Source organism: Geobacillus sp. LEMMY01 (assembly GCF_002042905.1).
GTDB classification, from domain to species: Bacteria; Bacillota; Bacilli; order Bacillales; family Anoxybacillaceae; genus Geobacillus; species Geobacillus proteiniphilus.
The window spans coordinates 1-44297 of the sequence record NZ_MVKA01000031.1; the positions used below are offsets into that span (position 1 = coordinate 1).

Below are 44297 nucleotides of genomic sequence, written 5' to 3' on the forward strand. Positions count from 1 at the left end.
TTCAATTGCTGGTTTTCTTGTCTTAACTGTTTATTTTCGTTGATGAGTTTTTCGATGGTCTGTGCTTGACGTTCGATGTTTGCCACCATGCTTTCGAGTGTGAAGACCGCTTCTTGGAAGCCAAAAGCAACATTTGCCATTGTGTTCACCTCCCATGTCTATGATGGTAATTAGTATAGACAAGGAAGGTACGAACAAACCGGCTCTCGTAAATTTTTTCTATGTACGGGCTGAATAGTTACGCTATATTTGTAACGGCGCTGTAACATTATTTAATCCAACTGTAAAAAACAAGTCTAGTTTCCTCTGCTATACTCTAGTTAAAAGACGTCGAATCGGAAAAGATTTTGTCGGGGGTTAGGGAAAATGAAAAAATGGTGTTCTCTCCTGTTCGTATCCATGATCGTTCTATTTTCCTCCTTCTTTGTAAGCACTTCCAATTCAGATGCAGCCGCCAACAAAGCACGGCTCATTACCGAAGCGAAAAAGCTGATCGGCACTCCTTACCGATATGGCGGCACGACGCCAAAAGGATTTGACTGCTCCGGATTTGTCTACTATGCCCATAAAAAAGTTGGCGTCACCTTGCCTCGCACCTCTCGAGAAATGTACAAAAAAGGTACATACGTACATAAGTCCCAATTACAGCCGGGGGATTTAGTGTTTTTCGACACTTCTAAACAGACGAAAGGCGTCTCCCACGTAGCTATTTACATCGGCAACAATCAAGTCATCCATGCCGTTTCCCGCGGTGTGAAAATCGACAGCTTAAACAGCAGCTACTGGAAAACGAAATATGTCGGAGCCAAACGGCTGTAACAGCTCCGTCGGAAAAGCTCTCTGTCATATTAAGTCCGCTTAATAGACAGGGGGTTTTTATTATGCAAAAAAAAGCGGCCCTCCCAAACCGGAGAGCCCAATGCTATATTTCATAGGGGATCGGGGGAATACTTGGAAAACGTTACGCTATTATTCATTTCCTCCCTTTTCGTTTTTTATACATGAGATCAAAAAATTTTTATGCACAGCGAATGATTCTAGCAGACTTGACACTCCACACGCCTAAAAGTGGACGATTTGACGGCTGATTTTATGGTTCATATCCTTCATCCAGCGGGACTCTTTATGGCCGATTTTGCGAATCATATGGAGCTTCTTGGCTTTGCCCAATGTTCGCCGCAGAGCCGCATATCGCCTGCGAATGAAGGCGCATTGATTTCCTTTGAAAAACAGCGATTTCGTCCCGACACTAGCCACCGCGATATATCGCAGCCCTAGGTCAACCCCCATCACGTTTGTTTCTTCCCGTTGTTTGGTTTCAAACGTGATGGCGACAGCGAAGTACCATTTCTTTTTCTTTTTGTAGAGCTTGGCTGCCCCTTGTTTGGCGGTTCCATCCAGCAGTCGATTCAGCCATGCTTCTTGATAGGGGCGCGTGACCACAGGCACGCCGATTCGCTTCTCTAATGTTGGGAATGAAACAGTGTAGAACTCTCCCTTTCGTTTGACTTTCCAATTTTGATTGTTGAAGCAACACCACTGTTTGCGAAATTTCTTTGACTTCTGATGTTTCTTTTGAGACTTTACGTCTCGAATGGTCTGGCAGGCAATGGCGGAAGGAAACCGTTGTGACGAAAACTCTTTAAAAATTTTACTCGTCGCTTTATTCAGCTCGGGATGATCCAACAGCCAATTCGCAAATTGGGTGTTGATATCGGACATCCGCTCATACATCTCTTGCTTGGCTTTGGTTGGCTTGTGGAGTTCCAATTTCAAGGTGATGGTGGGCATCATTTCACCTCCTCCCTTTTATAATACTCCAATGCTCGCTTTCATCCCAACTTGAAAGAGCTGGGTTTTCCCGCTCGCATTTTATAATGGAAAAGGTGTCCCACTGCTTTCGGGACACCTTCTTTTTTGCTTCAAACAACCGACATTCGGCGAAAACGCCAGACTGCCGCGTTATGACGTTTTCCGAATTCGCTCTTCCTCCTTCGCCGCCTGTGCTCCTTCGACCGCTTCGAGCAACAAATCGACAATATGGACCGCACGGACTTTTCCTGTCCATCCCACCCTCTCGATGCCAAGCTTCATTTGCAGCAAACATCCCGGATTGGCAGTGACGATCGTCGTTGCATTCGTTTGTTTCGCCATTTCCATCTTATAGTCCAAAATTTGCATCGACATCTCCGGCTCGACGAGATTGTAAATGCCGGCTGAGCCGCAACAGCGGTCGGCGTCTTTCATTTCGCGGAACTCGATCCCTTCAATCGCCCGCAACAGCCGGCGCGGAGCGGACACCGTTTTCATCACGTTGCGCAAATGACACGAATCTTGATACGTAACCGTTTGCGGAGCGACGCGAAGCGGCCGTTGATCGAAGCCAAGTTCCACGAGCACTTCCGAGATGTCTTTGATTTTCGCCGCAAACGCCGCGGCCCGTTCACACCATTGCGGATCATTCTTGAGCAGGTGGCCGTATTCAAGCAAAAATGCCCCGCAACCGCCGGCGTTCGTCACAATGTAATCGACGTCCAACTGTTCAAACGCGGCGATATTCCGTTTCGCCAGCTCTTTCGCCATCGCTTTTTCCCCGCCATGCCCGTGCAGCGCCCCGCAGCACCCTTGCGACGGCGGGATGATGACTTCACAGCCCGCCAGCTGCAACAGGCGAAGCGTCGCATCGTTTGTCGCCATAAACATCGTATCCATCAAGCAACCGGCAAAAAAGGCAACCCGTTTTTTCACCGTGCCGTCCGGGCCGAGACGGTGCGGGCGCTCTTTCATTTCTTTCGCCGTCGGCACGTCCGGCAAAACGCGCTCCATTTGTCGGAACGATGCCGGCAACAGACGGAGTAAACCAATTTTGCGGACAAACGTCCGCAGCCCGGAGCGCTGGTACCATCCAAGCAGCGCCGTAGCTTTGCGCATCCGCTCTTGATGCGGAAACAATCCGGCAAAGACAAGCTTGCGGATCAGGCGGACCGGAAGCGGCATTTTTTTATGCTGGGCAATAATATCGCGCGCCTCTTCCAAAAGATGGCCGTAGCGGACGCCGGACGGACAGACTGGTTCGCACGCCCGGCAGCCTAAACATAAGTTGAGCGCCCGTTCCACTTCCTCGTCCGGTTCAATCAAGCCGTCCACGACCGCTTTCATCAACGCAATCCGCCCGCGCGGCGATTGGGCTTCCTGCCGCCCAGATTCGATATACGTCGGGCAGGATGGCAAGCAAAAGCCACAGCGCATGCAGTTCATCAGCTCATCTTCATCCATCCGCTCTTGAAACGCTTTTTGAATGAGCGCTTGTTCGGTCTTCGATGTCATCGTGTCACCACCACCCGTTTTCTCGTGCTTTTGGCGAACACTTTGCCCGGATTCATAATGTTGTTTGGGTCGAGCGCCTGTTTGATCGCTTTCATAGCGGCAATGCCGGCCGGGCCGAGCTTCCATTCCAAATACGGCGCTTTCATCGCCCCGACGCCGTGCTCGCCGGTAATCGTGCCGCCGAGTTCAATCGCTTTGGAAAAAATTTCTTCAAACGCTTTTTCCACGCGCTCCATCTCATCACGATCGCGAGCATCTGTCGGACACGTCGGATGCAAGTTGCCGTCGCCGGCATGGCCGAACGTGCAAATTTTCACTTGATACTTCGCGGCAATCTCATTGATGGCTTTTACCATCTTGGCAATTTCCGAACGCGGCACGGTTGCATCTTCCAAAATCGTTGTCGGCTTCAAGCGCGCCAACGCCGACAGCGCGGATCGTCTGGCCGTCCGCAGCGCTTCCGCCTCTTCTTCTGAGCGAGCGAGCTGGACAGACACAGCCTGTTCTGAACGGCAAATATCGGCCATCTTTTTCATGTCGCGCTCGACAACTTCCTTCGGTCCGTCCTGCTCAATCAGCAAAACCGCTTTCACATCGGTCGGCAAGCCGATGCGGGCGTAGTCTTCAACCACCTCCAACGTTGGTTGATCCAAAAACTCCAGCGTCGCCGGAATGATTTTGTTCGCGATGATTTTCGACACCGAACGGGCGGCAGCCTCCAAATCTTGATAAAGAGCAAGCATCGTCTGCTTTGTCTCCGGCATTGGGATGAGCTTTAGCGTCGCTTCGGTGATGATGCCGAGCGTCCCTTCCGATCCGACAAACAGGCGGGTCAAATCGTAGCCGGCGACGTCTTTCGCCAGCTTGCCGCCAGTGCGGATCACATCACCGTTCGCTAGGACGACCTCAAGCCCAAGCACATAATCGCGCGTCACGCCATATTTCAATCCGCGCAAGCCACCAGAATTTTCATTAATGTTGCCGCCAATCGTCGAAATTTTCATCGAGCTCGGATCCGGCGGATAAAACAGCCCTTTTTCCTCAACAGCTTTCATCAAGTCAAGCGTCACAACCCCCGGCTGAACGGTCGCAGTCAAGTTTTCCTCATCAATTTCTAAAATGCGGTTCATATGTTTAAACAGAAGGACAACGCCGCCCTCAACCGGACAGGTGCCGGCGCAAAGATTCGTCCCTGAGCCGCGCGGCACGATCGGGATCCGGTATTCATTGCAAATTTTCGCGATCTCCGCCACCTCTTGCGTATTTCGCGGCGCGATGACCGCGTCAGGCAGCGATTGAAACTGCGGCGTCGCGTCATACGAATAAACGAGACGCCCGGCCTTCGTGTCATCGTAGTTCTCCGCTCCGACCACTTCGATCAGCCGTTTCTTTGCCTCATTTGGAATCAATCGTCTCACCCTTTCTGAAATTGTTTGCCTCCGCGCAGAGCGGAAAAGGGGCCGGGCTTGGCGCCTTGTTTCCACCCGCACCAAGCCTCGTCCCCCTTTGTGGCCGTTATGGAATCATCCACGACAATACCGTCGATTGCAAGTAAACGAGAATGCCAATCAAGATGATTAAGAACACGCTATGTTTGACCGTGAAGCGGAACAAGTCGGATTCTTTGCCGGTCAAACCGACGGCCGCACAGGCGACGGCGATCGATTGCGGCGAAATCATTTTCCCGACAACGCCGCCTGATGAGTTGGCTGCCAACGCCAGCACCGGATCCATGCCAATCGATGTCGCCGTCACTTTTTGCAAGTTGCCAAACAACAAGTTCGACGACGTGTCGGAACCGGTGATAAACACGCCAAGCCAGCCTAAAATCGGCGAGAAGAACGGGAACAACGGGCCTGTTTTGGCCAACGCCATCCCAAGCGTCGTGCTCATGCCCGACGAGTTGGCGATATAGGCAAAGCCGACAACCGAAGCGATCGTGATGATCGGGAATTTCAATTCGTTAAGCGTTTCTACAAACGTACGCGCCCAATCTTTCCACGAGATGCCGATGATGAACTTTGTGACGACCGCCGCCAGCAAAATCGCCGTCCCAGCCGCGCCGAGCAGCTCAAGCTTATACACCGCAGCGATTGGCTGGCCGCTTGGGTTCAAAATTTGGTTGTTGAGCCCCGGCACAGGCGGCATAAACGTCAAGTGGACGCCGATAGCGTTGACCAACTTCAACAAGCCGTTTGTCCCTTCATAATGGCCGGTGAGCGCCGCCTTCACTTGCGGGATGCCCCACAGCGAGATCAACGCCGTCAGCACGAGAAACGGCGACCAAGCGCGGAATACTTCCCCGCCGCGTTGTGTCGCGCGAGCAACTTGCACAGCGGCCGCCACTTCCGACTCTGTTGCAAAGCGGAATGTGCTTTTCGGCTTCCAATATTTCAAAAAGACAGCCAACGCGACGATCGAAACGAGCGAGGACAAAATGTCCGGCAGCTCCGGCCCTAAAAAGTTCGAGGTCAAATATTGCGTCAGCGCGAACGAAACACCGGAAACGATAATGGCCGGCAACACTTCCACCGTCTTTTTCCACCCGGCCATAATGAGCACGAGATAGAACGGGATGAACACTGATAAAAACGGCAGTTGCCGCCCGACCATTTTTGAGATTTCCATCGCCGGCACGCCAGTCGGCCCTTCCATCGAGATGATCGGAATCCCGACCGCCCCGAACGCCACCGGCGCTGTGTTGGCGATCAAGCAAATGCCCGCGGCATACAGCGGGTTAAACCCCAACCCGGCAAGAAGCGCCGCTGAAATCGCCACCGGCGCGCCAAACCCAGCTGCCCCTTCCAAAAAGGCGCCAAACGAAAAGGCAATCAGCAACGCTTGCAGCCGGCGGTCTTCGGTGAGCGAGACGACCGAATTGCGGATAATGTCAAAGTGGCCTGTTTTCACCGTCAGCTTGTATAAAAAGACAGAGGTGATGATGATCCAGCCGATCGGCAACAATCCGTACACCGCGCCTTGCGTCACCGACATAACCGCTTTTCCAGCAGGCATTCTGTAAGCGATTACAGCCAACACAACAGCAAGCAATAACGTCGTCAACCCAGCGATGTGCCCTTTCATCCGCTTGACAGCCAGCGCCCAAAAGAAATACAAAATCGGAATGAGTGCAACAATGGCCGATAACCAAAGCTGGTCGGCTACTGGCGTAAAGTCCTGCTTCCACATGCAGTTTTCTCCTCCCCTTTGTGCCTGACTTAGCGGCGTTTGCAAACTATCGCCCGTTCATCTTTGTGCTTCACTCTTCCAGTCATCAGATGACCGGATAAGAAACGCCGTCTGTATCACATTATAAAAGCGTTTTCTGCAAAATACAATAGGTGTTTTTAATTTTTCAAACCTTCTGTTTTATTGACCCCCTTTTCAAATAAACAAAAAAGCGCTTGTCTCCCCTGGTTGGCTGTATCATAATTAACAGTGCGGGCATATCCATTCCCTGAAACCGGGAATCTATTTTTATTCGAGTGTCGAGGTGGAACCATTGGCGTTTAAACGAATCAAAACGAAAAAAATCTATGAAGAAGTGGCCGAAGCGATTTTTGATATGATCAAAAACGGCGAGCTGAAACCCGGCGATAAACTTGATTCCGTCCAACAGCTCGCTGAGCAATTTCAAGTTGGGCGCGCCGCCATTCGCGAGGCGCTCACTGCCTTGAAAGCAATGGGGTTGATCGAACTGCGGCAAGGCGAAGGGACGTACGTGCGTGAGTTCGATCCAACGATGATGACGTTTCCGTTGTCAATGGCTGTCTTAATGAACAAAGAAGATATTTGGCATTTGCTTGAAGTGCGCAAGCTGCTTGAGGCGGGCGCCGCCTCGCTTGCAGCTGCCAAGCGGACAGAGCGCGACCTTGAGGCGATGGCGAAGGCGCTCAAACAAATGAAAGAAGGCATCGGCAGCGGTGAGCTCGGTGAAAAAGCTGATTTGGCCTTTCATATGGCCATCGCCGCGGCGTCGCAAAATCCGATGCTTACAAGCATCATGAACAGCGTTTCCGGCATGATCGTTGAAACAATGCGGGAAACGCGCCGCATTTGGCTGTTTTCCAAACAGACAACGACTGAAAAGCTGCTCGCCGAGCACCAAGCGATCTTCGAAGCCATTCGCGAACAAAATCCAGATGCCGCCCGGGCGCGCATGCTTGAACATTTGACCAATGTCGAAAACGTGTTGCGTCGCTACGTTCGCACTCAGCAGCCAAACTGAGTGCGTTTTTTGCAAAAAAGAGCTACGAATCTGAAAAAATCGTTTATAATAGACATATAGTCATCAGATGACCCGCTCATCTAATGGGAAAAACAGGAGGGAAACGAATGAAAGTGTCATTGTTCGTCACTTGCCTCATCGATCTTTTTTATACGAACGCCGGCAAAGCGACCGTTGAACTGCTCGAACGGCTCGGCTGCGAGGTTGATTTCCCGGAGGCGCAAACGTGCTGTGGACAGCCGGCGTATAACAGCGGTTATGTCAAAGAGGCGAAAGAGGCAATGAAACAGATGATGCGCGCGTTCGCCGATGCCGACTACATCGTTGCCCCGTCCGGTTCGTGCGCGGCGATGCTGAAAGAGTATCCGCACATTTTCCAGGGCGACCCGGAATGGGAAGACAAAGCGAACCGGCTGGCGGCAAAAACGTACGAGCTGACGCAATTTCTCGTTGACGTGCTCAAAGTCGAGGATGTCGGCGCCTCTCTCCACGGGCGGGCAACATACCATACATCCTGTCATATGACAAGGCTTCTTGGCGTCAAAGACGCGCCGTTCCGGCTGTTGGAACATGTCAAAGGGCTTGAGCTCGTTCCGCTGCCTAACGCCCATCAATGCTGCGGATTTGGCGGCACATTTTCCGTCAAAATGGGGCCGATTTCCGAACAAATGGTTGATGAAAAAATCGAGCATATCGAAGAAGTGGAAGCCGACTATTTAATCGGCGCTGACTGCGGCTGTTTAATGAACATCGGTGGACGCATCGGGCGGCTCGGCAAGCCGATCCGCGTCATGCATATTGCCGAAGTGTTGAATGCGCGCAACTAAAGGAGGGAAGCGAACATGCCGATGAAAATCGAAAACGGGCCGTTTTGGAAACGGGTCGGAGAAAACTTGGACAACGACTTTATGCGCGGGGCGGTCGCCGGCATGCAAGACCGCGGCTATGTGCGGCGGCTTGGCGTCATCGAAGAGCTCGGCCATTGGGAGGAGTGGCGCTCGCTTGCCGAACAAATTCGAAAACATACGCTTGAAAACTTGGACTATTATTTAATGCAACTCAGTGAAAACGTTGCCAAACGGGGCGGCCACGTCTTTTTCGCCCGGACGGCCGAAGAGGCGAACGACTATATCCGCCGCATCGCTTTGGAAAAACAAGCGAAAAAAATCGTTAAATCGAAATCAATGGTCACGGAAGAAATCAACTTAAACCCGGTGCTGGAATCCATCGGCTGCCAAGTGATCGAAACGGACCTTGGCGAATACATTTTGCAAATCGATGACCATGACCCACCGTCGCATATCGTCGGTCCGGCGTTGCATAAAAACAAAGAGCAAATTCGCGACGTCTTCCGCCGCAAGCTCGGCTATACGAAGTCGTCCGATCCGGTTGAACTCGCCCGCCATGCCCGCGAGATGCTGCGGCGCGACTATTTGACAGCCGACATCGGCATTACCGGCTGCAACTTCGCCATCGCCGAATCGGGCTCGATTACGCTCGTTACGAACGAAGGCAACGCCGACTTGGTGACAGCGCTGCCGAAAACGCAAATTACGGTCATGGGGATGGAGCGGATCGTTCCGACGTTTGAGGAGATGGAAGTGCTCGTCAGCATGTTGACGCGCAGCGCCGTCGGACAAAAATTGACGAGCTACATCACCGTTCTCACCGGTCCGCGTGACGAAGGCGACGCTGACGGGCCGGAAGAGTTCCATCTCGTCATTGTCGACAACGGGCGCTCATCGATTTTAGGCACGGAGTTCCAGCCGGTGTTGCAATGCATCCGCTGCGCGGCCTGCGTCAACGTCTGCCCGGTGTACCGCCACATCGGCGGCCATTCGTATGGCTCGATTTACTCCGGCCCGATCGGAGCCGTGTTGTCGCCGCTGTTGGGCGGCTATGACGATTACAAAGAGCTCCCGTACGCATCCTCACTTTGCGCCGCCTGTACGGAAGCGTGCCCGGTGAAAATCCCGCTTCACGAGCTGCTCATCAAACATCGCCAAATCATCGTTGAGCGCGAAGGAAAGGCGCCGGCCGCAGAAAAATTGGCGATGAAGGCGTTCCGTCTCGGAACGGCCTCGCCATCGTTATACAGGTTTGGCACGAAGCTCGCTCCAGGCGCCTTCGCTTCGTTCGTTAAGGACGGGCGCATCACGAAAGGCCCCGGCCCACTCAAAGCGTGGACGGAAAGCCGCGAATTTCCGGCGCCAAGCAAAGAGCGGTTCCGCGATTGGTTCCGCGACCGCCAAAAAGGAGGAAACCCGTCATGACGCGTGGTGCTATTCACAACCGTGACGCGTTTTTAGAAAACATCGCCCATCGCCTCGGGAGAGCTCCCCGCCTGTCCGGCGTCTCCCGGCCGCAATGGAGCGCTCAGCCGCAATGGAAGGTCTTGGCTGGCTATAGCCAAGACGACTTGTTGGCAGTGCTTCGCGAACAATGTAAACTGATTCATACTGATTACATCGAGACGACAAACGCCGGACTTGCTGGAGTGCTCAAGCAACAAGTCACGGCTTATGGCGGCGGCCCGGTCATCGTGCCGGATGATCCACGCTTTGCCGAATATGGGCTGTCAGCCTTGCTGCGAGACGAATGGCCCGCGGAGCGAACAGCCATCCATATATGGAATCCGGCGCTTGGACGCCAAAACATTGACGCCGCCGAACAGGCCAACGTCGGCATCGCGTTCAGCGACATCACACTCGCCGAGTCAGGGACGGTCGTTTTGTTTTCGCGCAATGAACAAGGGCGGGTCATTCACTTTTTGCCGAAAACGTATATCGCCATCGTTCCGAAAAGCACCGTTGTGCCGCGCATGACGCAAGCGGCGGTGATCATTCGCAAGCAAATTGAAAAAGGCGTTCTCGTTCCGTCATGCATCAACTTCATCACCGGCCCGAGCAACTCCGCCGACATTGAAATGAACTTGGTCGTCGGCGTCCACGGCCCGATGAAAGCGGCGTATATCGTCGTCACCGACCGCTGATCAAAACGAAACGGTGCCCCTTCTCCGATCATAGGGCACCGTTTTTTCTTCAATATTGCCGGCTCACATCGACCGCATTGGCGAGCGGTTCGCCCGTTTCGATGCGGCGAAAGGGGTTCAACGGTTTGACGTCTTGATCAATTCGGGCGGAACGGACTGACGGATACTTTCGTATAATTTTTCACATCCGCAACGACTAGCAAAATTTGTCTCCCATTCTTCTCATAAACGAAAGCTGACCCCCACCTGTCAACTTGAGTCCATTGACGTTTCTCCAATTCGTCAAGATAATAGTCAGCCACTTCCTCCGCCGAAGAAGACGCAACAACAAACTCCACCCGTTCATCCACCGAACGAATGTCACTCGCTTGTGGATGCAGCGGGATGTCTTGATACCCTGGCACAGTCTGTTGCTGCTGACATCCTGAAAAAAAAGCAATTACAAGGATTAAAACCAACGGGATGCCTATGCGCACTTCATCCTCCTCCGCTCCCACAGCTTAAGCAGAATCTTAGCTTTGAAATGCGTCCATAGCAGACTGGATTGTTGCTGGATTATCTATCATCGCACTCCTTAGTTAGTTCACCCAATATTGACACTCCACACGCCTAAAGGGCGTGGGATTCTTGGGTCGTTCGCGTCCTCATCCATTTCTGGTTCGGACAACGCCCAAGTTCAGGGGTGTGCCATCACCCCGTCCCATCGGGTTAAGATGTACCCCGATGGGCGGCGCACCTGTGACCAGTGCACTAGGTTAGGCGGCGAAGCCCRAAATCGCTTTGGCGATGTTGATGGCGCCATTTAAGTCGGCGTGGAGGGTGTATCCGCATTTTTTACACTGAAAGTGGATGCCATTRCGATTTCCCTTTTCCCGATGTCCACATTTACACGTTTGGCTCGTGTAGGTCGGCTTCACCCACTCGACCCGAATGCCCGCCATTTCGGCTTTATAGGCAATCATCATTTGCAGTTGATGAAACGCCCAAGAGTGAAGGCTTCGTCCCGCTTCTTTGGCCGATGTTGCCCGCTTGCGAATCCCCGTCAACTCTTCCATTCGAATCACGCCAACACCGTTGGCGAGGGCAAAACGAACGATTTGACGGCTGATTTTGTGGTTTCGATCCTTCATCCAGCGGGACTCTTTACGGCCGATTTTGCGAATCATATGGAGCTTCTTGGCTTTGCCCAACGTTCGCCGCAAAGCCGCATATCGTCGGCGCACAAAAGCGCATTGGCTGCCCTTGAAAAACAACGATTTCGTTCCCACGCTGGCAACGGCGATATAGCGAAGCCCAAGGTCAACCCCCATCACCTTTGTTTCGTGTCGCGGCTCCACTTCAAAGGTGATCGCGATAGCCAAGTACCATTTCTTTCTCTTTTTGTAGAGCTTGGCTGCCCCTTGTTTGGCGGTTCCATGAAGCAGCCGATTCAGCCATGCTTCTTGACAGGGGCGCGTGACGACAGGCACGCCAATTCGCTTCTCCAGCGTGGGGAATGAAACCGTGTAGAACTCTCCTTTCTTTTCCACCTTTACGTTTTGATTGTTAAAGCAACACCATAATGTTCGAAACTTCCTTGTTTTCTGATTTTTCTTTCGGGACTTCACTTCTCGAATCGTCTGATTCACGACGGCGGAAGGAAACCGCTGCGACGAAAACTCTTTAAAAATTTTGCTCGTCGCTTGATTCAGCTCGGGATGATTCAACAGCCAATTCGCAAACGCTGTATTCACTTCTGTCATCCGTTCGTACATGTCYTGTTTGACTTTCGTTGGGTTGTGCAGTTCCAGCTTTAGTGTGATGGTTGGCATGGATTCACCTCCTTATGGCGATGACAGGATGCCATTTTTTTTAGAATCATTCAAGTATGAAGAAAACGGCTCGCTTTCATCCCATCCCTCAACGAGTGAGCTTTCTCGCTTGCGGGTCTGTAAACGGGCGGCCGCGCCGGTTTTGCGCCCGCACTTTCACAAATTTCGCGCGCGGCACTTCGCCAAACAAGCCGGGAAAGCTCAAACAGCCTTCAACATCCACTTGTTCGCCGCGCGCCTCGATCACGACCGGGTTGATGAGCTCGATCCGACCGTGTTCATCACCGACATCGATGACGGCGATCTGTTCGGCGACGCCGATTTGCGGGGCGGCTAGGCCCACCCCGTCAGCGGCAAGCATCGTTTCATACATATCGTCAAGCAGCCGCCCGAGCCGACGGTCAAACGCCGTCACCGGCGCGCACGGCCGCTCCAAAATCGGGTCAGGATAAGTGACAATCGGCAAAACAGACAACGTCATTCCCCCAAGTTCACATCATCATATATGGGTTCGTATCAATGGTGACCATCACTCCGCCATGGGCGGCATCGGCTTGGTAGCGGTCGATGACCGCCTTGAGCGCCGCGGTCAAATTCGGCTCCCGTTTGTATTTTATCATGCATTGGTAGCGATATCTATCGTGAAGACGGGCGATCGGCGAGGCGACCGGACCGAGAATGACCGCTTCGTGCGACAGATGCTTGCGCAAATAGGCGGCGATCTTTTCCGCCGCTTTGGCTGCGGTTGGCGCCTCTTCGTGGGCGGCGGTAATGAGCGTCAAATAATAGTACGGCGGATAGCCGTGCGCTTTGCGCAGCGCCATCTCCCGCTGGTAAAAGGCGCGGTAGTCGTGGCGGGCGGCCAGTTCAATGCTGTAGTGGTCAGGCGTATACGTCTGAATGATGACTTCGCCGGGTAGCTCGTGCCGTCCGGCGCGCCCGCTCACTTGCGTCAACAGCTGAAACGTTTTTTCCGCGGCGCGGAAATCGGGCAAATGAAGCATCGTATCGGCCGCCAGCACACCAACAAGCGTGACGTTCGGAAAATCAAGCCCTTTGGCGATCATTTGCGTGCCGAGCAAAATATCGGCTTCCTGGGCGGCAAAACGGGAAAGCAGCTCTTCATGCGCCCCTTTGCGGCCGGTCGTGTCGACATCCATGCGGATGACGCGCGCTTTCGGCAGCAACCTCGTCAGTTCTTCTTCCACTTTTTGCGTGCCGGTCCCGAAAAAGCGGAAATGTTCGCTTCCGCATGACGGACAGCGAGGGACAAGCGGCTCTTCATGCCCGCAATAATGGCATTTCATCCGCTCGCCGGCGCGATGGTACGTGAGCGAAATGTCGCAGTGCGGACAGCGGATGACATAGCCGCAGCTGCGGCACATGACAAACGTCGAATAACCGCGTCGATTCAACAGCAACACTGCCTGCTCGCCGCGCTCAAGCCGGCGGCGCAATTCGTCAAGCAATCGGCGTGAAAACATCGAACGGTTGCCGCTTCGCAGCTCCTCGCGCATATCGACGACATGAACGTCCGGCAGGCCGCGGTCGCTGATGCGCTCCGGCAGCTCGAGCAGCTCGTACACCCCTTTGGCGGCGCGGGCGAACGTCTCAAGCGAGGGGGTGGCGCTGCCAAGCACGACCGGGCAGCTGTGGCGGCGAGCGCGGTAAATGGCGACATCGCGCGCATGATAGCGCGGCATTTCTTCTTGCTTGTAGCTCGTCTCATGCTCCTCATCGATGATGATCATCCCTAAGTTTTCAAATGGGGCAAACACCGCCGAACGCGCCCCGACGACAAGCTGCACTTCTTTCCGGTGAATTTTCCGCCATTCGTCATATTTTTCGCCGACCGACAGCCCGCTGTGAAGCACCGCTACTTTCGAGCCGAACCGGCTTTTGAAGCGCTCGACCATTTGCGGCGTCAGCGAAATTTCCGGCACGAGAACGATCGCTTCCTTTCCTTGGCGCAACGCTTCATCAATCGCCTGCATATACACTTCCGTCTTCCCGCTGCCGGTGACGCCATACAGCAAAAACGTGCGATGCTCCCCGGCGCGCACCGAAGCGGCGATCTTAGCCAACGCCGCCTCTTGCGCCCGGGTGAGCGCCGGCGGCTCGCTCGGCTGAAACGTGCGATGCTCGTACGGGTCGCGGTACACCTCGACATCGTTCAACACCACAAATCCTTTGTCGACGAGCGCTTTCAGCGGCGCTGAGGAGACGCCAAGCACCGCTTGCAGTTCGGCAACCGACGCCGCCTTCCCTTTTTCAAGCAAAAATGAAAGCACCTCTTTTTGCCTTGCCGGCAGCGACCCGAGCTCCTGTTTCGCCTGTTCCGATGGAATGGCAAGAGCGGCGTGCTTCACCGTTTTCTTGCCCGCTTTTTCTTTCACCTTGTAGACCGCCTCGAGCACGCCCTGCTGCACCGCTTTTTGCGCCGCCCGCCATAAACCGGCCGCCTCAACCTCTTTCCAAGCGGCTTCCGTCCGCCCGGCAAACAGCGGCTTTACCTCATCCGGCAACCTCTCTCTCTTCTGCTCATCCGTCAAGCGGAGCGTTTTTTCATATTTCGCCCGCATCGCCGCCGGCAGCATCGCCTGGTACGCCGAAATGGCAAAACAAAGCGTCGTTTCCGTTAAATAGCGGCCAAGATCAAGCAGCTCTTCGTTTAACACCGGCACGACATCAAGCACATGCTCAATCGGTTTCAGTTGTTTGATGTCGGAATGGTCTTTCACATCAACGACAAACCCTTGCAAACGCCGCGCCCCAAACGGCACCGTCACCCGCATGCCCGGCTGGATGATGCCTTGCCAGCGTTCCGGAATCCAATAATCGAACGGGCGGTCCGTCTGCCGGGACGGGACATCGACAATCACGGATGCTACTTTCATCGAATCGCCTCGATATACGCGTGAATTTCTTTTAAAATTTCCTCGGCCGCCTCGCGTTTCGTCATGAGCGGCAGCGGCCGAACGACGCCGTCGCGGCGGAAGATGGTGACGATGTTCGTATCGCCGGCAAACCCTGCCCCTTCTTCGGTGACATTGTTGGCGACGACCATATCAAGCCGCTTTTCTTCAAGCTTTTTTAACGCATACTGTTCAAGGTTGTCCGTCTCAGCGGCAAATCCAACTAAAATCTGTCCCGTTTTCCGCTCACCAAGCGCTTTCAAGATGTCCACCGTCCGCTCCATCTCCACCACATAATCACCCGGTTGCTTTTTGATTTTGGACGCCGCAACATATTTCGGCCGATAATCGGCGACCGCCGCCGCCTTGATAACGATGTCCGTTTCCGCAAACCGAGCCATCACCGCTTCATACATCTCTTCCGCCGATTCGACCGCCACCGTCTCGACGCCATCGGGCGAAGAAAGCGCCGTCGGTCCGGAGACAAGCGTCACCGAAGCGCCGAAGCGGGCCGCCGCTCCGGCGATGGCGTAGCCCATTTTGCCGCTCGAATAGTTAGAGAAATAGCGGACTGGATCAAGCCTCTCCCGCGTCGGCCCAGCGGTGACAAGCACACGCTTCCCGCGAAACAGCGGCGGATCACCGGCAAAAAAGCGCTCGATATGGGCGATGATTTTCTCCGGCTCCTCGAGCCGCCCTTTGCCGATGTAGCCGCACGCCAAATAGCCTTCCGACGGCTCGATGAACCGGTAGCCGAATTGGTAGAGCCGCTCAATGTTCGCTTGGACGGCCGGATGCTCGTACATATGGACGTTCATCGCCGGAGCAATCCAGACGGGCGCTTTCGTCGCCAAAATCGTCGTCGTCACCATATTGTCGGCGATGCCGGCGGCCAGCTTCGCAATCGTATTGGCCGTCGCCGGTGCGACCAAAACGAGATCAGCCCAGTCCGCCAAATCGATATGGGCGATGACGGCCGGGTTGTTTTCGGCAAACGTATCGACATACACTTCCTGGCGCGACAAAGCTTGAAACGTGAGCGGTGTAATGAACTGGCACGCCCCTTCTGTCATGATCACTTTTACTTCAGCGCCGCGCTGGGTCAACTGGCTGGTGAGCGCCGCCGCCTTGTACGCCGCCACCCCCCCGGTCACACAAAGCAAAATATGTTTTCCCTTGATCATGTTGGCCACCCCCCGACATTGAAAAAAATAACAACCTAAAGCTAGGTTGTTATTTTTCCTCCTCCACTAATTCGACCTTGTCACCAGCGATTTCCTCGAGCGCCTGGCCGACAAATTTTTTCGACACCGGCTTTTTCACCATCAGCTCCGCACCGTCCTGCAGCTCGCGCGCCCGTTTGGCCACCACCGTGACGAGCTTGTATTTCGAATCGACTTTTTGCATCAGCAAATCGATGGAAGGATACAGCATCGTCATTCCACCCCCAACATCCGTTTATATCGCTCGGCGACGCGTTCGCGCCGGCAATGTTCGGCGATGACGATCGCCTTGATCCGCTCGCAGGCGAGCTCCACTTCATCATTTTCCACGACATAGTCGTACTCGTCCATCATTTCAAGCTCCTCTTTCGCCGCCCGCAGCCGATTTTCAATCAGCTCTTTCGACTCGGTGCCGCGTCCCATGATCCGCTTTTCAAGCTCCGTGAGGCTTGGCGGAGCAAGGAAAATGAAGAGCGCCTCTGGAAACGCCCGCCGTACTTTCATCGCTCCCTGCACTTCGATCTCTAAAAACACATCTTTCCCTTCGGCAAGCGTCTTCTCCACGTAGTCGATCGGCGTGCCATAGTAGTTGCCGACGTATTCCGCCCACTCGAGCAGCTTGTTTTCCCGAATCATTTGTTCAAACTGCTCGCGCGTGCGGAAGAAGTAGTCGACGCCTTCCACTTCGCCTTCGCGCGGCTTGCGCGTCGTGACCGACACCGAATAATGAAGATTGATGTCCGGCTGCGAAAACAGCGCCTTGCGCACCGTTCCTTTGCCAACGCCAGACGGACCCGACATGACGATCAACAACCCACGTTCGTTCTTCAACGCCCAAAACCCTACCCTTCCTCGGAGAAATCGTCGCTTCCATATAAGCGGTTCGCCACCGTTTCCGGCTGCACGGACGACAAAATGACGTGATCGCTGTCCATGATGATGACGGCGCGCGTCCTCCGCCCGTGCGTCGCGTCAACGAGCTTGCCGCTTTCGCGCGCATCTTGAATGATTCGTTTGATCGGCGCCGAATCAGGGCTGACAATCGTAATGATGCGGGCGGCTGACACCATGTTTCCGTACCCGATATTGATAAATTTCATCATCATGACACGCCCACCTGCCATATCCGATATTGTTGCCGCCAACAAGTCGTTTTAAACAGTTATTCCACGTTTTGCACTTGCTCGCGCATTTTCTCAAGCACGCTTTTCATCTCAACGACTTGCGCGGCGATCAAGCTGTCGTTCGCCTTGGCGCCGATCGTGTTCACTTCGCGGTTCAGCTCTTGCACCAAAAAGTCAAGCTTCCTCCCGATCGGTTCGTCCGCCTCAAGGACGTCCGTCATTTGCGCCAAATGGCTGCGGATGCGTTTCAATTCCTCGTGAATGTCCGCCTTTTCCGCAAACACCGCCACTTCTGTGAGCAGCCGCGCTTCATCAACCGGAGAAGGCGCCCATTCGCGCAGGCGGCGCGCAAGCCGCTCGCGGTATTGCTCGACTACAAGCGGCGCCCGCTGCTCAATGACTTCCACCCCGGCTTCGACTTCATGAAGGCGGGCGCGCAAATCCGCGGCCAGCGCCTCCCCTTCGCGCCGGCGCATGGCCACAAGTTCCTTTGCCGCTTCATCGACAGCGGCCAAAAGCAGCGGCTCGACCTGCTCGTTCGCTCCTTCCTCTTCCACCACTTCGACGGCCCCATCAAGCCGAAGCAGCTCGGCCGCCGTCACGCTGCCGTCAATGGCAAATCGCTTTGCGGCTTCCTGCACTCCGGCCCAATACTGGCCAAGCAAATCCCAATCGATATGTACGCTCCGTTTCACAAGTCCTTCGCCGGCGATCGTGACGAACACTTCCACTTTTCCGCGTCGCACGTACGGCAAAATTGCTTTCTTTATTTTATCCTCAAACACGAGCCATTGTCTAGGGAGGCGAATGGAAATTTCACAAAACCGGTGGTTGACCGATTTCATTTCCACCGCCACCGTCAAGCGGTCCGTTTTTTTCGTGCTCGCGCCAAAACCAGTCATGCTGTAAACCATGCCATCACATCCGTTGCGTCGTTGATGAAAAAGAAAAGGTCATAGAGCGCTCCTCTATCACCTTTTTTATTATAACATATCCATCCTTTTATTTTCTCGTAAAAAGCGAGCCGGCAAACAAAAAGGTCGGCAAGGCGGACAAACCGATGATGAGCAGCCAATCGACGGCCGCAAGCGGCTTCGTATGGAACACGGCAGCCAGCGGCGGGTAGTAGATCACGACCAGCAGCAACAGCAGCGACACGATCACCGCTGCAACGAGATACATGTTGCCAAACGGACTGCGGTCAAAAACCGAACGATCGCAGCGGCAGTCGAACACATGGATCAATTGGGCCAACACAAGCGTCGCAAACGCCGCCGTCTGAGCGTAAACGAGATCCGCGCCGCTCCGTTCATAGGCGGTCAGAAACGCAGCCAGCGTAACAACGCCGATCAAAACGCCGCGGCTTACGATTTTCCAGCCGAGCCCGCGGGCGAACACCCCTTCATCCGGACGGCGCGGCGGCCGCTTCATCACATTTTCCTCCGGCCGATCAAGCCCAAGCGCCATCGCCGGCAAGCCGTCCGTCACGAGGTTCACCCATAAAATTTGAATCGGCACGAGCGGCAGCGGAAGCGAAAGCAGCATCGCAAACAACATGACGAGAATTTCCCCGACGTTCGAGGCGAGCAAGTAGCGGATAAACTTGCGGATGTTTTCGTAAATGTTGCGCCCTTCTTCAATCGCGGCCTCAATCGTCGCAAAGTTGTCATCAAGCAGCACGAGCGACGCCGCCTCTTTCGCCACTTCCGTCCCCGACCGGCCCATCGCGACGCCGATATCCGCCGCTTTCAACGCCGGCGCGTCGTTCACCCCGTCGCCGGTCATGGCGACAATATGACCGCGGCGCTTAAAGGCGTTGACAATTTTCAGCTTATGCTCCGGGGAGACGCGGGCAAACACGTAAATATTATCGACCTCGCGTTCGAGCTCGTCGACCGACAGGCGCGATAACGTCGCCCCGTCCATCACTTTTCCGCCGGGCGGGAGCACGCCAAGCTGTTTGGCGATGGCCGTTGCGGTCAACACATGATCCCCGGTGATCATCACCGTTTTCATCCCCGCCTCTTTGCATCGCGCCACCGCCTGCTTCACCTCCGGCCGCGGCGGGTCGATCATGCCGGCGACGCCGAGGAACCGAAGCTTTGTCTCCGCCTCCTTCTCCGATCCGATCCGTTCCGTTTCCGCAAGCGGCCGATACGCAATGGCAATCGTGCGCAAGGCGGAAGACGCCATCTGGCGAATCGCCTTCTCAATCGTCTCTTTCCACACCGGGGTCAGCGCCTGCTCGCGCCCGTTCCATTCCAGGCGGTCCGCCCGCTCAAGCAGCACATCGGGCGCCCCTTTCGTCACAACGAACCGCCGCCCGTTCCGGTCGCGAATGATGACCGTCATCATTTTCCGCTCGGAATCAAACGGAAACTCCTGTTCGATCGTGTACTCACGCAAAAGCATTCCTTTCGCCAATCCAGCTTTGGCCGCCGCGACCAGCAGCGCTCCTTCCGTCGGATCGCCGTCGATGTAGCGCCGGCCGTTTTCCTCTTTCAACTCCGAACTATTGCAAAGCACCCCCATTGTCAATAGGCGAGCGAGCTCGGGAACGCGGTTCGGATCAACCGTCCGGCCGCGTTCAGAAAACTCGCCATCCGTTTCAAGACCAACGCCGCTTACCGCAAATGTCCGCCGGCCTGCCCATACTTGCGTGACGGTCATCATGTTTTCCGTCATCGTCCCCGTTTTGTCGGAACAAATGACCGAAGCGCAGCCGAGCGTTTCCACCGCCGGAAGCTTGCGGACGATGGCGTTTCGTTTGATCATCCGCTGCACGCCAAGCGCCAAGACGACCGTCACAATGGCCGGCAACCCCTCCGGAATGGCGGCGACCGCGAGCGACACACCAGCCAAAAACATTTCATACAGGTCGTGCCCTTGAATGACACCTACGGCCACGACCGCTGCCGTCAGCGCCAATGCGACGACAAGCAAAATTTTCCCAAGCTGCTCGAGCCGGCGCTGGAGCGGGGTTGCCCCCGCATCCGCCTCTTCGAGCATCGTTGCGATTTGTCCCATCGCTGTTTTCATCCCAGTGGCGATGACAATCCCGACCCCATTCCCTCTTGTCACGAGCGTCCCCATAAACGCCATATTGTGCAAATCGCCCAACGAAGCCTGTTCTGTATGAAGCGGGGCGGCCGATTTGGCTACGGGCACTGATTCGCCCGTCAGCGCCGACTCCTCGATTTCCAGGCCGGCCGCCTCAATCAAGCGGATGTCGGCCCCGACCCGGTCGCCGCTTGCAAGTCTCACCACATCGCCGACAACAAGCTCGCGCGTGGGGACTTTCACCCACTCCCCGCCGCGCAACACAACCGCTTGCGGAGCGGACAGCCGTTTTAAGGCGGCAAGCGACTTTTCCGCCCGCCGCTCCTGGATAAACCCCAGGATGGCGTTCATGATCACGATCACAACAATCGCCACCGCATCCACATACTCGCCTAAAAACGCGGAAATCACCGTCGCCAAAAGCAACACAAGCACCATAAAATCTTGAAACTGGCGAAAAAAGACAACGATGGCCGACTCCTTCTTCCCTTCCGCCAGCTCGTTGTACCCGAACTGCCGCAGCCGTTTTTCCGCCTCCGCCGCAGTAAGCCCGGTCTTGACATTCGTCTTCGTCTCGTGCGCGACATCGCTTGCCGCGAGCGTATGCCATTGCATCTGTCTCCCTCCGTCCTTCCATTTTTTCGCACGCCGTTCCCGCTTCTCTATGCTTATTCATACATGTCCCAAAAAATGATAGTCCCCGCCATGATGTTTAGCGACACAAACATAAGGAGTCGTGGGGCCCTTTGCCACGCCATCTCCCCCATAAGGGAAAAAATCGTGTCAAAAAAGCGGGCCTCCCCATTTTATGCAACATGTTCGTCGGGCATCTTCGTCCGTCTTCAGGTAATATTCAAAGAAATGTTCAAAACGGCGGGTCGTATGGTAAGATCGAAATAGCAAACAAACGAAATAGAAAGGTGTTTTCCATGTCCTTTGACGGAGTGTTTACGTACGCCATTGTCGGTGAACTCGAAGAGGCGCTTGCGGGCGGGCGGATCACGAAAATCCACCAGCCGTCGGCGTATGAGATCGTGCTGCTTGTGCGCGCTCGGGGCCATAACCATAAAGTGATGCTGTCGGCGCATCCGACGTACGCCCGCGTCCATTTGACAAACGAAACGTACAACAACCCATCCGAGCCGCCGATGTTTTGCATGCGGCTGCGCAAACAGTTGGAAGGAAGCGTCATCGAAGCGGTCCGCCAAGTCGATTTTGACCGCATCATCGTCATGGACACAAAAGGCCGCGACGAACTCGGCGACGTGCAGACAAAGCGGCTCATCATTGAAGTGATGGGCCGCCATAGCAACATCATCCTCGTTGATGCATCGACCGACACGATCATCGACAGCTTGAAACATTTGCCGCCGTCGGTCAACCGCTACCGGACGGTGCTTCCCGGGCATCCGTACGTCGCCCCACCGACGCACGGCAAGCTGAACCCGCTTGAGGCGACGGAAGAAATGGTGCTGAAAAAACTCGACTTTCACGCCGGCAAGCTCGCCCATCAGCTCGTTTCCGCCTTCAGCGGCATTTCGCCGCTATTTGCCAATGAGGCGGTGTTCCGCGCTGGACTCGCCAACCGGACGACGCTGCCAAAAAGCTTTCTTTCGCTCATCGATGACGTGCGCGGCCGCCGCTTTGCCCCGATGATGTACACGAACGGGGAAAAAGAATGGTTTTACGTGTTGCCGCTTAAGCACTTACAAATCGAAGGCCAACCGTTTGCGAGCGCAAGCGAGCTACTCGACCGCTTTTATTTCGGCAAGGCCGAGCGCGACCGCGTCAAGCAGCAAGCCCATGACATCGAGCGGCTCATGGCGAACGAAAAGGCGAAAAACGAGAAAAAGCTCCTAAAGCTCGAACAGACGCTCGAAGAAGCAAAGAAAGCCGACGTTTATCGACTGTACGGCGAACTGCTCACCGCCCATTTGTACGCCGCAAAGCGCGGCATGACGGAAATCGAGGTCGCAAACTACTACGACGAAAACGGAGGCACGGTCACCATTCCGCTCGACCCGCAAAAATCGCCGTCCGAGAACGCGCAACAGTACTTTCAAAAATACCAAAAAGCGAAAAACTCGCTCGCCGTCGTGCAACAACAAATCGAGCGGACGAAAGAAGACATTGCCTATTGCGACACGATTTTAAGCCAGCTCGAAACCGCCTCGCCGAAAGACATCGAGGAAATCCGCGACGAGCTCATCGAACAAGGCTACTTGCGCCCGCGCGCGGCCAAAGGAGCGAAAAAGCGGAAAACCGCCGTCCCTGAGCTCGACCGCTACGTCGCAAGCGACGGCACGGAAATACTCGTTGGCAAAAACAACAAACAAAACGATTATCTCACGACCAGACTCGCCCATAAGGACGATGTTTGGCTGCATGTGAAAAACATCCCTGGCTCGCACGTCGTCATCCGGAGCAAGCAGCCGTCTGACGAGACGCTTCTCGAGGCGGCAAACTTGGCCGCCTACTTCAGCAAAGCCCGCCACTCCGGGTCGGTGCCTGTCGACTACACACACATCCGCTACGTGAAAAAACCGAGCGGCGCCAAGCCGGGGTTTGTCATTTACGAACACGAGCAAACGCTCTACGTCACGCCGGATGAAGAACTCGTCCGCGCCATGAAACAACGGCAAAAACAACAAGCGGCAAAACCATCGTAAACCCGCCCCAATGACCGCCCAACACGGCATCGGGCGATTCGCGCGAACTCCCGCAAACCGAAACGGTCCAGCGCCGCATCAAAGACAACGGGCTGTCTGTAAGACCAGCTGCATTGGCCTTATGGACAGCCCGCTTGGCAAACTTGTCGAGTCAACCACAAGCCGCCATCACGAATGCAACTCCATGCACGTCTCGCCATCCGTCTCAACGAAACACATCCTCAAGAGCCACTTCAAGCCCAGGAAAGCATGCCGACTGCACCACACCCGTTCCCGCTTTCACATCCGCCTGCTCATACAGTCCTTCCTCGTTCAGCGTATAGACGGTAATCGCCTCTTTCATCGGATTGACGATCCAATACTCTTTCACACCGTACGCCATATACAAATTGAATTTGGTCACTAAATCGTGCGCCTGGTTGGAAGGGCTCAAGATCTCAACGATAAGAGTAGGCACGCCGACATACTTCGTTTCCGTAAACCCTTTTGAATCGCAAATAACGCTTAAATCCGGAATGACGACTTTGCGATCGGGAAACTTGTCGCTAGCCAGTTCGATATCGGTCGGCGCCGCAAACACGTTGCACGGCTTCCCACGAAAATAAAGGCCCAATTCGGTATGAAGGTTGCTCGAAACAAGCTGATGCTTGATGCTTGGCGACGGAGCCATATACACAGCGCCATCAATATATTCAAGCCACTCATCGCTTTGTTCCCGCAACGCCCAATATTGCTCGTACGACACATTGGAAAACCGAGGCAAGGACATCGGCATCTTCTCCTTTGTCGCTTACATATTCCCCAAAAGAAGAACGCAACAGCCGTAATGGCCGGCTATTCCTCAAGCATCTTATCCAGCTTCTTATCAAAAGTATACACTTGATATCCCTTCACTTTGTTATAAGCGTATAAAAGGGTATCGACAAAGTCCAAGCGCCTTTTGCCAAACAGAGCAAGCGCCTCCTCTACGACCTCGATATCATCCACCTCGATATTATCGTATTTGAGCAATTCTAAAAGAATATCGCTGATCTCGTCATTTTTTACGTTGTACACTTTTTCAAGAACATAAACAACTTCAACGATTACTTCTCTTAGCAACAATACTTTGTTATCTTCAATAATCGTTGCGGCTTTGCCCGACAACTCATCATGGTCATTAAGCAGATATCTTAAAATAATATTCGCATCAATGATTTTCATATTGATCCACCACAGCTTTAGACCAAGCATCGCTTTCTCGGGCTTGCAAAGTCTCATTTTTATATTTGGACAGAGCCCCTCTTAGATTCCTTTTTTTTGGCTGTTCCAAATCTTCTTTATCTGCATAAGGAAGAATAATGACTTCCACTTTTCTATTTTTTAATGATTGAGGCAAATCGATGATCTTTTCTAAGTCATTGCTGTTTTTGATTACTCTTACAAAATCCATAACGTTTTCACTCCTTTCAAGGAAGATGGATCCTTTTAAACATATTATACCCGTTCATTGTACATCATGAGATGAAAATTCACTTTACGATCTATATAGACTCCCATGACAAAAAGATTTCGTCACCATCGAAGGGATGAAAATGCCGCTATGTCGAACTCTGAAACCTTGCACATTTTGAAGTTCGGGTATTTTCAGGATAGAAAAACTTTTTTAACGTCAGATATCCCTTCTTCTCCTAATAATAGAAATGTTTTCAGTAACATAGCTTACCCCCTTTGTTTATGTTATCACGGTCTGACATGAAGATACATATTACCCCCAGCTTTTCTCACTGCATAAGCTCTTCCTATCTCCCACTTTAGAGCTTTCTCTCTTCCATAAATGGTTCCTGAAACCATCGTACGTATACGCGATCGTCGTTCCATCCGACCATTGCTCTTTAAGAAGCAGTAAATGTTTGAGACTGGCCGTCGCTGGTTCGAATGACTTTTGAAGTCATATTGCCATTTACGTCATAATCGTAGTTGACGGAAGTACCGTTCGCTAACAACAGCTGTTTTAAGCGATCCGATAAATCGTACGTGTACTCTTTTTGGTTTCCTTTCTTTACCTCCACTGTTTTGTTCTTCACAACCTTAAACAGTAGAGGGGATTTTAGGAACTGGCAAGCCTTTTTTGCCATGAAGCTCTGCCATTTTGCACTAAACACACCCAGACGTTTCTGTTTCAAGCTCGGATGTGTTGGCATCAAAAGAAGACATTCAAATCATTGAACGGAAAGCGCTCGATCTTCTCCAATCGTATTGGCACCAGTTGCTTTTGCGTTCGCATAATGGCGGAAATCAACCTTTTCTCTCTCCTTTCCCTGTTACGAAAACATGCCAAGAAAGGGCAAAGGAAAAGGGAAGAAACTTTACGGATGAGATTTACGTCAAAAAACCGGAACGGGTGCGGTATTGGGCTATTTGTTTCTGTTGGCCTTGGCCATTTACCACGTCTTCCAGCGCCGGGTGCGTCCGTTCATCACACCAGAACACCCATTAAAGGGCGCCGGAGGCCGCAAGCTGACCCGACCGACGGGGCAGGCGATTTTTCAGCTGTTTCAATATGTGAACGTCGTCCTGCTGGAGCTGCCAGACGGGCGCATCCAACGCTCACTGGATCGCTCCCTCACCCCTGAACAACGAAGGATTCTGCAGGGGTTGGGGCTGGATGAGAGCATTTACGTGTAACGTCATACGGAACGACCAGCGATGGTAAAAAAAGGATAGCCATCGCTCGTCGTGTTGGTCAAAAAGTTATTCTGAAAAACTAAATAAAAAATCCTTTGTTTTGACCTTGTTAGGGTGCGAAATGTGAGTTAAAAATAAACCGCTACAATGAGCGGTTTTTTGTTTCTTCTTCGATTCTCCTTAACACTTTTGGCAGCTGTCTATATATCATTTTTCCGCTAAACCTCAAGACCTTCCAGCCACGCCTTCTCATTTTAAATATCACGATCTCTATCAACGTACAGAGATCACAGCCAAACAAAGGCAAACCTTTGTGGTTCTAGGGGTGGAGCCCCCCCCCCGAGGATCCTAGACATTTCCCCCGCTCCTAGATACACGCCTGAAGTATACCCAATCGCCTCTGAACCCTTATATATCAAGGATTCAGAGGCGATTTGTTTACCTAGTCACTGTCGAACTCGGGTGAAAAGATCCTCCCCATTCTGTTCAGGAGGTTGCGAAATGTGGGAATATCCTAGCTGACCCCTATCTAATAGTCGATTTTAAATTGATCAAAGGAGTTCCAACCGGATACGGAGAGCAAGAATTGACCTGTTGTTTGCTTTAAAGAAACCGCATAAACAAGCTTCACGGTCACTTTTTGATTAGGAGGTAGCGGGATATTTTTAAAATGGACTTGATCTTGGATCAGCGAGGGAGTGTACCCCCCTGTATCCGATAAAACAAACATTTCTGGATAAATATCAACTGTTTCATCTGACATATTTTTTACCTGTGTCACTAATGTTATTTCGTCAAAAAAACTGTCGGTTGTATCAATCCATCCTTCTTTAACACCCGAATGAACCGCAATAATCCTAATGCTTGGCTCATTTAACTCCTCAGCCTGGTCGTTTTCCACGGTTTCATTCCTGTTGATTTGTAAAGACGCTTCACGGGTATTAGATTGCTCCGTTTTCTTTTCTAAAGAGGAAGTTACCTTGTCAAAATTGAAAGATATTATTTGGCTTAACTTTACTTCCTCGAATTTTTCCATGATCTTATTTAATATGTCAGCGGAGACAACATACCTTGGTAACAATAATAGTGAAAAACATAATAGTGTAACAGTTATCACACGAGTGAGCGATGTTCTCAACCTATATTCCGCTAAAGAATGGAACGGTTGGGGAGCAACAAAAAGCGATAACAGCAATCCTCCGAATAGTCCCCCGAGATGTCCTTCTACCGAAATATTCGGTGCTACAAATGTATAAATAGTATCAAGAACAAAAGCCACCCAAATTACCGTTTTGCTTTCTTTATCTATAAATTGTGCTTTTCTTATAATTAGTCCTAAGTACAGACCGATTAATCCAAAAATGCTAGAAGATGCTCCAGCCGCAATTACGTTCTCAGAAAATAYWASAATAAACCCGTGGTGCTAGATAAAACTYAGACAAGCATAAAAATAGCCCTTGCTGGCGGATCTCCAGTAGAATGAAAGTGTCACCCAACATTCGAAAGGAGAGATCCCCCATGCAAGAGCACTTTCATTTTACTACAGATCCAGCCAAACTTCAAAAACAATATGCCGCCATTTTCTGTTTTGTTTCTGCCCAACTGTCGTTGATTCAAATGTATCTTCATCGCCGCAATCGTCACTTGGTCAAGCAAGAAGACGAAGGTGGTCATCGCCGTTCACCTTTTAGGAAAGTTGCTTGGCTTTTCTTCCGAACGAGCCTGGCATCGCTTTGTCACGGGAAATTTGTTCACAAACGGCTCGTTTCTTGAACGCTCCCGATACAACCGCCGCTGCCGAGCGCTTGGCTTCGCGGTCAAATGGATTCGTCATGAACTGGCGAAACGTGGCCAACACCATGCTAGACATTGTCGACAGTTTGCCTCTTCCGTTGTGCCATCCCGCGAGAATGCAGYGCGTCAAGCGATTTCGAGGGATCGCGGATATGGGGTATTGTGCTTCCAAAAAGCAATGGTACTACGGTTTCAAGCTGCATCTTCAAGTGACCCATCAAGGGCTGGCCATGGGCTATGTCGTGACGGAAGCGTCCTGCCACGACGTCAAAGCGGCCGAAACGGTGATGACCCAAATTCCTCATCCTGACAACTTTGGAGACAAAGGGTGCATCAGCCGCGCTTTTCGAGAAAAGCTGTACAAAGAACACCAAGCCGCGTTCTGGACACCGTCTCGACACAATCAAAAGCACGGCTCATCCAAGGCATGGGAAGAATGGATCAGGAAAAAACGCAAAGTCATCGAGACGGTGTTTTCGATTCTCGTAGACCAATACCGGATCACCGACATTCGAGCGAATTCCATTGCCGGGTTTGAAGTGGCACTCGATGGCATCTTGTTGGCTTATTCCTTGGTCACACTAGGGCTGGTTGAGCGCTGACGCTCAACTAGCACCACGGGTTACAATAATATCGCCAGGTGCAAACGCCGCGAAAGATATGTTATTCGTACCTTTGGGTGAACCAAAAGAATCACCAGGCGCCCAGTCCGGCTCAGGGTCATCCTTGTCATAACCCTCTTTAACTCCCAATTCTGATTTTCTGACTAAGTCATACTTATCAATATTCACACTTTGTTTAAGTTTTTCTTTTTGTTCTAACACTTCTTTAACTTCTTTGCTTTCATTGTTTACAACTTTTGAGTCTGCAAAAGCATAGTTTACCAAATTAAATCCAGATAGTAGTGTTACAAACGATGAGGCTACCAAAAATTTCTTAAATTTCCCTTTCAAGTAAATACCTCCTCTACCACTGATGTGTAAATAAAAAAATTTTACAGAACTACGACTTTCTTTCCTTAGCGACTTCGTACAAATCCGATAGATCTACTGTTTTTCACCAACTTTCGAATTCTTTTTTTATAATTCCATTCTAAAAAAAAAAAAAAAATAAAAAAACAACAAAAACTATTCGAAAAAATTCGATAATTTTCTACAAATTATGCCACTTGACTTTGTCCTCATCATGAGACGACATTCACGGTCTGCGCCCTGCAGCACAAGACGATCATTGACGAATGGTTCCATCTTATGGAGATGGAGAGGCGCAGCTTTCCTGAATGCGTCAAGACGTCTTGATCACCGCCAGCCATTCAGCGCCCTTTTGGCCTCCGTCAAAACGACAGGCGCCCCCTCCGTTGGGGACGCCTGTTCCCGTTATTTTTTCAAATTGTAAAACGAGCGGATGCCTTGATAAATGGCCGTGTGGCCGAGTTCATCTTCAATGCGGAGCAATTGGTTGTATTTCGCGACGCGGTCGGTGCGCGACGGCGCGCCCGTTTTGATTTGGCCGGCGTTGGTTGCGACGGCGATGTCAGCGATCGTGCTGTCTTCCGTTTCGCCGGAGCGGTGCGAGACGACGGCGGTGTAGCCGGCGCGTTTCGCCATTTCGATGGCGTCAAACGTTTCGGTGAGCGTGCCGATTTGGTTCACTTTAATCAAAATCGAGTTGCCGACGCCTTTTTCAATGCCTTCGGCCAGTTTTTTCGTGTTTGTGACAAACAAGTCGTCGCCGACAAGCTGCACTTTTTTGCCGAGCCGCTCGGTCAGCAGTTTATGTCCTTCCCAGTCGTTTTCATCGAGCCCGTCTTCGATCGAGATGATCGGATATTTCGATACAAGCTCTTCATACCAAGCGACCATTTCTTCCGACGTTTTCACAACGCCTTCGCCTTCAAGATGATATTTGCCGTCTTCTTTGTTGTACAGCTCGGACGAGGCAACATCCATGGCGAGCATCACTTGTTCGCCCGGTTTGTAGCCCGCTTTTTCGATCGCTTCGATGATCGTTTGCAACGCTTCTTCGTTCGATTTCAAGTTCGGGGCAAAACCGCCCTCGTCGCCGACCGCCGTGTTGTAGCCTTTCGCTTTTAGCACCGCTTTTAAGCTGTGGAAAATTTCCGCCCCCATGCGCAGCGCTTCGCGGAAGCTTTCCGCGCCGACCGGCATGATCATAAATTCTTGAATGTCGACGTTGTTGTCGGCATGCGCGCCGCCGTTTAAAATGTTCATCATCGGCACCGGCAGCGTTTTGGCGTTAAAGCCGCCCAAGTATTGGTACAGCGGCAGGCCAAGCTCGTCCGCTGCCGCGCGGGCAACGGCGAGCGAGACGCCCAAAATGGCGTTGGCGCCAAGCTTGCTTTTGTTTTCCGTGCCGTCCAGTTCAATCAGCTTCCGGTCGATCGCCACTTGGTCGGTGACTTCGAGGCCGATGATTTCCGGCGCGATCACTTCGTTGACGTTTTCGACTGCTTTCAGCACCCCTTTGCCGAGGTAGCGGTTTTTATCGCCGTCGCGCAGTTCGACCGCTTCATATTCGCCGGTTGAGGCGCCGCTCGGCACCAAAGCGCGGCCGAAGCCGCCGTCTTCCGTATACACTTCCACTTCCACCGTCGGGTTGCCGCGCGAATCGAGCACTTCGCGGGCGTAGACATCGATAATGGCAGACATGGGAACACACTCCTTTTCGTATCGTTTTCTCAAGATCATCGTTATTTTACAATCAACGATTTCCCCGTCATTTCTTTTGGCTGCGGCAAGCCGAGCAAATCAAGCATCGTTGGCGCCAAATCGCCTAAAATGCCGCCGTCTCTAAGCTTGATGCCTTTTTTCGTCACGATCACCGGCACCGGATTCGTCGTATGGGCCGTTTGCGGCTTGCCGTCCGGCGTCAATACTTCATCGGCGTTGCCGTGGTCAGCGGTGATGATGGCGATGCCGCCTTTTGCCAAAATGGCATCGACGACTTTGCCGAGGCATTCGTCCACTGCCTCCACCGCCTTGATCGTCGGCTCGAGCTTGCCGGAATGGCCGACCATATCCGGGTTGGCGTAGTTCAAAATGATCGCATCGTACTTATCGGCTTCAATTTCCTTGAGCAGCGCATCCGTCACTTCATAGGCGCTCATTTCCGGCTTCAAGTCATACGTCGGCACTTTCGGCGAGTTGATCAAAATCCGGTCTTCGCCTGGAAATTTCTCTTCGCGGCCGCCGCTGATGAAAAACGTCACGTGCGGATATTTTTCGGTCTCGGCGATGCGCAGTTGGCGCAGTCCGTGCTGCGACAGCACTTCCCCGAGCGTGTTGTCAAGGTTCGTCGGCTTGAACGCCACGTACCCTTTCACCGTTTCGCTGAAATGGGTCAAGCAGACAAAGAACAAATGCTTCGGATGTTTCGGGCCGCGGTCAAACTCGCGGAAATCTTCGTTCGTAAACGTGTTTGAAATTTGGATCGCCCGGTCAGGGCGGAAATTATAGAAGATAATCGCGTCATTGTCTTGAATCGTCGCCACCGGCGAGCCGTCTTCGCGGACGATGACCGATGGCAGGACGAATTCGTCGTAAATGCCGTGTTTGTACGAGTCCTCGATGCATTCGAGCGGATCGCGGTACGTCGGACCTTCCCCGTACACCATCGCCCGATACGCCTTCTCGACGCGGTCCCACCGCTTGTCGCGGTCCATCGAGTAGTAGCGGCCCGATAACGTCGCGATTTCACCGACCCCGTATTCCTTGATTTTTTCCTGCAGTTCTTTGATGTATTGCGGCGCTGTTTGCGGGCCGACGTCGCGGCCGTCCAAAAAGCCGTGGATGTACACACGCTTCACGCCTTCTTTTGCCGCTAAGCGCAAGAGGGCGTACAAATGGTGAATATGGCTGTGCACCCCGCCGTCAGAAAGCAAACCGAACAAGTGAAGGCTCGTTCCGTGCTGCTTCACATGGTTCATCGCCGCCAAAAACGTTTCATTCCGGTCAAACTCGCCTTCGCGAATGGCAATGTTGACTCGCGTTAAGCTTTGGTACACAATGCGCCCGGCGCCGATGTTTAGATGGCCGACTTCCGAGTTGCCCATCTGCCCTTCCGGAAGCCCGACCGCCTCGCCGCACGCCTTGAGCGTTGTGTGCGGGTATTCGTTCCAATAGCGGTCAAAGTTCGGTTTGTTCGCCTGAGCGACCGCATTGCCGTACGTTTCTTCGCGCAGCGCAAACCCGTCCAAAATGATGAGCGCAACCGGTTTTTTACTCATGGCGGCCCGCCTCCACCAATTGCAAGAATGAAGCCGGCTCGAGGCTCGCCCCGCCGACTAAGGCGCCGTCGATATGTTCTTGCGCCAAGAAATCACGGATATTATCCGGTTTGACGCTGCCGCCGTATTGAATGCGGATCGCTTCCGCCGCCTCCGGGCCAAACAGGCGCGAAACAACCGAACGGATATGGCCGCAGACGCTGTTGGCGTCTTCCGGTGTTGATGATTTGCCCGTCCCGATCGCCCAAATCGGCTCGTAAGCGATGACCGCTTGCTTCACTTGTTCCGGCGTCAAGCCGGCGAGCGCTTTTTCCACTTGCGAGGCGACAACGGCGTTCGTCTGCCCCGCTTCCCGTTCCTCAAGCGATTCGCCGCAGCAAATAATCGGCGTCAAGCCGCGGGTGAAGGCGGCCAACACTTTTTTGTTCACGGTCTCATCTGTTTCGGCGAACATTTGCCGGCGCTCCGAATGGCCGAGGATGACGTACGTGACGCCGAGATCTTTGAGCATGACCGGGCTCACTTCGCCCGTGTACGCCCCTTGGTCGGCAAAGTGCATCGTTTGCGCTCCGATTTTCAAATCGGTGCCGCTTGCTTGCCGCACCAACCGATCCAAAAAGAGAAACGGCGCGCAAACGACGGAATCGACTTCGTCCGCCGGCGGCACGAGCCCTTTTACTTCCTCGACAAATTGAACGGCTTCCGCCAATGTTTTATGCATTTTCCAGTTGCCTGCAATGATGCGTTTTCTCATCGTTCACCCTTCCTTTCAATGGGCGGCATCAGCCGCCATACGCCAAATCCGGCGCCGTGGGTCATTTGTCTTGCAGCGCGACAACGCCCGGCAGCTGTTTTCCTTCCATAAACTCGAGCGAAGCGCCGCCGCCGGTGGAGATATGGTCCATTTTGTCGGCTAAGCCGAATTTTTCAACCGCCGCCGCCGAATCCCCGCCGCCGATGACCGAATAGGTGTCGGGAGCCTCCGCCAACGCTTGTGCGACCGCTTTTGTCCCATGGGCGAACGCCTCCATTTCAAAGACGCCCATCGGGCCGTTCCAGACGACCAGCTTCGATTGACGAATGACATCGCGGTACAATTCGCGCGTTTTCGGGCCGATGTCAAGCGCCTCCCAATCGTTCGGAATGGCGTCGATGGCGACGACTTTCGTATTGGCGTCGTTCGCAAACCGGTCGGCGACGACGACGTCCACCGGCATATAAAAACGGACGCCTTTTTCTTTCGCCTTTTCCATAAACGATTTGGCGAGTTCGATTTTGTCCTCCTCAAGCAGCGACTTGCCGACGTCATGGCCGAGCGCTTTGACGAACGTATACGCCAGCCCGCCGCCGATGATCAGGTTATCGACTTTATCGAGCAAATTGTCGATGACGCCGATTTTGTCTTTCACTTTCGCGCCGCCGATGATCGCCGTAAACGGGCGGTCCGGGTTGGACAGCGCCTTGCCGAGCACTTCGATTTCTTTTTCCATCAAAAATCCGGCCACCGCGGGCAAGTAATGGGCGATGCCTTCCGTCGACGCATGGGCGCGGTGGGCGGCGCCGAACGCATCGTTGACGTACAGATCCGCGAGCTCAGCGAACGCTTTGGCCAGCTCTGGATCGTTTTTCTCTTCGCCAGGGTAAAAACGGACGTTCTCAAGCAAGAGCACGTCGCCTTCGTTCAAACGGGCGACCGCCGCTTTCACCTCATCGCCGACCGCTTCATTCGTTTTGGCGACTGGCCGTTCAAGCAGCTCGCTAAGCCGCTTCGCAACGGCATCCAAGCGCAAGTCTTCGACCACTTTTCCTTTCGGACGGCCGAGGTGGCTCGCCAAAATGACTTTCGCCCCGTGCTCGATCAAATACCGGATCGTCGGCAGCGCCGCGCGAATGCGCGTGTCATCGGTGATGGCGCCTTGCTCGATCGGCACGTTAAAATCGACGCGGCAAAAGACGCGCTTTCCCCTCACCTCAACGTCGCGGATCGTCTTTTTGTTCATCGTTCGTGCCCCCTTTTGGCTGCAGTTTCGACAAAGGAAAAGGAGTGGGGATCATTTCCCCGCTCCCCTCCATTTTCCTATTATAGACTTGAACGGATGGAAAACTCAATGCCGAGCTGGTTTTACAGCCCTTTCGAGGCGATGTAGGCGGCCAAGTCGACGACGCGGTGCGAATAGCCCGTTTCGTTGTCATACCACGAAACGACTTTCACCATTTTTCCTTCAATGACCATCGTCGACAGCGCATCAATCGTCGACGAAGCGGTGCTGCCGTTGTAATCGCGCGAAACGAGCGGTTCTTCACTGTAGGCCAAAATGCCTTTCAACTCGCCTTCCGCCGCTGCTTTCAACGCGGCATTCACTTCTTCGACCGTCACTTCTTTTTCCAGCTCCGCCACCAAGTCGACGACCGAGACGTTCGGCGTCGGCACGCGCATCGCCATTCCGTTCAATTTGCCTTTCAATTCCGGCAAAACAAGCGCAACAGCTTTCGCCGCCCCGGTCGTCGTCGGAATGATCGATTCGGCTGCAGCACGGGCCCGGCGCAAGTCTTTATGCGGCAAGTCCAAAATTTGTTGGTCGTTCGTGTACGAGTGAACGGTCGTCATCATGCCGCGGATGATGCCGAATTGTTCGTGCAGCACTTTGGCAAACGGCGCCAAGCAGTTCGTCGTGCACGAAGCGTTCGAGATGACATGATGGGCTTTCGGATCGTATTTATCTTGGTTGACGCCCATGACGATCGTAATGTCCTCGTTTTTCGCCGGTGCGGAAATGATCACTTTTTTCGCGCCGGCTTCCAAATGTTTGGCGGCGTCTTCGCGTTTGGTGAAACGGCCGGTCGATTCGACGACGATGTCAACGCCGACCTCGCCCCACGCCAAGTTCGCCGGATCGCGTTCCGCCTTGACGATGATTTCTTTGCCGTTGACGACCAAGTTGTTGCCGCTCACCGACACTTCGGCGTCCAGACGGCCATGGACGGAGTCGTACTTCAACAAATGAGCAAGCGTATTCGCATCGGTTAAATCGTTCACCGCCACCACTTCAATATCCGGGTTTTTCAATGCAGCGCGGAAGACGTTGCGTCCGATGCGGCCAAATCCGTTGATTCCCACTTTGACTGCCATCTTATTTTCCTCCTTGCGATTGGATTGTATCAGCAAGGGAGATTACTCCCCTACGAACGCTTTTGCGGCTCCTTCGTCCGTCACCAATAGCGAGTGCGGCGCCCGTTTCATGTACGCGCGAATGGCTTTCGCCTTCGACGCCCCTCCGGCGACGGCGATGACATGCTCGACATGCGGGAGGTGTTCAAGCTGAATGCCGACCGTTTTCACTTTATGGACGACGTCGCCGCGTTCGTTGAAATAGTAGCCGAACGCCTCAGCGACCGCATGGCGGGCGATGATTTTCTCCATCTCCACAGGCGGCGTCTTCCGCCGCTTGGCCATCGTCACCGCTTCACCGATGCCGTGGACGACCATGCGGCATGATTGGATGAGCTCAAGCACTTCTTTCACCGCCGGCTCTTCGACAAGCGACGCGTACGCTTCATCGCTCAGCTGGTCAGGCACGTGCAGCAACCGATAGCGGCCCATCGCTTTTTCTGCCATTTTCGCACAAATCGTGTTCGCCTGGTTCTCGACATCTTCGCCAAGACCGCCGCGCGCTGGAACGAACAACACATCGTGAAGCTTCGGATCCGGCGTCATCATCTCCGCGACGGCCGCCATCGTCGTTCCTCCAGCCACGGCGACGATGTCCCCAGGTTCAAGCAGCTCCTTCATGCAGGCGACACATGCTCTTCCCATTTCTTTTTTTACCCAAGGGGAACGGTCGCTATCCCCGGCGACGACAACGACGCGCTCAATGTTCAGCTGCTGTTGCAGCGCCGCTTCGAGCTCTTTGAGCCCGAGCGCTTCCCGCATCAAATCATTGAGCGTATGAAGGAGCGCCTGACCTTCCTCAGTCAACCGCATGCCCGACACATCGGCGGAAAGCAAGTTTTGCCCTTTTAAAAACTCTGTTTCCGACCGGAGCACCCGTTCGCTCATGCCGAGGCTCGCCGCCAGCGCCCGCCGCCCGATCGGCGCCATGAGCGAAATGGAGTGCAAAATTTGATACCGTTTTTGCATAACGTCAAGCAAGTCAGGCAATAACTTTTTTTGTGCTTCTAATAACGGTTGCATCGATCCTTTCTCCTCGATTGAACATAGGGACGTTTCATGTCCCGGTATGACATATTATGTCCCACAGTGCCATAAAAAATTCCTCCCGCGCCATTTTCATTATAGCAGGAGGACGATAGCCGTTCAACTGTTTTGCGCCCGCCGCAACCGTTTTCTCACCGCTTCTTTTTCAATCGCTCCGTAGCCGATTTCTTCGCCATCCAATTCCACAACCGGGATCATCAGCTGATATTTTTCCAGCAGTTCATCATCTTTGTAAATATCAATTTCTTCCAGCGTAAACGAATAGTCCGCCCGCAGCTCCGTCAAAACGGCTTTCGCCTTGTCGCAGAGCGGGCAATTCGTTTTCGTATACAATCGGATATGCATTCATTTCTTCCTCTCTTTCTACAGCAGTTGCCGTTTCGATTGGCCGCCCGCTATGGCAGGCCGATATATTGCCTCCGCTTTGCCGAAGACGGGATGCGCAGCTGCTCGCGGTATTTGGCGACCGTGCGGCGCGAAATGGCGATACCGTGCCGCTCGCGAAGCAAATCAGCAAGCTGTTGGTCAGACAGCGGCGCCCGCCGATCTTCCTCGGAAATAAGGGCCTCGATGATCGCTTTCACGCGGGCGGACGATGCCGCTTCATCCCCTGCGGCCGTCGCGGCATTCGAAAAGAAACGGCGCAGCTCCACGGTGCCAAACGGCGTTTGCACATATTTATGCCGGACCGCGCGGCTCACCGTCGATTCATGAACGCCGAGCTCCTCGGCCACCTCGCGCATCGTCATCGGCTTGAGCGCCGAAAGCCCAAACTCCAAACACGAGCGCTGGCGGTCGATGATGACAGCCATCAAATGCAGAAGCGTCTGTTTCCGTTGCTCCAAACTTTTCGCGAGCCATGTAAACTGCCGATATTTTTCTTTGATAAACTGTTCGGCATGCCGGTCGCCGGATGCGGCGATGCGCCGCTCGTAATCCCGATTCCATCCGAGCTCCGGATGGATGTCATCATTATAGGCGGCCATCCAGTCTCCATCCGCTCCGCGGGTGACGATGACATCCGGCACGACCAAAGGCGGCGTTTCGCTCGAATAGTGAATGCCCGGCCGCGGCTCGAGTGTGCGAATGAGCTCGAAGACGCGCTGCAGTTCGCCAAGGCTGACGCCAAGCTGCTTGGCCAGCGTTTTCCACGACTTTTCCGCAAAAGGAACAAAATGATAACGGACGATCGTTTCCGCCAGCTCGTCGCGCTCAGGAAGACGTTCAAGTTGCAGCAAGAGGCATTCCGCCAAATCGCGGGCGCCGACTCCCGGCGGGTCGAGCGACTGCACAAGGCGCAGCCCCCGTTCCATCTCTTGTTCCGATGCGGAAAACCGCGCCGCCAGCTCGGCAAGCGGCACGCGCAAATAGCCGTCCTCATCGAGCGAGGCAATGAGATAGCGGACGATGCGCTCTTCCCGATCGGCCAGCTTCAACGCAGGCAGCTGCCCCAGCAAATGGCCAACAAGCGTCTCTGCGCGGGCGCCAATGTTCTCGAGCCATTGCTTTTGGTCTCTTTCTGTCCGGCTTGGCCGTTGCCGCACCCGGGTGCGACGGATTTCCAAAAACGGGTTTTCCAGCGCCTGTTCATATAAAAACGCTTCCAAATCCACTGCGGAATATTGCAACAGTTCAATCGCCTGCACAAGTTCCTTTGTCAGCGACAACTGCAGCCGCTGCTCTTGCCATAACTCCGCCCTCATCGTCACGCCCCCCTTTCTTTTATTGTACACGACGGGAGCGGGAGGGGGTAGGAGAAATTTTTGACGATGTTTCCGAGATGGTGAAGCTTGGACATACTGTCGCTCCCTAAAACCAAAACGAAAAACGGCTGCCGTCGCAGCCGTTTCCCATGTATAGCGCCCTCGGCAGGATGATAACCATATACCTAAAGCATTGATATTTCAATGTTTGAGCGACACATTCTTTTGTGTTGTGCAAAATTTGTGCAAAATTATCTCCAGTGCGTAAATCCATGCAAAAAGGCGGAGTGATCCGCCTTCCTTTAAAGTTACTTTTAAAAAACTTACGTATTGCAGTCGGCACATCCCATAATAGCCAGTAAATTAAGAAATCCGATTACTCAATTTAACAAAAAGAATTTTCTGATACATAATTGTGTATTGTAATATTTCAATAAATATAGGAAAATACCCATATTTTCGTGTTATGGCTCATCAAGAAGGCCGGAGTCTTACTCCGCCCTCTTTTTTATGATGAACAAAAAAGAGCCTACTCAAAACGAGTAGGCTGCATTCGTTTATTAATTAATTTTCCACATTGGAACATAAAGCTCGCGTTAGTACCTATATACATGCAACATGAAGAGTTAACCTCTCCGTTATCCTGCACACCCTAAGCGCTGCAGCACTTCCTCCAAAGATCCTGTAGGCTCAATCTGCAAGCTGAGCCATGGGGGGAGGAAGTTAGTTGCAGGAGAAGGCAAATGTTAATTTTTCAATGAGCATGTATATAGTTCACTTTCGCCTTTATAGTCATACATAACAGTGTATTCGGCTGTTCCAGGCTTACCGGTTTCAGATAGCTGTAATCAACGGTGATAAAATGGCTCTTATGCAATATTGGTGATAGAGGGAGCTAATTGGGAAAATTAGTGTGCAATTCGAATTTTTTAGCTTCTCATTCTCAAGTATCTTGGCTTTTTCACCAAAAGAACTTAAGAGTCAATTTTAAATCGTTGTTGACAGTAAGCAATCATTTTTTTCTCTTACAAAACTACTTGATCATCGGATAGTATGTTTCTGTACTTTCTTATATCGGAATTTATCATCCAAAAGTTTGAAAATATTAAGAGTATCCCTGCTAAAATCAAGACAGTTCTCAACCCTAATATATCACTCACTAAACCTCCAACCATTGAACCAAGGGGTATCATCCCCCATGTTATCATCATCATTACACCACTTATTTCCCCCCTTATATGAGAAGGGAGTATAATTTGTTGAACCGTCATTCTCGCAATACTACCTATACTCCTCGCAGCATAACAGAAAATTATACCTGTTATAAAAACAAATATTCCTGCTTTTCCATAAGAAAATCCCATAAAAAGCAGACCAAAACTCGGTATGATGGGACCAAAAATCATAACTGACAGCACATCAAATTTTTTTATCAATCTTGGGGTAATAAAAGACCCTAATAATGCTCCGACTCCTCCTAAGGACAAAATTATGCCAGTTAAAGATTCACTAAGCTTCAAATCCTTAATTAAAAAAATGATAACAATTGCTCCGTACATTGACATTGAAAAATTAATAGTACTGGTAGTAAGAACTATGGACTTTAAGATATTGTTTTTTAAGATATATTTTATATTCTTTATAATGTTTATTTTTCTTGTGCGTTCTACTGTCACCTTATTTGAATTTTTAATACCTAACATTAGAATCGAGCTTATTAATAATGAGCATGAAATAAATGTCATTGTCAACTCTTCTCCAAAAATCCCTATAACTACTCCACCTAATGCTGGACCTAATAAATTGGCACTAGATCTAGAAAATTGGAGTAAGCTGTTAATTCCTGCTAATTCATCCTTACTATAAATATCAGGAATCCATGCTGTTAAAGTAGTTTCTATAATTACTATGACTAGTCCTATTAAAAAAATTATTAAAAAATAATTTAACTTAGTTAAATTTGAAGATAATGCTAAATATGCAAACATACCAAATAGAAGAGATTTAATAAGTAGAAGAGTTACCATCATATATTTTCTGTTCCACGAATCGGCTATTAAACCTGCTATATAACCAAATATCAAAAATCCAATTGATGATAAAGAAATAGCAAAACCAATAGATGAGTTATTTAAATTTAATATATTGATACCTAAAATAGGAATTAAAATCATTAATATTTCTGTAGATAGAAGTCTTAATATTTCTGCGATTCCTATTTGGAAATTTTTTAATAAATTTTTCATTGTTAAAAACCTCGCTACAAAACATCAATTAAGCTATTTTCTACAACTCTGTTCGGATGTATCTTATTGAAGAAATCTTCTATATCTTTCAATATCGTTTTTTCATCGACATCGTACTCATTTAAAACAGTTTTTGCTATCTCTTCTTTAGAATATCCTTTAAATGCCAAATTAAAGAATAATAAACCCACATCATCTTCTAAAATATGATATACATCGTTTTCACAATTATGAATCATCCTTATTTCTTCCCAAATTCTATAGTGTCTTGCAATCCAAGTAGGAGAATTTTCTTTTGCCTCTTCCAGTAATTTATATGGTTGTTTCGCTTCCTCTAAATATAATTTTATGGATTCCCTATTAAGCAATGAATCTAAATAGTTGTTGACTTCGTTATTTGTAACTTTTATATTCCATCCTCGAATTTGTTGAGCAATTGGTGCAAACATTGCATCAGCTAAAGAGAAGTCTCCAAATAAAAATTCCCCTGTCCAACCTTTTGCTTTTTTTCGGGCCAAAGTATTCTCTAATAATTCCAAAGTCTCTTTTAACTGTTCTAAAGCATCATTAGGTATTTCTTTTTGATTATTTTTTCTAAATGAGTTAGCATAAGACATTCCACTCATTAATGGTAATAAATCAGCATGAATATGACTACTAAAAACTCGAATATCACTTCTCTTTACGATATCATCACTCAAAAGGCTAGGATAATCCTTGAAATTTTCTTCCAAATACTCAGATATAGCTAAAACATCACAAATTACAGCACCTGTTTCGGGATCTATTAAAATAGGTACTCTTGGTAAATGCTCTACAATACTATTTTCTATTAACTGTGTATCATCAATGTTCAATAGTTGGGTTATTTGACATCCACAACCAGATGCAGGTTCTTTAGGCAAGTCATAATCGTCCTTATCTTTTATTGGAATTATTCCATTTTTAGTAAATTTAATAGGCCAATCGAGTCCAGCAATAATTTCCCTATAAGGTATTTTTCTCTCTCTTAGAATAATAGATGCTCTCATGGACCAAGAGGAAAATTGTTTATCCCCTATAATTAACGTCAACATAAAATTCAACCTCCCTAAATCATTAAACTGAACATTGCGACTTTGCAGATGAAGAAGGTTCAAAAAAGTAAGGTAAATGACATCCACCTCTACAACTATATAACTCACTACAACCCATACATGTATTACGTGGTGTAAGTACCTCGGAAACTTTCTTTGTCATTTTATTCCATATACTTTTTATCCCGTCTGTCGTTACATCACCAAAATATACATTGCTATGTGGACAATGTCTTAACTTACCATTAAAAGATATACTCCCCCAAACCAAACCAGCTTCACAGTGCCCTGATAATTGGCGTTTTCTTAAAGGTAAGGTCGGATCATCGGCACTTAGAGGAGAATCCTCTATTGAAGTGCACATTTTTTGACCACATGGCCAAGCAATTACTAAATCATCATATTGTTTTTGTAATTCGTCAATCTGTTTCATTAGTGGCAGCATATTTTCAATGGGCACGCCGTATTTATCATCATTTTTTCCAGTTGGTACATATCTCATAACACTAAAATACCTAGCTCCTCTATTATACGCATCTTTCATTACATCAATTGCGCTGTTAAAATTCTCTTTTACTAAAGTCAGCTCTACAACAACTTCAATTCCTGTCTTTACAAGAGTTTCAATCGCACTGACTGCTTTCTGATAAGCCATCTTATGTCCAGTTAGCAAATTATGTAGTCTCTTATCACCATGTAAAGAAATTAAAACCGTGCCCACATTGTATTTTTTAAAACGTTCTGCACGTTCAGGTGTTATAAAATGACCATTTGTAAACACTACTTGATAAAGACCCAAACTCCCCCCATATTCAAGAATTTCCTCTATATCAGGATGCAATAAAGTTTCTCCCCCACTATATCGCACTATGAAACAACCGTTTTCATTACATTCATCTAGAATCTTAAAGACTGTTTCTTTGGGAAGATGCTTTTGTGGCAACATTTTTATTTTCTTTTGAACATCCTCATCACTAAGATTAGGATCAATTTTCCAGACATTGTAGCAGAATCCGCAATTCCAGTTGCATAGGGAAGTTACCTCTATTTCAATGCGAAGAGGGAATTCTAGTAATTTATTATGCTTTTTTTCAATGTCCCACTCCCATACTTTTTCCTTATGTTCACAAATATTTGATATAAATACAAATATATCATCTATTAACTCCTCTTCTTGAACATCATACTCTTGTAAAATGTAATTTTTGATATAGTTAATATCATGATTTTGACGAATTAAAGATAATATTAACACACCTATGTCTCCATCTACTCTGTGAATGATACCAGTATTACTTTCGAACAATAGTCCTAGATCTTCCCTAAACTTCATTTTTTTTATCTTTTCTATATATGGTATTAAACTTTCTAAGTTTTGGCTCATATTATCCTCCTTTACTATTGCAAATTAAGAGGAGGTCAACTATAGTTGCCCTCCTCCTGTTAAATTAGTTGCACTGTAAAGATGGTCCTTTTGCTGATTTAACAGTTGGACGTTTGTATTCTTTTTTTGCTTTTGCCATTATTCTCCCCCCTTTAGATTGTATGTATATAAATAAGCGCTTAGCGCTTATTTATATCCCTTTTTTGTTTTTTATTTTTAAAATGATTATAATATTTGTTATTTATATTATAATATGTAAATTAACGCAATTCAAGTATATTTTTGCTTTTTTGCATTTATTTTTACTTTTTTTATATTAAACTCATATTTCGCAACCTTTGCATAATATACAAAAAACAACCTGGATATTCGCATAAAAATAATTTTTTATACAAAAATTGTAAAATAATTAATTTTTATTCGGTTAAATCGGGCTTATTTCGAATTTTTATTCAGGGTGCGAAATGTGAGTTAAACATAAAAAATGATTTTTATTGGTCAGGCGTGTTGATTATCCAATAAAATCCAAAGGGTATAGAAAAAAGAGCACCTTTCCTGTAGAATGTGAGTAGCGACACAAACAAACCCAGGAGGTGCTCTCTATGAACAAGCATACCCCGAGTTCGACAGTCACTAGGCAAACAAAATGCCTCTCGCCCCTTGATGCAAAAGGGACGAGAGACATTTGGGCACACTTTGGGCGTGTATCTAGGCGCGAGGATGGATGCCTAGGATCTTCAGAGGAGGCTCCAGCCCTAGAGCCACAAAGAGTTGAGCCTGTTTGGCCGTTAGTTCGGTTCGTTGAGAAAGGTCTCCGTTTTTGGAAGAAAAATGTCCAAGCATGAGACGCTCACACCCGTCTCTTACTTTCGGATATGATTCATGAGTCAGGGGAAAGGAATCGCAACTTTTGGCCAAACGCTCCAAGACAGCACAATCCACCTCGTCTTCGCACTCGAACGAATCCATCACCTTCGCTTTCGCATATTTGGCCTTCGGATCCCAATTCGTTGTGAGCAAGCTGGAGATAGGCCACGGTCGTTCCGTCTTTGTTTTTGCGTGTGACTCGTCGTATGTACGTGCCTATATGATAAACGATATTGGGCTTTTTAAAAGAATAAATTGTCAAGTCGTGTGCCTATGAAATTTGGCGTTTTTTCCTAGGATCCGCATCACGAAACCCTTGATATAACAGCATTTTGGTCATTTCCATTTGCCTAAAATGACCTCAAAACTGTCGAACTCGGGCATACCACACTCCCGAATTTGATGCAAAAACTTGTTTCGGATGAAGAGATTCAACTGATTGCCGAAGCGGTTGGGTATCGTGATTCGTCTCGAACCTTTCCGTTGCGCGAGTTGATTCACTTCTTCCTGCTGGCCGCCATGCATCAATGGAAAAGCTTTCGCCACGGAGCCGATGTGGGGCCTCTGTATGGATTGCCGCGATTCCATTATTCCACAGTATCCAAGAAAGCGAAAGAAGTTCCCTATGACATCATGAAACGCTTGTTGGCGTTGATCATTTCCAAGTGCAACCGCCAAACCCGCCGCTCGCTTCGGTTTCCCAAACCGCTTCGGGTGGTGGATTCGACGACCGTCACGGTCGGGAAAAA

The 44297-nt window shown here is 50.8% G+C and carries 34 protein-coding genes and 7 pseudogenes; 9 read left to right on the plus strand and 32 right to left on the minus strand.

Features of this window, described 5'->3' with window-relative positions; genetic code table 11:
• Positions 1-366: 366 nt before the first annotated feature.
• Positions 367-819, plus strand: a complete 453-nt coding sequence (locus tag B1A75_RS14515; protein ID WP_033024683.1) for a C40 family peptidase — start codon at positions 367-369, stop codon at positions 817-819.
• A 246-nt stretch (positions 820-1065) separates the two neighbouring features.
• Here the strand turns inward: B1A75_RS14515 and B1A75_RS14520 are convergent.
• The 4 genes and pseudogenes from B1A75_RS14520 to B1A75_RS14535 form a co-directional block, all read right to left on the minus strand.
• Positions 1066-1791, minus strand: a pseudogene (locus B1A75_RS14520) (transposase); the annotation flags it as partial.
• A 171-nt stretch (positions 1792-1962) separates the two neighbouring features.
• On the minus strand, positions 1963-3327 hold the full coding sequence (locus B1A75_RS14525) for a (Fe-S)-binding protein (RefSeq protein ID WP_033024682.1): 1365 nt from the start codon (positions 3325-3327) through the stop codon (positions 1963-1965).
• Positions 3324-4736, minus strand: a complete 1413-nt coding sequence (gene glcD / locus B1A75_RS14530; protein ID WP_033024678.1) for a glycolate oxidase subunit GlcD — start codon at positions 4734-4736, stop codon at positions 3324-3326. Before glcD ends, B1A75_RS14525 begins: the two co-directional genes overlap by 4 nt.
• Positions 4737-4842: 106 nt before the next feature.
• Positions 4843-6516 carry an L-lactate permease gene (locus tag B1A75_RS14535; RefSeq protein WP_033024676.1) on the minus strand — a complete coding sequence of 558 codons (1674 nt, stop codon included), beginning with the start codon at positions 6514-6516 and terminating at the stop codon, positions 4843-4845.
• 313 nt (positions 6517-6829) lie between these two features.
• On the opposite strand from B1A75_RS14535, the gene B1A75_RS14540 reads away from it, so the two are divergent.
• The 4 genes from B1A75_RS14540 (at position 6830) to B1A75_RS14555 (ending at position 10547) form a co-directional block, all read left to right on the plus strand.
• A complete protein-coding gene (locus tag B1A75_RS14540; protein WP_066234744.1) occupies positions 6830-7555 on the plus strand; it encodes a FadR/GntR family transcriptional regulator in 726 nt (241 codons plus the stop codon).
• A gap of 107 nt (positions 7556-7662) precedes the next feature.
• Entirely contained in the window at positions 7663-8382 is a 720-nt protein-coding gene (locus tag B1A75_RS14545) for a (Fe-S)-binding protein (protein WP_047817765.1), read from the plus strand.
• A gap of 15 nt (positions 8383-8397) precedes the next feature.
• Complete coding sequence (locus B1A75_RS14550; RefSeq protein ID WP_074043171.1) at positions 8398-9828, plus strand: LutB/LldF family L-lactate oxidation iron-sulfur protein; 1431 nt, start codon at positions 8398-8400, stop codon at positions 9826-9828.
• Positions 9825-10547 carry a LutC/YkgG family protein gene (locus tag B1A75_RS14555; protein ID WP_074043172.1) on the plus strand — a complete coding sequence of 241 codons (723 nt, stop codon included), beginning with the start codon at positions 9825-9827 and terminating at the stop codon, positions 10545-10547. Before B1A75_RS14550 ends, B1A75_RS14555 begins: the two co-directional genes overlap by 4 nt.
• 137 nt (positions 10548-10684) lie before the next feature.
• On the opposite strand, the gene B1A75_RS14560 is transcribed toward B1A75_RS14555, so the two are convergent.
• The 10 genes and pseudogenes from B1A75_RS14560 to B1A75_RS14605 form a co-directional block, all read right to left on the minus strand.
• Positions 10685-11023, minus strand: a complete 339-nt coding sequence (locus tag B1A75_RS14560) for a hypothetical protein (RefSeq protein WP_074043173.1) — start codon at positions 11021-11023, stop codon at positions 10685-10687.
• A gap of 279 nt (positions 11024-11302) precedes the next feature.
• Positions 11303-12358 (minus strand): RNA-guided endonuclease TnpB family protein, encoded by a 1056-nt coding sequence (locus tag B1A75_RS14565; RefSeq protein ID WP_079936415.1) that lies wholly within the window; start codon positions 12356-12358, stop codon positions 11303-11305.
• Positions 12359-12476: 118 nt separating this feature from the next.
• Positions 12477-12833 (minus strand): annotated as a pseudogene (gene def / locus B1A75_RS14570) (peptide deformylase); the annotation flags it as partial.
• A 16-nt stretch (positions 12834-12849) separates the two neighbouring features.
• The gene (priA, locus tag B1A75_RS14575) at positions 12850-15255 is read right to left on the minus strand and encodes a primosomal protein N' (protein WP_074044459.1); all 2406 of its coding nucleotides are present in this window, start codon (positions 15253-15255) and stop codon (positions 12850-12852) included.
• The gene (coaBC, locus tag B1A75_RS14580) at positions 15252-16457 is read right to left on the minus strand and encodes a bifunctional phosphopantothenoylcysteine decarboxylase/phosphopantothenate--cysteine ligase CoaBC (RefSeq protein WP_068895291.1); all 1206 of its coding nucleotides are present in this window, start codon (positions 16455-16457) and stop codon (positions 15252-15254) included. Before coaBC ends, priA begins: the two co-directional genes overlap by 4 nt.
• Before the next feature lie 49 nt (positions 16458-16506).
• Complete coding sequence (gene rpoZ / locus B1A75_RS14585; protein ID WP_011230668.1) at positions 16507-16707, minus strand: DNA-directed RNA polymerase subunit omega; 201 nt, start codon at positions 16705-16707, stop codon at positions 16507-16509.
• Positions 16708-16709: 2 nt separating this feature from the next.
• On the minus strand, positions 16710-17327 hold the full coding sequence (gene gmk / locus B1A75_RS14590; protein WP_011230667.1) for a guanylate kinase: 618 nt from the start codon (positions 17325-17327) through the stop codon (positions 16710-16712).
• An 11-nt stretch (positions 17328-17338) separates the two neighbouring features.
• Positions 17339-17602, minus strand: a complete 264-nt coding sequence (gene remA / locus B1A75_RS14595; RefSeq protein ID WP_011230666.1) for an extracellular matrix/biofilm regulator RemA — start codon at positions 17600-17602, stop codon at positions 17339-17341.
• Positions 17603-17658: 56 nt separating this feature from the next.
• The gene (locus B1A75_RS14600) at positions 17659-18534 is read right to left on the minus strand and encodes a YicC/YloC family endoribonuclease (RefSeq protein WP_079936416.1); all 876 of its coding nucleotides are present in this window, start codon (positions 18532-18534) and stop codon (positions 17659-17661) included.
• 88 nt (positions 18535-18622) lie between these two features.
• A complete protein-coding gene (locus B1A75_RS14605) occupies positions 18623-21295 on the minus strand; it encodes a calcium-translocating P-type ATPase, SERCA-type (RefSeq protein WP_079936417.1) in 2673 nt (890 codons plus the stop codon).
• Positions 21296-21609: 314 nt separating this feature from the next.
• Between B1A75_RS14605 and B1A75_RS14610 the strand changes: the two genes are divergently transcribed.
• Complete coding sequence (locus tag B1A75_RS14610; RefSeq protein ID WP_079936418.1) at positions 21610-23349, plus strand: Rqc2 family fibronectin-binding protein; 1740 nt, start codon at positions 21610-21612, stop codon at positions 23347-23349.
• 205 nt (positions 23350-23554) lie between these two features.
• On the opposite strand, the gene B1A75_RS14615 is transcribed toward B1A75_RS14610, so the two are convergent.
• From B1A75_RS14615 to B1A75_RS14630, 4 genes and pseudogenes are all read right to left on the minus strand, one after another.
• Positions 23555-24118 (minus strand): Uma2 family endonuclease, encoded by a 564-nt coding sequence (locus B1A75_RS14615; protein WP_013145802.1) that lies wholly within the window; start codon positions 24116-24118, stop codon positions 23555-23557.
• A gap of 65 nt (positions 24119-24183) precedes the next feature.
• A complete protein-coding gene (locus B1A75_RS14620) occupies positions 24184-24552 on the minus strand; it encodes a type II toxin-antitoxin system VapC family toxin (RefSeq protein ID WP_033012322.1) in 369 nt (122 codons plus the stop codon).
• On the minus strand, positions 24539-24781 hold the full coding sequence (locus B1A75_RS14625; RefSeq protein WP_011230660.1) for a hypothetical protein: 243 nt from the start codon (positions 24779-24781) through the stop codon (positions 24539-24541). Before B1A75_RS14625 ends, B1A75_RS14620 begins: the two co-directional genes overlap by 14 nt.
• A 445-nt stretch (positions 24782-25226) precedes the next feature.
• Positions 25227-25466 (minus strand): annotated as a pseudogene (locus tag B1A75_RS14630) (RHS repeat domain-containing protein); the annotation flags it as partial.
• Positions 25467-25696: 230 nt separating this feature from the next.
• On the opposite strand from B1A75_RS14630, the pseudogene B1A75_RS14640 reads away from it, so the two are divergent.
• A pseudogene (locus B1A75_RS14640) lies at positions 25697-26016 on the plus strand (IS1634 family transposase); the annotation flags it as partial.
• A 529-nt stretch (positions 26017-26545) separates the two neighbouring features.
• Here the strand turns inward: B1A75_RS14640 and B1A75_RS14645 are convergent.
• On the minus strand, positions 26546-27427 hold the full coding sequence (locus B1A75_RS14645; protein WP_079936420.1) for a rhomboid family intramembrane serine protease: 882 nt from the start codon (positions 27425-27427) through the stop codon (positions 26546-26548).
• Between the two features lie 107 nt (positions 27428-27534).
• Here B1A75_RS14645 and B1A75_RS14650 point away from each other — a divergent pair.
• Positions 27535-28412 (plus strand): annotated as a pseudogene (locus B1A75_RS14650) (IS982 family transposase).
• A gap of 3 nt (positions 28413-28415) precedes the next feature.
• Here the strand turns inward: B1A75_RS14650 and B1A75_RS14655 are convergent.
• The 13 genes and pseudogenes from B1A75_RS14655 to B1A75_RS20810 all read right to left on the minus strand — a co-directional run bounded on the left by B1A75_RS14655 (position 28416) and on the right by B1A75_RS20810 (position 43768).
• On the minus strand, positions 28416-28763 hold the full coding sequence (locus B1A75_RS14655) for a hypothetical protein (protein WP_254866640.1): 348 nt from the start codon (positions 28761-28763) through the stop codon (positions 28416-28418).
• 423 nt (positions 28764-29186) lie between these two features.
• Positions 29187-30479, minus strand: coding sequence for a phosphopyruvate hydratase (gene eno / locus B1A75_RS14660; RefSeq protein WP_025949887.1), 1293 nt, complete (start codon positions 30477-30479; stop codon positions 29187-29189).
• Positions 30480-30520: 41 nt separating this feature from the next.
• Complete coding sequence (gpmI, locus tag B1A75_RS14665; RefSeq protein ID WP_074044618.1) at positions 30521-32056, minus strand: 2,3-bisphosphoglycerate-independent phosphoglycerate mutase; 1536 nt, start codon at positions 32054-32056, stop codon at positions 30521-30523.
• Positions 32049-32810 (minus strand): triose-phosphate isomerase, encoded by a 762-nt coding sequence (tpiA, locus tag B1A75_RS14670; protein ID WP_074044617.1) that lies wholly within the window; start codon positions 32808-32810, stop codon positions 32049-32051. Before tpiA ends, gpmI begins: the two co-directional genes overlap by 8 nt.
• A 61-nt stretch (positions 32811-32871) precedes the next feature.
• Positions 32872-34056, minus strand: coding sequence for a phosphoglycerate kinase (locus tag B1A75_RS14675; RefSeq protein WP_074044616.1), 1185 nt, complete (start codon positions 34054-34056; stop codon positions 32872-32874).
• A gap of 122 nt (positions 34057-34178) precedes the next feature.
• The gene (gene gap / locus B1A75_RS14680) at positions 34179-35186 is read right to left on the minus strand and encodes a type I glyceraldehyde-3-phosphate dehydrogenase (RefSeq protein WP_074044615.1); all 1008 of its coding nucleotides are present in this window, start codon (positions 35184-35186) and stop codon (positions 34179-34181) included.
• Between the two features lie 42 nt (positions 35187-35228).
• The gene (locus B1A75_RS14685; protein WP_079936421.1) at positions 35229-36248 is read right to left on the minus strand and encodes a sugar-binding transcriptional regulator; all 1020 of its coding nucleotides are present in this window, start codon (positions 36246-36248) and stop codon (positions 35229-35231) included.
• A 123-nt stretch (positions 36249-36371) separates the two neighbouring features.
• Complete coding sequence (locus B1A75_RS14690) at positions 36372-36617, minus strand: glutaredoxin family protein (protein WP_074044613.1); 246 nt, start codon at positions 36615-36617, stop codon at positions 36372-36374.
• Positions 36618-36667: 50 nt separating this feature from the next.
• Positions 36668-37975: an RNA polymerase factor sigma-54 gene (gene rpoN, locus B1A75_RS14695; RefSeq protein ID WP_074044612.1), complete on the minus strand. Its 1308-nt coding sequence runs from the start codon at positions 37973-37975 to the stop codon at positions 36668-36670.
• Between the two features lie 1025 nt (positions 37976-39000).
• Positions 39001-40221 carry an MFS transporter gene (locus B1A75_RS14700; RefSeq protein WP_011888510.1) on the minus strand — a complete coding sequence of 407 codons (1221 nt, stop codon included), beginning with the start codon at positions 40219-40221 and terminating at the stop codon, positions 39001-39003.
• A gap of 14 nt (positions 40222-40235) precedes the next feature.
• Entirely contained in the window at positions 40236-41297 is a 1062-nt protein-coding gene (locus tag B1A75_RS14705; RefSeq protein ID WP_041265047.1) for a PqqD family peptide modification chaperone, read from the minus strand.
• A 22-nt stretch (positions 41298-41319) separates the two neighbouring features.
• On the minus strand, positions 41320-42681 hold the full coding sequence (locus tag B1A75_RS14710; RefSeq protein ID WP_011888512.1) for a radical SAM/SPASM domain-containing protein: 1362 nt from the start codon (positions 42679-42681) through the stop codon (positions 41320-41322).
• A 708-nt stretch (positions 42682-43389) separates the two neighbouring features.
• A pseudogene (locus B1A75_RS20810) lies at positions 43390-43768 on the minus strand (hypothetical protein).
• A 182-nt stretch (positions 43769-43950) separates the two neighbouring features.
• Between B1A75_RS20810 and B1A75_RS14725 the strand changes: the two are divergent.
• Positions 43951-44297: pseudogene (locus tag B1A75_RS14725) on the plus strand (IS4 family transposase); the annotation flags it as partial.

What these genes read in the sequence shown, in the direction of transcription:
- B1A75_RS14515 (WP_033024683.1), top strand. Translation starts at nt 367, where the DNA reads ATGAAAAAATGGTGTTCTCTCCTGTTCGTATCCATGATCGTTCTATTT.
- B1A75_RS14525 (WP_033024682.1), bottom strand. Translation starts at nt 3,327, where the DNA reads ATGACATCGAAGACCGAACAAGCGCTCATTCAAAAAGCGTTTCAAGAG.
- B1A75_RS14535 (WP_033024676.1), bottom strand. Translation starts at nt 6,516, where the DNA reads ATGTGGAAGCAGGACTTTACGCCAGTAGCCGACCAGCTTTGGTTATCG.
- B1A75_RS14545 (WP_047817765.1), top strand. Translation starts at nt 7,663, where the DNA reads ATGAAAGTGTCATTGTTCGTCACTTGCCTCATCGATCTTTTTTATACG.
- B1A75_RS14550 (WP_074043171.1), top strand. Translation starts at nt 8,398, where the DNA reads ATGCCGATGAAAATCGAAAACGGGCCGTTTTGGAAACGGGTCGGAGAA.
- B1A75_RS14555 (WP_074043172.1), top strand. Translation starts at nt 9,825, where the DNA reads ATGACGCGTGGTGCTATTCACAACCGTGACGCGTTTTTAGAAAACATC.
- priA (WP_074044459.1), bottom strand. Translation starts at nt 15,255, where the DNA reads ATGAAAGTAGCATCCGTGATTGTCGATGTCCCGTCCCGGCAGACGGAC.
- coaBC (WP_068895291.1), bottom strand. Translation starts at nt 16,457, where the DNA reads ATGATCAAGGGAAAACATATTTTGCTTTGTGTGACCGGGGGGGTGGCG.
- rpoZ (WP_011230668.1), bottom strand. Translation starts at nt 16,707, where the DNA reads ATGCTGTATCCTTCCATCGATTTGCTGATGCAAAAAGTCGATTCGAAA.
- remA (WP_011230666.1), bottom strand. Translation starts at nt 17,602, where the DNA reads ATGATGATGAAATTTATCAATATCGGGTACGGAAACATGGTGTCAGCC.
- B1A75_RS14600 (WP_079936416.1), bottom strand. Translation starts at nt 18,534, where the DNA reads ATGGTTTACAGCATGACTGGTTTTGGCGCGAGCACGAAAAAAACGGAC.
- B1A75_RS14605 (WP_079936417.1), bottom strand. Translation starts at nt 21,295, where the DNA reads ATGCAATGGCATACGCTCGCGGCAAGCGATGTCGCGCACGAGACGAAG.
- B1A75_RS14610 (WP_079936418.1), top strand. Translation starts at nt 21,610, where the DNA reads ATGTCCTTTGACGGAGTGTTTACGTACGCCATTGTCGGTGAACTCGAA.
- B1A75_RS14615 (WP_013145802.1), bottom strand. Translation starts at nt 24,118, where the DNA reads ATGTCCTTGCCTCGGTTTTCCAATGTGTCGTACGAGCAATATTGGGCG.
- B1A75_RS14620 (WP_033012322.1), bottom strand. Translation starts at nt 24,552, where the DNA reads ATGAAAATCATTGATGCGAATATTATTTTAAGATATCTGCTTAATGAC.
- B1A75_RS14625 (WP_011230660.1), bottom strand. Translation starts at nt 24,781, where the DNA reads ATGGATTTTGTAAGAGTAATCAAAAACAGCAATGACTTAGAAAAGATC.
- eno (WP_025949887.1), bottom strand. Translation starts at nt 30,479, where the DNA reads ATGTCTGCCATTATCGATGTCTACGCCCGCGAAGTGCTCGATTCGCGC.
- gpmI (WP_074044618.1), bottom strand. Translation starts at nt 32,056, where the DNA reads ATGAGTAAAAAACCGGTTGCGCTCATCATTTTGGACGGGTTTGCGCTG.
- tpiA (WP_074044617.1), bottom strand. Translation starts at nt 32,810, where the DNA reads ATGAGAAAACGCATCATTGCAGGCAACTGGAAAATGCATAAAACATTG.
- B1A75_RS14675 (WP_074044616.1), bottom strand. Translation starts at nt 34,056, where the DNA reads ATGAACAAAAAGACGATCCGCGACGTTGAGGTGAGGGGAAAGCGCGTC.
- gap (WP_074044615.1), bottom strand. Translation starts at nt 35,186, where the DNA reads ATGGCAGTCAAAGTGGGAATCAACGGATTTGGCCGCATCGGACGCAAC.
- B1A75_RS14685 (WP_079936421.1), bottom strand. Translation starts at nt 36,248, where the DNA reads ATGCAACCGTTATTAGAAGCACAAAAAAAGTTATTGCCTGACTTGCTT.
- B1A75_RS14690 (WP_074044613.1), bottom strand. Translation starts at nt 36,617, where the DNA reads ATGCATATCCGATTGTATACGAAAACGAATTGCCCGCTCTGCGACAAG.
- rpoN (WP_074044612.1), bottom strand. Translation starts at nt 37,975, where the DNA reads ATGAGGGCGGAGTTATGGCAAGAGCAGCGGCTGCAGTTGTCGCTGACA.
- B1A75_RS14700 (WP_011888510.1), bottom strand. Translation starts at nt 40,221, where the DNA reads ATGAAAAATTTATTAAAAAATTTCCAAATAGGAATCGCAGAAATATTA.
- B1A75_RS14705 (WP_041265047.1), bottom strand. Translation starts at nt 41,297, where the DNA reads ATGTTGACGTTAATTATAGGGGATAAACAATTTTCCTCTTGGTCCATG.
- B1A75_RS14710 (WP_011888512.1), bottom strand. Translation starts at nt 42,681, where the DNA reads ATGAGCCAAAACTTAGAAAGTTTAATACCATATATAGAAAAGATAAAA.